Raw genomic sequence first — 57671 nt, 5'->3', positions numbered from 1 at the left:
ACAATGTCGTATTGGTTTTTTCTTTTGTTGGTTATACGGCTCAGGTCGTGCAGCCAGGTGTTAGAACTTCGCTTCAGGTTACGTTGAAATCGGACACAAAAGCACTGGACGAAGTCGTTGTTATCGGTTATGGTACAAGTAAACGTTCCGATTTCACGGGTTCTGTCAGTTCACTGAAACTGGAAGGGTCCGCGGTTGCATTACTCCCGAATATGAATGCGATGGAAGCATTAAAGGGAAGCCTTCCGGGATTGAACATCGGTGCTTCCAACACGGCAGGCGGGCAGCCAAGTGTGGATGTTCGCGGCCAGAATTCAATTAACGGCTCCAACGACCCCCTTATCGTATTGGACGGCGTCGTTTTCCTTGGGAACCTGGCCGATATTAATCCAAGTGATATCGCTTCTTTTGACGTGCTCAAGGATGCTACTTCGGCAGCTGCTTATGGCTCGCGTTCCGCCAATGGTGTGATTGCCATTACGACAAAAAGAGGAAAAGTTGGAAAACCCGTCATTACCCTAAATTCTTCGACCGGATTCCAGACCTGGCAAAACAGACCGGAAATGATGAAAGGCGAAGAGTGGATTAAAGTTGTAAACGCGAGAAATAAATACGCCGAGGGCTCCACCAACTGGATGAAACCGGGAGAACTGGCAAACATGGCTGCGGGCAAAGAAACCAACTGGCTTGATAAAGTGACCCGGACCGGCGTAATTCAGACATATCAGGCTGCTGTTTCGGGAGCGAGCGAGCGTGTGAGTTATTATATGTCAACGGCCTATGATAAGAATAAAGGCATTGTTGTCGGAGATGGTTTTGACAGGATTTCTTTATCGGGAAAGGTGAAAACGAATATTACCAACTGGCTTGAAGTAGGTGTAGATGCAGGGTATTCCAAGAGAACTTATACGGGAACAGACCCGCTGATACCGGTAAGGTCCAATCCGAATGAGCCCCAGCCTGATACCCGGTTTGCAGCCAATATCAATGAGGCCCAGACGATGTCGCCCTATGGTGTCATGTACCGGGATGAGCAGGGCAATCTGGAAAAGTACCCATACACCCAATCCGGTGTTAACCCTTTATGGGGTGTCAATGATGGCACGCGCAGCAATCAGGACGTACGCAGTAATTACAGGATTAATTCCAATGCCGTTGTTTCTGTTCCCTGGGTTGAAGGCCTGACTTACCGGATAAACCTGCTCTACAACAATACAAGTAATGAATCAGGGAATTTTACCAATGAACGTTATTATGTACAGGAAGGCGAGAATGCCAGCCGGTATCTTCCTTCGACGTTACAGGGTTTTCTTACCAATGCAAATGGTGTAATCAATACGTATGGCACGAAAAGCTATGTTTTTGATAACATCATCAATTACAAAAATACATTTGGTAAACATGGTATTGACTTAACATTGGTTGCTACACGCGATCATCAGCAGTATCAGCTCGTTGGCTCTTCCGGATCTAACTTCGCAGCTAACGGGAACACAACACTTGATATGTGGGGCTTACACAAGGCAACGGTTCAAAGGGTGAATCTGGATGCCAACGAACGCTCGAATATTGGTTACCTGGCTCGCGCGAGCTATGCTTTTGACGAAAAGTATTTTTTTACCGGATCTTATCGCCGTGATGGTGCATCCGTGTTTGGAGCCAATAACAAGTGGGCTAACTTTTTAGCCGCTGGCGTAGCGTGGAAAGTGACAAATGAGGAATTTCTTAAGGGCTTCACACCACTTAATAACTTAAAAGTTAAATTTTCTTATGGTCAGAATGGGAACCAGGGTATTGCTCCCTTTGCTACACTTTCTACCATTGCCAATGCTGCGAGCGGCGGTGTGAGATATGAATTTTCCAACACGCCGGGCGTTATCAACTATGGTTTATATCAAAATGCACTGGGGAATGCCGGTTTAGGGTGGGAAACAACCACTTCGTGGAACACAGGATTTGAATCGGCATGGCTGAATAACCGCATATTTCTGGATCTTGACGTTTATTATGGGAAGACAACCGACCAGATTTTCACCCGTAATATCCCAGTGATGACAGGTTTTAAAACGATCAAAACTTCAATGGGGCAGGTGAACAATACGGGCTTTGAAATTACCGTGCGGTCGGTGAATTTGAAAAGCAGAGACCTGACCTGGAACACCTCGCTGACCTTCTGGCAAAACAGGAACAAATTGGTAAAACTGTATGGTGAGGACCATGATGGCGACGGCAAAGAGGATGACGATATTGCAAACAATCTTTTTATCGGACAACCGCTTAAACCCATCTTTGGTTATGAGCAGGATGGGATCGTTCAGGCAGATGACGCTGAGTACATCGCCCTGACCGGTGCTGCACCAGGTGCCCCTAAGTACAAGGATATCGATGGCACCCCTGGAATTACCCCAACGGATAGAAAAATCCTGGGCTATTCTCAGGAAAGCTTCAGGCTGAATATGAGCAATAATGTGTCTTACAAAAACTTTGACCTTTATGTCATGATTACCGGTACGTTTGGTGGAAACAACAGGTTTTTGAAAAGTAATCAGGCAGCCTATATGACGGCTGGTACGGGACGTTTTAACGACAATATGACGTCAAAACCTTACTGGACTCCGGAAAATGCAAGTAATGAGTTTCCGTCCGCCTATTTTACAGGTGACGGACGTTTTCAGGGCCTTCAGTCGAGGAGCTTTGTACGTGTGCAGGATGTAACACTTTCATACCGTCTGAAACCGGAATGGATTTCAAAAGTAGGCATGAATTCAGCTAAATTATTCGTGAGTGCGAGAAATCTTGGCACATTTACCAACTGGATGGGCGGAGATCCTGAAACAGGCACCACAGTACGCGAGAATACTTTTCCTGTTCCATCAACCTATTCAATCGGCGCTAATATCAGTTTCTAAACACTAATTTTTATGAGAAATATATTATCTAAAAAGTCATTCTGGGGACTGATGCTGCTGATCAACATGATCGGCTGTAAATCCAGTGACGATTTTTTGAAGGAAAATCCAAACACGTTTTACACAGTTGACAATGCATTTTCTACCTCTGCCCAGGTTGATCAGGTATTGGTCGGTGCTTATTCGCAGGTCAGGGATTTATGGGCAAATCCCGGTGAGGACGGCTGGATTTTCGTATTGCGGGGAAATGGTACGGATATGTACGATGTTGCAAGCATCCGGAAATCAGCTACTTTCAATAACTATGGCCTCATTAATGCTGATAATAGCACCTTCTACAACATTTACAGTACCTATTATCAGCTGATTGCAAAAGCCAATCTTGCGCTGGAAGCAGCACAACTTCCTCATATTTCATTTTCGTCTGAGGCCGAAAAAGCGAATATCATTGCGCAGGCTAAGTTTTTCAGGGCATATGGTTACCGCAATCTGGCCGAACTTTTTGGTGGTGTTTCAATCGTGACAACCGTTTCAAAGGTTCCGCAGTATGATTTTAAAAGATCTACCCGTGTGGAAACCTATCAATTTGCGATCGATGACCTTTTGGCTGCGGAAAAGGATCTGCCTGAAACATCGGTAAGCGGCGGACGCGTGGTAAAAGGTGCAGCCCAGCATTATCTGGCGGAATTGTACCTGGCAATGGGAACACAATTAGCTGCCGATGGAAAAACATCTGAGGCACAGGCTGCTTTTGCCCAGTCTGTCACTTATGCAAGCAAGGTTATTGATAACGGAGCTTACGCGCTGATGAAAACGCGGTTCGGCGCAAGGAGCACAGAAGCGCAGGGTAATGTATACTGGGATTTGTTTCAGGAAAATAATGTAAATTATCAAAACGGAAACAAGGAGAGTATCTGGGCCTTACAGGTTGACTATGCAGCCTACCGGGCAGAAGATGGTAAATCGAAACTGCCTTATTCACGTACCTATGGCGCAGTTTTCAGAGATGGAGCCAAAGATCATTTAACAGGGACACTGGAAGATGTGGGTGGCCGTGGCATTGCGCAGATGATCCCGACGATGTATGTAAGGGATGAGATTTACGCGGATAAATATGCCGGCGATATGCGCAACTCGGAGATTGTTTTTCGCCGTGTATTTAACGGCAACGTGAAAACTTCACCCTACTTCGGAAAACCCGTTCCATGGGAAGTGTTATACAACGGAAGTCCGGATGCAACGACCAACTTGAACAACCGGAGTATTGTATATCCTATTTCATGCAAAATCGCAACCGATAAGTACACCGGTCTTGCCGACGGAGAAAATATGAGCAACCTTTTTCGCGACGATTATTTTATTCGTCTTTCTGAAACGATTCTGTTACGTGCCGAAGCGAAACAACGGAGTGGGGATAAGGCTGGAGCGGCGGCGGATGTGAACCTGTTAAGGGCCAGAGCCAATGCGACGTACATGGTAAGTGCGGCAGATATGGACGACAAATTTAATTTAATCCTGGACGAACGCGCCCGTGAACTGGTGTACGAAGAGGCCAGATGGAATACACTGCTTCGGATGGGAGGAAATATTGCCGTAGAGCGTATCAGGAAATATGCTTACTGGCCGGAAGCCAAGGCTACTTTAACTTTCGACTACAATCTTTGGCCAATTCCTCAGACCATAATCGATACCAACAAAGATGTTGTTCTGGAGCAAAATCCGGGTTGGAAGAGATAATTTGGTTAAGAAAGTTTTATGGTTAATTCCCAACCAATTGCCCGCCCATGCGCGCTGGTAATTGGTTGGGGATAACCTTTTCAATATGGTCATTTAGTTATGATTTGATTCACTAAACTCTTATTTTAATGTTAAAAATATTGCGCTCTGTCTGCTTTTTAGCGGCTTTCCTTTTGTTTTTAGGCGAAAAAGTGATCGCTCAAAAAAGTACGGCTATTGTTGAAAGTACGGTTTTTCAAAATCCTCCGTCGAGCTATGGTATCCGCTGCTGGTGGTGGTGGCTCAACGGTAACGTCGATAAAGAGGTTATCACGCGCGACCTTGAAGAAATGAAGGCAAAGGGTTTCAGCGGGGCGTGCCTTTTCGATGCCGGCGGTGCGGAACAGCGTGGAAATGACCAGGTTCCTGAAGGACCCATGTTTGGATCACCTCTGTGGACAGAACTTTACGTGCATGCCATGAAGGAAGCTGATCGTCTGGGATTGGTTATGTCGATAAGCATCCAAAGCGGATGGAACCTGGGTGGACCCGATATCACGCCAGCCGAAACGGCCAAACAGGTTGTTTTTTCACAGGTGCAGGTCAAAGGAGCAACCAGAATACAACAGGAGCTGCCGGTGCCTAAAACACATTATGATTATTACCGGGATATCGTCGTTTTAGCCATTCCTCAAAAAATATTCCCTAACCGTGCTCCGATACGGGATTTTGAGAATAAGGCTGCTACACGGGAGGTAGGGGCGTCGGTTCCCGAAACAAGGCCCTTGCTCACGGATATTGCGGGTACAGCTGGGGAACAGGATGCGAACCTGAACCAGGTACTGAATATTACAAAATACTTTAAAAATGGTAAATTGGACTGGAAAGCTCCCACCGGAGAATGGACCGTTCTGCGCTTTGGTTATACGCCTACGGATGCTGAGGTTTCTACTTCCAGCGGGAAATGGCAGGGACATGTAATCGATTATCTGAGCGAGAAAAATTTCAACCGCTACTGGGATACCAATGTGGAGCCGCTGCTGAAAGCGATTGGTCCGCTGGCCGGAAAAACCCTGAGATACCTTCAAACCGACAGCTTTGAGGCTGGAGGATTAAACTGGACGGAAGATTTCGAAAAGGAGTTTATGAAATATCGCGGATACGATCCCATTCCATACCTGCCCGTGCTGGCTGGTAAAATCGTCGAAAATCGTGAGGTCAGTAACCGTTTCCTGTCCGACTTCCGAAAAACACTGGGTGATCTGATCGCAGAGAAACATTACGGGACATTTTCCAAAAGAGCCAGAGCATATGGTATCGGCATTCAGCCCGAATCGGCCGGGCCTCATGCAGGGCCTTTTGATGGGCTTAAAAATTATGGACACAGTGAAATCGTGATGAGCGAATTCTGGTCACCGTCACCACACAGACCCAGACCGATTGATCGTTTCTTTGTAAAACAGGCTGGTAGTGCGGCAAAAATCCATGACAAAAAACTCGTAGGTGCCGAGTCGTTCACAACCATTGGGCCACACTGGAATGATGTGATGTGGTCTGACATGAAACCGAACGTAGACCATGAATTTTGCGCAGGATTGAATCTGGTTTATCTGCATACCTTCACGGCTTCACCCAAGGCAATGGGTCTTCCCGGACAGGAATATTTTGCCGGAACGCATTTTAATCCCAATGTGACCTGGTGGAACTATTCAACTGAATTTATTAAATATCTGACCCGCTGCCAGTACATGCTCCAGAGTGGCACCTCGGTGGCTGATGTGTTGTATTATTACGGGGATCATTCCCCTAATCTTGGGCGTTTGAAAGAAGATGATCCGGCGGGTGCCTTGCCTGGTTTTGACTATGATCTGATCAATGAAGACCGGTTGCTGGCTTTGGAAGTAAAAAATGGCAGCATCTATTTACCACACGGCGTTTCGTACCGGGTGCTTGCGCTCCCGGACCATAAAACGCTGTCACTGGCTGTTTTACAAAAAGTTCAGGCGCTGGTAAAAGCGGGCGCAACGGTGATCGGGTTTAAGCCGGTTACTACGGCGAGTCTGGTTAAGTATCCTGCTTCTGAAAATAGTCTGAAGAAAATTGCCGATGCGCTTTGGGGAAATGGCAGTGAAGCAACCGGCGTCAGAAAAATCGGTGCGGGAAAGATCGTTTGGGGAAAAACGGCAGCCGAGTATTTAAGGTCCGAAGGTGTTGCGTATGATATGGAGATCGTTGCGCGGGAAAATGGCAGCCGATATGATTACATTCACCGCGTAGAAACCGGAATTGACTTTTACTTTCTGAGCAGTCAAAATCGTGCCGCTTCCAAGATGACAGCCGCTTTTCGTATAAGCGGCAAGCAGCCTGAACTGTGGAATTCGGTTACGGGGGAAATCAAAGCGGCCGGGTCATTTTATCAAAAGGATGGCAAAACGTATGTCCCGCTTGAATTTGATCCGTATGGTTCCATTTTTGTGGTTTTCAGAAACGATATAGCCAAAGATAAAAATGGAGAGCAAAAATCAAACTATCCGCATTTCGCGGAGGAAACGACATTACACGGAACCTGGGAAGTGGCATTTGATCCAAAATGGGGAGGACCTGCCAAAACTGTTTTTAATGAGCTGACCAGCTGGCCTGAAAGAACCGAGGAGGGCATTAAGCACTATTCGGGTAAAGCGGTTTACAGCAAAAAATTTGATGCGGACAAAGACTTTTCCGCGGGCAAAATGGTTTACCTGGACTTGGGAGAGGTGAAAGATATCGGCATTGCGCGCGTAATGCTGAATGGAAAGGATCTGGGCATTCTGTGGGCTCCTCCGCTTCGTGTCCCGGTTTCGGGGTTGTTAAAGGAAAAGGACAATGAGCTGAAAGTTGAAGTGGTCAATACCTGGCGGAATCGTCTGATTGGAGACAGGACTAAACCGGTTGACAAAAAGCTGACGAAAACAAATGTCAAGGTGTTGGATACCTGGCAATTAACGCCATCTGGATTGCTCGGGCCGGTAAGGCTTATAAAGGGCGAAACATTATAGCGGATAACCTTTCAGCTATACATTGAAATTCTTTTACCAAATGTTGTGAGGAAAGTTTTGTAATGTAAAGGAATCTTTTCTGCGTAAGTATACAGTGACCGATAAGAGGGTGTCTTCTAGTTTAGAGGACGCCCTCTTTTTTTTATCAAAAATTTTGAATCCCCAGTGTATCCCGGATCACGAAGTATCCCAACCGATTTACTTGCCTGACGATGTTAATATGTTTATAAATAATCTAATATCGTTCATGTATGAAGCTGGTCGTGTGCATATTTTAACTTCATTTTAATTTGAATTTAATACCAGGCTAATTAACGCTGACGCTATTTGTAACTGTGTTAAAAGCACGATTTGTGAATTCACCTCTTGTTTTAAGATAGTTGTGCGGCCAATGATAAAGTTACTTAGATTTCTCCTTCCGATATGGATTATACTCATGAGTGGGTTTTCTGGACATAGCGGACAAACATTGACGGAATCATTGGGATATGCTCCGGTAAAAAATTTGACAAACCCGGCATTTATCGGTTGTGTCTATGCGGAGGATAATCAGGACCTGCTCTTGAAGTTGGACAGGCCTGATAGCGAAAAAGGAAATGCTATAAACCACCAGGCGAATATTGAGGAAAATGAACTGGTTCCCGTCAATAAATATTCGCAGTTGAGTGTTGACCTGACCACGGCGCTTTACACGCAGATCCCCGCATATTTTTCACGGCAGTTCACAGGATGCCTGTTTATAGATAAACATCATTCTTGTTTGCTGTTTTACAGGACACTGTATCTGCTATTCGAGGTGATCATGACGTGATACAAACCTTGGCAGATAAGTTGAAATAGCCTGTCTTTACGCGTTGCTGTCTTTAACACCGGGCTTTGAACAATATACGGCAAAAATGAGTGCGTCAGTGTGCCTGGGTACAGACGTCCTCCCCAAACAAGAATTATCAAAAATCATATTGTATTAAATAGCAAAACCATCATGAAGAGAATTCTCATGGTCATTAGTTTGTGTGCGTTGTTGCTCGACACAGGCTGTGAATCAAAAAAGGAAGAAAAGGAAGAGGAAGTCAAATATTTGGTTACCAGTCCTTTGCAAAAGGATACATTGATCACCAAAGAGTACGTCGCTCAAATCCATGCGATCAGCCACATCGAGCTGAGAGCTTTAGAAAAAGGTTATCTTCAGAAGATCTATGTAGATGAAGGACAGCTGGTAAAGAAAGGCCAGCTTATGTTTCAAATCCTGCCTATGATTTACGAGGCTGAAACACAAAAGGCGCAGGCTGAGGCTAATTTTGCCGAAATTGAATACAAAAATACCAAATCACTTGCCGACAGCAATGTGGTATCCAAAAATGAACTGGCTTTGGGCAAAGCCAAGCTTGATAAGGCAAAGGCTGAACTGGGATTGGCTCAGGCACATTTGAGCTTTACGCAGATCAGAGCGCCGTTCAATGGTATCATGGACCATTTTCAGGGAAGGTTGGGAAGTCTTGTCAACGAGGGAGATTTGCTGACAACCCTGTCGGATAACAGTAAAATGTGGGTTTATTACAACGTGCCGGAAGCAGAATATCTGGATTACAAAACGCAGATCATTAAGGAAGGGGCGTTGAAAGTAGAGCTGCAAATGGCTAATAACAAGTTATTTGATTATCCGGGTCTGGTTGAGACCATTGAAGCAGACTTTAACAATGAAACGGGAAACATCGCTTTCAGGGCAACTTTCCCAAATCCGAAAGGGCTTTTGAGACACGGAGAAACGGGTAATGTGCTTGTTAAACTGCCACTTAAAGATGCGCTTATTATCCCGCAAAAAGCGACTTTCGAAGTTCTCGAAAAGAAGTATGTCTACGTGCTGGATAAAGACAATGTGATCCGGTCAAGAGAAATAAAGATTGAAGCTGAGCTGCCGCACATTTTTGTTGTGAAATCTGGTTTGAAAACGAGTGATAAGATCCTTCTGGAAGGCTTGCGTCAGGTACACGAAAATGAAAAAATACACGCCAAATTCGTGCAGCCTGATTCTGTTATCTCTCATTTAAATCTATATGCCGAATAGTCAGGTATCCTAAAAAGTAAAGACATGTTCAATCAATTCATACGAAGACCTGTTTTTGCGATTGTGATCTCGATCATGATCGTATTTATAGGCATCCTGGCGATTGAGAAATTACCTATTTCTCAGTTCCCGGACATTGCCCCAACAACCGTAAACATCTTTATTGCTTATCCCGGTGCAAGTGCCGACGTATTGGTGAAATCCACGCTGATTACGCTGGAACAGGCCATTAACGGGGTTCAGGACATGCGATATATTGCTACCGATGCAACCAGTGCCGGTGAAGCCACGCTCAGGATCATCTTCGAGCCCGGGACTGACCCCAACGTTGCGGTAATCCGGGTTAAAACAAGGGTGGATCAGGTGATGCCGCTCTTGCCGGAACTGGTGCAACGCGAAGGGGTTATCATTTCGCCGGTTCAGCCGAGTATGCTGATGTACGTCAACCTTTATTCGAAAGAAAAAAGCATTGACGAAAAATTCCTGTTTAACTATGCTACCGTTAAAATGATCCCTGAAATCCAGCGGACCAAAGGGATAGCACGGGCACAAATATTAGGTAGCAGGAGATATGCCATGCGTCTTTGGTTGAACCCTGAGCGTATGCGTGCGTACAGTATCTCGACCGAAGAAGTAATGAAAGCGGTGGGCGAGCAAAGTATTGTGGGGCGCCCGGGCCGGATCGGTCAAAGCTCCGGTATCGCTGCGCAGTCGCTGGAATATGTACTTACCTATAAAGGAAGGTATGACAAGCCGGAAGAGTATGAGAATATCATTATCCGGGCCAATTCGAAAGGTGAGAGCATTCACTTAAGAGATATAGCCAAAGTAGAGTTAGGGAGTGAATTCTTCGATATTTATTCCAATCTCGATGGCCATCCTTCGGCCGCGATCGTGTTAAGACAAAACTATGGCAGTAATGCCAGTGATGTGATTGAAGAAGTAAAAAAGAAGCTTGATGTGATGAAAGAATCCTTCCCTCCGGGCGTGGATTACAAAATCAGCTATGACGTTTCCCAGTTTTTGGATGCGTCTATCGAGCAGGTTATTGACACTTTGCGGGATGCGTTTATCCTCGTTGCCCTGGTTGTTTTCGTGTTCCTTGGCGACTGGCGTTCTACTTTGATTCCGATCCTGGCCGTGCCGGTATCCTTAATCGGGGCGTTCTTTGTGATTCAGGCTTTTGGACTTTCCATCAACTTGATTACGCTTTTTGCACTTGTACTTGCGATTGGTATTGTGGTCGATGATGCGATTGTCGTCGTCGAGGCCGTCCATGCCAAGTTTGAAGAAGAACCTCACCTCACGCCTTATGCCGCGGTGAAGAAAGTGCTTGGTGAGATCAGTGGTGCGATTATCGCGATTACAGCCGTAATGGTTTCGGTGTTCCTTCCAATTTCTTTCATGTCAGGCCCGGTGGGTACATTCTACCGGCAATTCTCGATCACGATGGCGAGTTCAATTGTGATCTCGGCCTTGATCGCCTTGACGCTTACCCCTGTGTTATGTGCCATGTTACTGGAAAATCATCATGGACATGAAAAGAAGAAAAATATACTTACCAAAGCACTTGACAGCTTCAACCGGGTGTTTGATAAACTGACCGGACGATATGTAAGCTTATTGAAAAAAATTGTTAGCCGCAGAGTAGTTACCTGGGGAGTATTATTGGCCTTCTGTGCTGGTATTGTATACGTGAATAAAGTGCTGCCGGCTGGGTTTATTCCCAATGAAGATCAGAGTACGATTTATGCGATTATCCAGACACCTCCGGGTTCTACGCTGGAAAAAACCAACGAGGTTTCCCGACGCCTTCAGAAAATTTGCGAAGAGGTGGGGGGAATTGAGTCTGTATCTTCTTTGGCCGGTTACGAGATTATGACGGAAGGCCGGGGTTCCAACGCCGGTACCTGTCTGATCAACTTAAAGCCCTGGCATGACCGTGATAAAAATGTGAAGGAGATCATGGAAGAACTGGAAGCAAAAACAAGAGGACTTGGTGCCGTGGTTGAATTCTTTGAACCACCTGCAATTCCTGGTTTTGGTACTTCCGGCGGTTTCTCCATGCGTTTGCTGGATAAAACATCCGACACAGATTACAGCGAATTTGACAAGATCAACAAGAAGTTCATGGAAGACCTGGCAAAACGTCCGGAGCTTACCGGGTTATTTACCTTCTTTGCCGCCAATTATCCGCAATATGAATTGCAGATAGATAACCAGCTGGCGATGCAAAAAGGCGTGTCGATCGGAAAAGCGATGGATAACCTGAACATCATGATCGGTAGTACCTACGAACAGGGTTTTACAAGATTCAACCAGTTCTTCAAAGTGTACGTGCAGTCGGATCCAAGTTTCAGAAGGCTTCCATCCGATCTTTTAAAGCTTTTTGTTAAAAACGATGCGGGAGAAATGGTTCCTTACTCGTCATTCATGACGCTTAAAAAGGGTCAGGGGCCTAATGAGATCACGCGTTTCAACTTGTACAATTCGGCTGCGATCCAGGGGCTTCCGGCAAAGGGATATACCACTGCGGATGCGATCCAGGCGATACGGGAAGTTGCAGCGAAGACGTTGCCAAAAGGATATGATATTGCTTTTGAAGGTCTTTCTTATGACGAATCGATTCGTGGAAATGAGTCGCTGGTTGTGTTCATGATTGTACTGGCGTTTGTATACTTTGTTTTGGCAGCGCAGTATGAAAGTTTCATTATTCCTTTTGCGGTGGTGTTATCGCTGCCGGTTGGGGTATTTGGTTCATTCTTGCTGCTAAAATTGATGGGTCTGGAAAACAACATCTATGCCCAGATCGGTCTGATCATGCTGGTTGGTTTGTTGGGTAAAAATGCAGTACTGATCGTCGAATTTGCCGTCCAGAAGCGACAGCAGGGTGAAACGATCCTGAACGCGGCGATTGAAGGGGCAAAAGTTCGTTTCCGTCCTATCTTAATGACCTCATTCGCTTTCGTTGCAGGTTTGATCCCATTGATCAGCGCGACGGGTGCAGGAGCCATTGGAAACCGTACGATTGGTGCTTCGGCCATGGGCGGTATGTTGTTCGGAGCAATTTTCGGGGTCCTCATCATTCCTGGGTTGTACTACATATTTGGCACTTTGGCTGATGGCAGAAAAATGATCAAAGGTGAAGAAGACGGCTCGTTGTCAGAAGAGTTTGTTCATGCAATCGACGCTTTTTCCCAAACTAAAGAAAATAAAAATGATGCGGAATAAGAGAATATTAAACTGGGTTGGGATAACGCTAACGGCGCTGACCTATACCGCCTGCAGCGTCCCGTCTTTGGTACAGAAAACAGAGAGTAAAGTAGTACCTGTGAGCTACAACAGCTCACAGGACTCTACCAACACGGGAAAAACCAGTTGGAAGGTCTTTTTTACCGATACTTCACTGACTGCGCTGATTGATACGGCTTTGCTGAATAATCAGGAACTGAATATCACCTTGCAGGAAATCGAGATCTCAAAAAATGAGATCATGGCAAGAAAAGGGGAATATTTGCCGTTTGTGAGTCTGGGGGGCGGAGCAGGCGTTGAGAAGGCATCGCGGTACACGCTGCAAGGTGCGACTGAGGAAATTACGGAGATCAAACCGGGGAAGAAGACTCCGGATCCATTGTCTGATTTCCGTTTCGGGGCGTCTGCTACCTGGGAAGTGGATATCTGGCATAAACTGCGCAATGCAAAAAAAGCAGCGGTGTCGCGGTATCTGTCTTCGGTGGAAGGAAAGAATTTCATGATGACCAATCTGGTTTCAGAAATAGCCAGTTCTTACTATGAATTACTGGCACTGGATAGTCAGCTGGATATTTTGCAACGGAATATCGAGATTCAGAGCAATGCGCTTAGGATTGTAAAAATGCAGAAAGAAGCGACAAAGGTTACCGAACTGGCCGTTCGCAGATTTCAGGCACAGGTACTGAATACGCAGAATCTTCAGTACGATATCAAGCAAAGGATTATCGAAGCCGAGAACCGGATTAATTTTCTGGTTGGTCGGTTCCCGCAGCCTGTTAAGAGGACGCGCCAAAATTTCGAAACTTTGATGCCTGGGCTTGTGCAGTCGGGTATTCCGTCACAGTTGCTGGAAAATCGTCCGGACGTGAAACAGGCGGAGCATGACCTTGCGGCAGCAAAGCTGGACGTACAGGTGGCAAAGGCGAACTTTTATCCGCGTCTGGGTCTTACGGCAGTGCTTGGTATACAGTCGTTCAGCCCGATTTATCTGGCAAAAATGCCTAAGTCAATTATCTCTTCCATTGCGGGGGATCTGGCTGGGCCGCTGATTAATAAAAATTCGATCAAGGCAACTTATTACAGTGCCAATGCGAGACAGATACAGGCTGTTTACAATTATCAGCGGACTGTCCTGAACGCCTACATTGAGGTAACCAATCAGCTGTCGCGGATCAGTAACCTGGAAAAAAGTTACCAGTTGAAATCGAGTGAAGTGGAAGCACTGACCGAGTCGATCAATATCTCTAACCGTCTTTTTGCCTCGGCACGTGCGGATTATATGGAAGTTTTGCTGACACAACGTGATGCACTTGAATCGAGATTCCAGCTGGTTGAAACCAAAATGAGCCAGATGAGTGCGATGGTTAACATTTACCGGGCACTGGGAGGCGGATGGAATTAATCAGGAATTCCGCTTAGTACATTATTTCAATGTAAGGACGATAAAAGTGATTGCAAGAGCCTTATCTGAGCTTTTGCAATCACTTTTTTTTGTTATAGATCATGGTTTTTCGCTTTAACTGGAAATTTGGTTCTCAATAGAGCCATTTGAAAACTGAAACAGCAGGCATTATTCAATCTTTATCAATTTAGTATCAAAATGTATCATTTTTATTATTTATAACTTAGCAATGATAAAACTGGGATATATTTATATGATCAATTGCGATTAATACGGTTGACACCCTGGTTTTACGGCATATACCTTGAAGAATTTAGTACTGTTTTTTTTACTTTCCCTCGTGGTCAGGCCCTGTCTGGCACAGAACTTTCCGTATTATTTCAGGAATTACCAGGTTTCCAATGGACTTTCAGGCAACACCGTAACGGACATTGTTCAGGACAAGAAAGGTTTTATATGGTTTGGGACACGTAACGGACTTAACAGATTTGATGGTAATTCTTTTAAGATATTCAGAAGCGAGCCCGGTGACGCATCAAGTATTGGCTCGAATACGATCTTTTCGCTGCACGAAGATGCCACCGAAAAATTATGGGTTGGGACGAATAAAGGAATTTGTATCTATAATCCTGTCACTGACCGTTTTTCATCCTTTAAAGCTATTTCTGGCGGGGAAGTGCGTTTTCTTAAAGGGGATAAAAATGGCAATATCTGGATCATTGCGGACTTTGTGCTTTACAAACACAACATTAAAACCGGCAGCTTAAAATCCTTCCCCTTAAAAAATGACGAAACGATATCAGTGCATATTTCTGACAAAGGCGGGGTATGGACCGCAACGAAAAATGGCCTGATCCGATTGTATGATCCTAAAACAGGTGATTTTACGGTGTACGATATGCCGTATTTGGATAAGAAAAGAGATGTTTATTCCAAAATGACCCTGCAAACTTTTGGAGATTCAACGCTGATTATCGGTACAATGAAAAGGGTGCTGCTGTTTAATTACCACACCCGGCAAATCAGTGATTTGTTAAATGAGTCAAATCAGAGTAAAGACACGCATATTCATACGATTTTCAAAAACAGCAACAACCAGATCTGGATGGGGTCTGAGTCGGGGTTGTATATCCTGGACATGAAATCAGGGAAGAAGAACCATGTTTTCCGGCAGAATTATAACGCTTATTCCATTTCTGACAACATTGTTAACGCCATTTACCAGGACAAAGAAGGTGGAGTCTGGATTGGCACGCAGTTTGGCGGGGTCAATTATTATTCTTCACAATTCGACAATTTTAAGAAATATTTTCCGCAACCCGCCAAAAACAGCATCAGTGGCAATGTGATCCATGAAATCTGCAAAGACCAGTATAATAAGTTATGGATCGGAACGGAAGATGCGGGGCTCAATCAACTTGATTTAGCGACAGGGACGTTCAAATCGTTTCTGGCCGATGGAAAAAAAGGAAGTATTTATTACAAAAACATCCATGGCATGGTTGCCGACGGGGACAAACTCTGGATCGGGACTTATGAGCACGGGCTGGATGTGATGGATTTGAAAACCAATAAGGTGATCCGGCATTACGATGCGAGAAATGATGCGAAATCTTTCAGGAGCAATTTTATTGTTACGATGTACAGGACAAAAAGTGGGGAGATCCTCGTTGGGACCTGGGAAGGACTGTATCAATACAACCGTAAAACAGATGATTTCTCACGAATGACTTTTTTTGATTCGCAGATTCAGAATATTCATGAGGACGATGAAGGGACGTTGTGGGTAGCCAGTTATGGTGGCGGTGTTTATTATTACAATAAAAAAACGAATAAAAAGGGCCGGATTCTGTATTCGGTTGGTAAGCCGGATGGCCTGCTGGAAAATTACATCAACAGCTTGTATCAAAGCAAGGATAAAGATATCTGGTTAAGTACCGAACATGGTTTGTCGCGGTATAGGCCATCGACGGGGAAATTTACAAATTACCGGATGGAGAATGGCTTGCCCGATAATCAGGTGTTCAGAGTACTGGAAGATAATGGCGGAAATCTCTGGGTGTCCACCTCGAGAGGGCTTGCCAGGCTGGATCCGAAAGCGGGAAAATTTACAAATTATCACAAAGAAAACGGGCTTCCAACGGAACAGTTTAACTATAATTCGTCTTTCAAAAACGATGATGGAACCTTGTTTTTCGGTACCGTGTCGGGTATGATAAGTTTCCGGCCTTCCGGTTTTGTGAAAAATAAATTTGTTCCTCCGGTTTATATCACCGGTTTGCAGGTTAATAATAAAGAGCTGGATATTAGGTCGGAAGGATCTCCTCTGAAGAAACATGTCATTTATACCGATCAGATTACTCTGCCTTATTACAATTCGAATTTGAGTTTTGATGTGGCTGCGCTGAGTTATATTATTCCTGAAATGAATAATTACAGCTATCAGATGGAAGGGCTGGACAAAGAGTGGACTTATTTAAACAACAACAGAAAAATATATTTCTCAAAACTTCCACCGGGAAATTATACCTTCAAGATCAAAGGTTCGAACAATGATCAGGTTTGGAATGAAACGGAAACCAGGCTGCGGATTGAAATTTTGCCGTCCATCTGGGAAACAACCTGGGCCTATATCATTTATATTTTGTTGATTGCAGGCATCATTGTCGTGATTTTTAGATATTATTATCTGGCGCTGAACGAAAAGAACAAACGACAAATTGAAACGATAGAAATAGGGAAGGAGCGGGAGATTTATAATGCGAAGATTGATTTTTTTACCAATGTTGCACACGAAATCAGGACGCCGCTTACGTTAATAAAAATGCCTTTGGATAAATTGCTGACCAGAATAAAAAGCGATCCGGAATCTATTGAAAGCCTGAACATGATAAACAAAAATACCAACCGCTTGATTGATCTGACGAATCAGCTGCTCGACTTCCGTAAAGCGGAGGCCAATAATTTTAGTCTGAATTTTACCAAAACGGATATCAATGAAATGTTGAACGATGTGTTTTCAACGTTTAAACCGGCCGCGGAACAGAAACAGCTTCACTATAAAATGGAACAGCCGCGGATTACGCTGCATGCGTACGTGGACAATGAGGCCTTGAAAAAGATCATCAGCAATTTGATCAGTAATGCCATTAAATATGCGGACCAGTCCGTTAAGATTAAGCTTTTGCCCTTTAATAGTGACGATTTCCTGTTTTACATTGAGTTCAGTAACGACGGGGCGCTTGTGGAGGGTGAATACAAGGAAAAAATATTCGAGCCGTTTTTTCGCATCAATACCGACTCCCGGGAGACGGGAACGGGCATCGGTTTGCCGCTTGCGCGTTCGCTGACCGAGCTGCATAAGGGCAAACTGGAACTGAAACCTGCCGTGGCCGGCATGAATACTTTCCTGCTTTCTTTACCCATCCACCAGGATTATGAAATGGATCTGGATAGCGAGGAAAAATACGATACCGACAGTAATTTGTTTAGTGCTGCTGAGGGGAAAGTTGAATTTGACCCGGCCAAGCCGCTTATTATGATCGTCGAGGACAATGCGGATATCCTTGGTTATCTTTATCGTGAGCTTAGTTCGGCGTATAACGTAATCAAGGCCGGAGACGGACAGCAGGCGGTCGGGATTTTGCAGGAGGAGAATGTTCAGCTTGTGATCAGCGACATCATGATGCCGATCATGGACGGGATCACACTCTGCAAAACCATGAAAAACGACGTCCGGTTTAGTCATGTTCCGATTATTCTGCTTACTGCGAAAAACTCGATGAGCTCCGAAATTGAGGGGCTGGAAGTAGGTGCGGATGCCTATATTAAAAAACCGTTTTCACTGGATCATTTATCTGCCCAAATAAACAATCTGCTTCACAACCGTAACATTATCAAAGAATACTTCGCCCGCACGCCCCTTACACATATTAAAGGAATCGCGTTTTCAAAGGCGGACAAGGACTTTCTTGAACAGCTTAACGAGATCATCAGCGCGCATATTTCAGAAAGTAACCTGGATGTAGACTTGCTTTCCACGATGATGCATATGAGCCGGCCAACGCTTTACCGGAAAATCAAGGGGATTTCCGATATGACGCCCAACGAGCTGATCAATTTATCCAGACTCAAAAAAGCCGCTGAATTGCTGGCGGAAAAAAATTATAGGATTAATGAAATCGCCGATATGGTGGGGTACAGCATGTCGTCCAATTTTTCACGCGATTTTCAAAAACAATTTGGCGTGAGCCCATCGAATTATGTCAATAACTTGTAAGGAATCTTATTCAGATCTGATTTTCTGAATTCACAAATTTCCTTACATCGTTGTGCCTCATCCTGCTTTTCAGGGTGAGGCGCAGCCACTGCCTATTGCCTGAAAATTTCTTGTTTCAAGACCTTTCGTATAACAAGGAGCTCCTTTGCATCTTTTCTTTTAGCTTCAATTTTTCGTTCCTGCCGCCCGATTTCTTCACGGGTTTTCAGTTGAACTTGCTTTTTGATAATGCTATATATTATCACCGTTTAGTGCAAAATAATCACATTGAGACATTTTGATACTAAAATGATACAGGTTGAATATTTGATTTAACGGTAAAATCTGACCTTCGTTCCGTTGTAAATAAGTGCAATATTTTAGCAATAAAGTGCCAGTGATTGTACTTAAATCATCTCAATTCACAATAAAACAATGGTTAAATGATGAAAAACTATTTTTTGAGAGCACCTGTGCTGCCGGAAAAATCTGCTCCATTTCACTGGGCAGCTGTTCTCGTTTTTTTGGGTTTATCAGCCCCGAAACTGAAGTTGGTTCCGATTAACCTGATTCTTAACTAACCTGTTGGCAAGTAGTCATTTTCGACGCTCCACTAACTAAATTATCTCATTATGAATGTATTCTATTTTTTGCACCGGCAGTCTGGCTGTCTGGTAGGAAATGTGAAACTGAACGGACAAATGTCCGCTGGTAAATCGCAATTTCGTCTTTACAATGTGCTGTTTATTTTGCTTTTTTCTGCTGCTTCTGTTTTTGCCCAGGACGTAAATGTTACGGGTAAGGTGACGGATTCGAAAGGTGACGGAGTTCCAGGTGTTGCGATCACCATCAAGGGAACGACAAGAGGAACCAATACTGATGTGGATGGAAAATATCAGTTTGCGGCACCTGCCGCAGCTACTTTGACTTTCAGTTCAATCGGTTTTGAAACCAAAGATGTACTCGTGGGTAACGCAACGACCATCAATGTGACGCTGACGGAAGATATCAAATCGTTACAGGAGGTTGTCGTGGTAGGTTATGGTACCCAAAAAGTAAAAGATGCTACCGGCGCCGTAGCTTCGTTAAGTCCGAAGGATTTTAACAAGGGCGTAATTGCCTCTCCGGAGCAGTTGCTGCAGGGCCGGGTAGCGGGTGTGCAAATGACACAAGCGAGTGGGGAGCCGGGCGCGGGAATCAGCATTCGTATTCGCGGAGCCGGTTCTATCCGAAGCGGAAATAATCCACTTTTCGTGATTGACGGTGTGCCTATCGGTGGTGGTGGTACGTCGGGTGGACTGGATGCGGGAGCCGGTGCTTCGGCAGCGCGTAACCCATTGGCGTTTTTGAATCCTAATGATATTGAGAATTTCAGCGTCTTGAAAGATGCGTCTTCGGCAGCTATTTATGGATCAAGAGGAGCGAATGGTGTGATTTTGATCACGACAAAAAAAGGAAGAAAAGGGCAGGGATTTAATTTCTCAGCCAATACCAGTGTTTCTTCAACTGCAAAACGTTATGATATGCTTAACGCCGCCGACTTCCTGAAAGGAATCAAGGCTGCCGGTGGCGATATCACAGGTGGTGTGGATCAGGGTGCTGACACCGACTGGCAGGATCAGATTTATCGTACAGCGGTAAGTCAGAATTATGATCTGGGTTATGGCGGAGCGACGGACAATACAAGATACCGCTTCACAATGGGTTATGCAGATCAAAAAGGGATCATCAAAAATTCAGGTTTGAAACGCCTTTCCGGAAGACTGAATATGTCTCAGGATTTGTTCAAAGATAAGGTCGTGATTGATCTGGCTTTAACGGGTGCTGATATTCGCAATACCTACGCGCCGATCAGTGATAATGCCGGAGCCGAACCAAGTCTTATTGGGGCATCCATCCAGTCGAACCCGACTTATCCTGTAAAAAATCCGGATGGAACATTTTACCATCCGGGAGGAAACAGCTACCGTAACGCCGCCGATCTTTTGGCGCATATTGATGACTCAGACAAAATTTACCGCTGGTTAGGAAACCTGAGCGCAACCTGGAAAATTACCAAGGCGCTTTCTTACAAATACACCATCGGGATGGATAACCTGAGCAGTGAACGTACGACCTGGTTTGATGCAAGATTGCAGGGATTTGATAATGGAAGTAATCTTAGAGGCGTTTCGATTCCACGTGTCAGTACCAACGGCCGCGGGGTGATTCAGAATATTGACCAGAATTCATTGCTGATCGAACATACCGTTAACTACACCAACAAATTGGGCCGGGGTATTCTGGAAGCTTTGGCGGGTTATTCTTACCAGAAATACAATAACTACGGTTACGCGAATGCAGCCTGGGGACAGAAAACGACGGTGCCATTTCAAAAAGAATGGGGTGCTTTTTCTGACGTAGCTTTTAAAGGAGCAGCGCTCGGAGATAGTAGCCGCAGTGAATTGCAGTCATTTTTTGGACGTGCCAATTACAGCATCAGTGATAAGTACTTTTTCACAGGAACCTTACGTGTGGATGGCTCTTCGAAGCTAGGTGACGGCAATAAATATGGATATTTCCCTGCCCTTGCTGCAAAATGGAAGCTGATGAATGAGGCATTTATTCCAAAGAATGTATTCAGCGACCTAAGCCTGCGTTTGAACTGGGGTATTACGGGTAACCAGGAATTTGGCGGAGGTATTACCAAAGCGGTGAACAGAAGAAATACAAACGGAACCGAGACGATCAACGCGGCGAGTCCCGATATCACCTGGGAAACGACCACACAATACGGCGCAGGGATTGACTTCGCGTTTTTAGACGGAAAATTGAGCGGTACGGTTGATTATTTCAACAAACAAACCAAAGATCTGTTGTTTTTGGCAAACTATGCACAACCTGCTGCTGTAACCCAAAGATGGGTGAACCTTCCCGGAATTGTGAGAAACACGGGTGTTGAGGTAAGTTTGGGATTGCAGGCTGTTCAGCAAAATAAATTTACCTGGGAAGTGCTTTACAACATGTCTTTCCTGAAAAATAAAGTGGAAGATTTTGGAGATGCATTCATCGAAACGGGTGCGATCAGCGGCAAAGGACTTACGGGTGCCTATGCGCAAACCATTGCAAACGGCTATCCGCTCGGCTCATTTTACATGCAGACTTCTGCCGGATTTGACAAGGATGGACACACTATTTTCCTGAATGAAGGACTTCCTTCGGTGGTGGGTAGCGCGATTCCGAAATTCAATTTCGGGCTTACCAACAACTTTACTTTGGGCAACTGGAACGCAAGTCTTTTTGTAAATGGGCAGACCGGAAACTATATCTACAACAACACGGCCAACGCACTATTTACCAAAGCGACACTTGCTGGTGGTGGTAATGTGACCTACAAAGTTTACAACAGCAACGAAGCTACCGATAACCCGCCAGCCGTTACGAACCAATATCTTGAAAAAGGAAATTTTGTCCGTATCTCCAATTTCTCGCTTGGATACACTTTCCAGATGAAGCCTGAGAGCAAGATCAAGTCGTTGAGACTATCGGTTTCGGGACAAAATCTTGCCTTGTTTACCAACTATTCAGGCCTGGATCCTGAGGTAAATACGAACAAGGAAATGAACGGGGTGCCTTCCATCGGGATCGATTATATCTCGTATCCTAACCCGCGTACATTCACTTTTGGAGTTAATGTTGGTTTTTAATTACCTGAAATAGAAATAATTATGAAAAATATAAAATTGCTCGGCTTATTGCTGGCAGGCACCATGTCGATGTCAGGCATTATCAGCTGTACAGATTTGGAAGAAGATATCCTGGGTTCAAAATACATTGACGAATCGGAGCCCGGAAAAATAAGCGGAACCGCGCAGGAGCTGCTGAATGGAACCTACAACCAACTGAGCATATTGAGCAGCTTTGATGTGGTTTTCAGTTTGCAGGAATGTTCTTCGGATGAATTGCAAATGCCTACCCGCGGTGCTGACTGGGGCGATTTCGGGAGATGGCGGCAGATTCACCAGCATCAATGGACGCCGAGAAATACGTCTGTGGTTAGCTCATGGGATGAATTGAACCGAGGTTCGTACCGCGCCAATCAGGTTATCTCATTGGCAGGAACCAATAAGCAGTTGGAAGGAGAGGGTAAGTTTTTGAGAGCTTTTTACATGTTCAACATCGTTGACCTTTTCGGTCAGGTGCCTTTCCGGGATGTGGCCGATTCACCGGACAAAGATCCGATTGTGATGAAGCGTAAAGAAGCGACTGAATTTATCATCAAGGATCTGGAATTTGCCATTGCAAACCTTGCTTCCGGTTCATTCAGTAAAGCAACGAAAGAGGCTGCGCAGGCCCTGCTTGCAAAAGTGTATCTTAACAAAGCCGTGTATGATCAGGCGCCGGAATCACCCGCCGGACCGTATACATTTGCCAAGGGAGATATGGACAAAGTGATCCAATATTCAAATGAGGTCATCAATTCGAAGAAATATTCGATCCAGCCCAAGGGAGAGTATTTCAAGATGTTCTATTGGAATAATACGACCGATTCGAAGGAATCTATTTTTGGGGTGGATAATACCATTGGCAATCAGCCAGCATCTTTGAGAAGCCGTGTGTTTTTTGGAACGCATTACAAACAGTACATCGGTGGCTGGAATGGCGGTACAACCCTGTCTTCTTTTTATGATTATTTTGATAAGGCGGATGAGCGTATAGGAGGTGATATGCCGGGCTTTACAGATAAAACCGGTATGAAAGTCGGCTTCCTGATCGGACCTCAGTTTGATAAAACAGGTGCAGCTTTAACAGACCGTGTAGGAAAACCATTATCTTTCACAAGAGATGTAAATTTATTGTACGCAGGAGAGGCCAACGGAATCCGGGTTGTTAAATTCCCGCTGGATCCGGCAAACATCGATCAGTGTGCCAATGACTACATTCCTTTGCGCTATGCTGACGTAATCCTGATGAAAGCCGAAGCGATTTTAAGAGGCGGAACAGATCCCGAGGGGCAGACAGCCGTTGCGTTGGTGAACTCAATCCGGGCAAACCGCGGAGCGAGTGCGTTAACAACGATTGATCTTCCGGAAATGCTGAAAGAACGTGGCCGGGAGCTGTATTGGGAAGGATGGAGACGTAATGATCAGGTTCGGTTCGGGACATTCCTGAATCCGATGGACAACAAACCTTCCAGATCAGCCGATAATTTCGTCGTGTATCCGATTCCCCAGAAAGCGACATCGACCAACCCGAATCTGAAACAAAACTTTGGATATTAATGGGTGAAATCAATCAGGTAGTAAGCCGATTGGTTTGATTAAAAGCATGGTTCCTGATTCCCAATATATGGGAATCAGGATTTTTTGTACAGAACGAATACTATGAAAAAGCAGGACAATTCAGGATCCAAACGGGCTGGGGCACTGCCGCGGACAAAGAATCGCCGAGTCATTTTTGGGATTATAGCGCTTCTCATCCCCTTTTTTATTTTAGGTCTATTTGAGGGTGGGTTGCGCCTTTTTGGTTACGGACGTGATTTAGGATTATTCGTGGAAAGTGCCGAGCGTCCCGGGTTTCTCGTCATGAATCCGCATGCGTCTGAAAAGTATTTTGGTGATCCTGAAAATGCCACGACCGGTAATTATGAAGAATTCAGTAAGAAGAAAGGGGCGGGTACTTACCGGTTTTTTGTACTGGGCGAATCCACAACGGTTGGATATCCCTATTTTTACAATGGTTCCTTTCATCGCTGGCTGCAATATCGGTTGCAGCATAGTTATCCCAACCTGAATTTTGAAATTATCAACGTTTCGCTGACTGCCGTAAATTCTTACACAGTTTTGGGATTCGGGAAGGAAGTGATAAAGTACGAGCCGGATGCGGTGATGATTTACACCGGGCATAACGAATATTATGGCGCCATGGGTGTCGGTTCAACGAACGCGATTCACGGGAATCGTTTTTTGATTAATACCTTATTGAAATTACGTGAATTTCGACTGGTGCAGTTGTTTAGCCGAAGCTGGTATGGTCTGAAAAGATTGTTTGCAGGAAACAAAAAGGGGCAGCGGGAAGGCTTGATGAAACGCATGGCGGAGGGACAGAGAATTCCTTATGATTCGGAAATTTACAAACAGGGCATCAGCCAGTTTGAGACCAATATGGACGAGTTGCTAGCCTTGCTAACCAAGCAAAATATCCCTGTTTTTGTCAGCAATCTGGTTAGCAATGAAAAAGACCTGAAACCCTTTATCAGTGAAGAAAATAGCACCGACTCAGCGAAAAACCAGTATCAGCAAGCGACTCTCGCTTATGAACGGGGAGATACCGCTAAGGCGAAATCCTTGTTTATAAAAGCGAAGGAGCTCGATTTACTTAGATTCCGCGCTCCCGAAGCGATTAATGAGACTATCTTGAAGCTTACCAGGAAGTATCCCGGCAGTCATTTGGTGGATACAAAGTCATTATACGAAAAGAACAGTCCGGGCGGGATTGTCGGCAAAACAACTTTGCTGGAACACGTGCATCCAAACTTATTCGGTTACGCCCTTTTGTCTGATGCTTTTTACCGCTCCTTCTCGCGGGTGATGAAATTGAATTCCAAAGCGGATAACCCACATGAAATGTCCTTCACGCAGCTTCGGAGCCAAATGCCGATAACGGCTGTCGATTCTTTGAAAGGTGCTTATGAAATATTACTGCTGAAAGAAGGCTGGCCATTCAATGAAGTGATACCTGAAAAAGACAAGTTTGGGGTGAGTTATGAAGCCGCGCTGGCAGGAAGGCTGGTGATGAAAAAAATAACCTGGGGTGATGCCATGTTATCACTTTTGGAATATTATCAAAAGGAAAACAAACTTGAACCGGCTGTGAAAGTTTGTGAAGCGCTTGCGCTGGAACATCCGTACGATCCGGCTTTTTTAATCCAGTCGGGGAAAATAAAAATGCAGCTCGGTGCTAACGAAGGAGCCATTTTTGATCTGAAAAGAGCATTTACACTGGAAAATACATTTGAGACGGCACGGGATATTTTCATCACCATGCTCAAACAGGACCGGTCAGAAGAGGCCGTAGCATACCTGAGATACGCCGCTGAGCACAACAATACGACTTTTAGTCTGAATGAGTTAGTTTCCTTTGTAGATAAGATCAATGTATTAAAAGCAAACCTAAAAAAGGACACGGCTAACGCGGACACATCCGTTGAAATTGCAGCCGCTTATCTCGAATTTGCCAATATTGAAGTCGCTGAAAAATATGTAAATGCATCGCTGAAGCTTAAAGCAGGTGATCTGAAGGCATTGAAATTGAAACGTCAGATAGCGGATATTAAAAGTAAAATGTAGTGTATGGCCCGATGCAGGAATACTGCATAAACTAAATTCAAGTTTGGGATTGACTTTGTTCAGAAGCCGATATTACTACCCGAACGAAAACAAAGAGGAGAAAATGCAGCGGTTTTCTCCTCTTATTAAAAACAGAGAATTGTCTAAATCCAGCTATTAATGACAGCAACCGGAAGGGTTGATGAAGTTATCGTACTTGTCGTGGTGACGCAGCCAGTCCATCGTTTCACGCTCATTTCGGCCTTTTGGGGTAAGGTCGAAGAAGTTGTGAGCCCCAAGCAGGATATCGCCGCCACGTGAATAAGACGAGTAGGTATGAAAAATCTCGCCTTCTGAATCCTTTAAAAATACACTGGTGCCTGGTGATTCACCGCCGGTTTTCTGTTTTTCATAATTGTAATAAACTTCTCCTTTTGCAATTTGTTCGTCGGTAAAAGAGACGTTGTGGTCATAATTGAAATCGCCCCCGAACGAAGAAACCCATTTAAAATCCCATTCCATCCGTTTTTTAAACGGAAGAATCTCAGTAAGCGGTGCTCTGGAAACAACAACGACGGAAACGTCATGATGCGCCAGGTGCAGGTTCGCACCGTCAATATGGTCGGCCATAAACGAACATCCGGGACAGCCTTCTGCCCAGCCGGGGGCAAACATAAAGTGGTAGATGATCAGCTGACTTCGTCCTGCAAAAAGATCCGCCAGGGTTTCTTTGCCTTCCGGACTTTCGAAAATATAAGATTTTTCCACTTTTACCCAGGGAAGCTCGCGCCTTTTGCGCGCGAGATCGTCATTCAGTCGGGTTAGCTCCTTTTCTTTTATCAGCAGTTGTTTTCGTGCATCGATCCATTCCTCCCGCGTCACAATTTTGTGTTGTATTTTGCCGGAGCTATCATCAACTACTTTATTTTGCTTTTCCATCGTTTAAAGGTTTGGTTTTTTACAAAATTCTATCTTAAATCTAAGAAAATAGCTGTGTGAAAGAGTCGGATAAAGGGGGTGTTTGAGACATTTTTATTATTGTAATTCATTGAGGTGCATCGTGGTAAAAGCTGTCAGGGTGTCAAGGGCTAAATTATAAAATTAAAATTATCACATCTTAAATTTTGTATTCCACGTATTATCAATCAAATTTGTATCGATTAGAATTGATCTAAATAAAATATCGGCAAAGTGATGGACCCGGATGCTATGAATTTAAATTTTAAACCGGATGTCGGAGAAAGTAAGTCGGGTTTTATGACGGGTGTAACTTTCAAATTTTAATGACCTTAAAAAAGATCCTGGGAACCCGCATGGTCGGGACGCTTCACCTCTGGCTCGGAATTGCATCCGGGCTGATGGTTTTTGTAATAGGCATCTCGGGGGCCACGTACACGTTTGTGGACGAGTTGAAACCCGTTTTTTACAAAGACCGGTTATTCATCACCCCTGAAAAAACGCCAAAACTGCCTTTGGGAGAGCTGGTTACGATTGCCGAAAAAGCTTTGGGGGGAGATAAACCCGTTAACAGGGCTGAGGTGTTTAATCAACCGGACAGAACGGTCATATTCAGGGCGTTAAAGAACGATAAGGAAGGTTTTTCGCACTGGGATTACTATAAATATTATTACAGGGTTTATGTCAATCCCTATAACGGAAAGGTTGTAAAGGTCGAAAACACAGAAAATGAGTTTTTTCAACTTGTGCTGAGCCTGCACATGCGGATGTTGTTCGGGGAAAAGATCGGCCATTATGTGGTAGGTTATTCTGTGCTGACTTTTGTCGTCCTGCTGATTTCAGGTATTGTCCTTTGGGTTCCTAAAAAGTGGAATAAAACGGGTCGGGAGAAAAGTTTCCGTATCAAATGGGGGGCAAAATTGCAACGGATTAATTACGATTTGCATAACGTGCTGGGTTTTTATGCTTTTGTGGTACTGCTTGTCATCGCGTTGACCGGACTCGTCTGGGTGTTTGACTGGATGGAAAATTCCGTACGGTTTGTGGCAAATGGCGGAGAGAATATTGCCAAAACAAAGCCGATGTTATCAGACACAACGTTGGCCGGGTCTGGTACCGACAGAGCATATATTCAGGCCCGCGACAAAAATCCGCAGGCGTATTCGTACCTTGTTATTTTTCCAACGAAGAACGATGGAACTGTTAATATTTTCACATACCTGACGAATAATACCAAATACGACCGCATTCAGGATAATTTTGATCGCCATTCGGGCAAGCTTTTGAAATCTGCCTCTTTCGATGCATTGAATAACGGTGATAAAATGTACCAGCTGAATTTTGATCTGCACACGGGTTCTATACTCAGTCTTCCAGGTAAAATTCTTGTGTTTTTTGCAGGACTGATCTGTGCAAGTTTGCCGGTTACCGGTTTTGCGATCTGGTGGGGGAGACGTAAAAAGAACCAGAAAAAAGAGAGCAGAACGTCAGTCAAAAGAATATCCCGTGTGAAAAAAACAGCGTTTGTGAAGCCAGCCGTGGAATCCTAAATGTTGTGATGTTTTATTTTACAGTCAACTTTTCTTAAGCTGTATAGACTTAATTTTTCTTTTCAAGATAACCGTTATCGGTAAGCTATGCGGCCATGCGCTGGGGACTGGATTATTCGTTTAATAATTTTTCGAAGCAAACACTATTGTCGATGCCGACGTACTGCCCATAATTTGGCGTGATGCTGTATCCATTTTTTGTATAAAGTTTGATGGCCTCCGGTTGTCTCTTTCCCGTTTCCAGCACGCATTTTTGATAGGATAATTTTCCTGCCCATTTTTCCAGCTCCGTCAGCACTTTCGTTGCAATTCCTTTTCCTCTGCCGTCAGGCGTCGTGTACATGCGTTTTATCTCCATCGTGTCCCCGGAAAATTCTTTGATAGCACCGCAGCTGACGGGCCGATCATTGTCATAGGCTACTACGGCATGTTTGATTTTATCGATTTTGTTGAACTGCGCATAAAATGAATGATCCTCTCCATCCCTTTTTGCCAGATCTGCATCAAGATGTCTGACAAGAAAAATGAAATCCTGATTGTCTGAGTCGGTTCTTGTTAATTGAATCATATGCGTGGTTATTTGTTTCCAAAGATATCGGTATCCCAACCTCTAAATTCGTAATATTTTTTCTTTGGTTCGCCTGTCCAGCCATTTATCCCTTTTTTCTTGGGTAAATAATAGCCATGAATATATAAAATAGGAAACAACATGGCTACCAATAAAGCCATGGCTGTAATTCTGCCAAAATATGTGGAAAGTGTGCATATGATTATCAGGGTAAGTACGTATTTCCCGATTCGCCAGAACTTTGGCGTTTGTTCTTCGAATTGTCCAAATAAAATATTGCCGGCAGCGTACACGATACTTACAATTGCTACCTCAAGCCAAAGTGATTCTGTTGCCCACATTACCTTGTCGTTTGTTCTGTTTTTCTAAAATAACGCCGTAATGCGTCCGTCACAACCAAGATAAGCAGAATTGTACGGCCCTGGTTTCATATCCCTCAGGTTCTGAATTATCTATCATATTTATGATACCAACTCATGATTTATCTTATTTTATTAATAGGTATGTTTTGCTGAATTTTGTATCGCCATCAGATTCTAATGAGGGCGAATGAGCGTGTTTTAATACAAAACGGATTTTAAATACTTCAAACATATGTTATTTCAACCATTTCAACTGGCAAAATTATCGCTTAAAAATAGAATCGTCATGCCACCCATGACGCGTTCGAGAGCGAATACAGGCGAGGTAGCCACGGATCTTATGGCAGAATATTATAGCCAGCGTGCATCAGCAGGGTTAATTATTTCGGAAGGTACGCAGGTAAGTCGGCAGGGACAGGGTTATGCCTGGACGCCAGGCATTTTTTCAAAGGCTCAAATAGAAGGCTGGGGAAAAGTCACAAAAGCTGTTCATGAAAAAGACGGTCTGATGTTTGCCCAGCTTTGGCACGTGGGGCGTGTCTCTCATACCTCTTTACAGGAAAATGGGAAAGCCCCCGTTTCCGCTTCGGCAATACTTGCTGAGGGGGTTAAGGTTTTTTTAGACCTGGAGGGTAAGGGCCCAGGTGAGGGTGCAGGCGAAATGGTTCAGCATTCCCTGCCTACGGAGCTTACTGTTTCGCAAATCAAAAGCATCATTGCTGATTTTGTTCATGCTGCGAAAAATGCAATTTTAGCAGGCTTTGACGGGGTAGAACTTCACGGAGCCAACGGTTATTTAATTGAACAATTCATTGATTCGCAAACGAACCTGCGAAGTGATGCATACGGCGGTTCTCTTGAAAATCGTCTGCGTTTTTTAAGGGAAGTGACCACAGCCGTTGCCGACGCGATAGGGCCTGAAAAAGTGGGTGTAAGGCAGGCGCCGCTGACCACGTTGATGGGCGCAACGGATGATAACCCCGAGGAAACATACATCGCCGCAGCCAAAATGCTGAATGAAATCGGTATTGCGTACATCCATATTGCCGAAGCAGACTGGGACAATGCGCCCATTATGCCGGTGGCATTCAAGGAGGCTTATCGTGAAGCATTCAAAGGAACTTTGATTTATGCGGGTAAATACACAAAAGAGCGAGCTGATGAGGCGCTTGCAAAAGGCTGGACGGACCTCGTTGCCTTTGGTCGTCCGTTTATCGCAAACCCTGACTTGCCATACAGGCTTGCTAATAATCTACGGCTGAACGAACCGGATAAAACCAAATTCTTTGGCGGTACCGGGAAAGGGTATACAGACTATCCAATCGCTTCACAAAATTAATACGCGCAAAGCCAAAAAGATCGGTTCAGAAGTTGGTTCTCCGGCATTATCATTATGGTGGGGCCGAAAAAGCTGTATTGATTATCCGCTTAATCAAGATCAGAATAGCAGAAAGTAGCTTTCGTGAATTCCGAGTTCATGCGTAAACCTGCACTTCAACAGACTCTGGTTAATTTCCGGGTCTGTTTTTTTGTGCTTAAATTTTTTTGAAAAAATATTCCACGTGCTGTCCAATTTCGAAAAACTCGCTTGATATGTTCATGTAATTCAAATATTTAATTAACTTTTAAATAAAAAGAAAATGGAAGAGTACATGTTGATTTTCAGGCACGAAGATGGTCGTAAAATAGCGTCACCGGAACAAATGCAGGTTTGGATGAAACAGACGATGGATTGGATCGGGGGGATTGCCGCCCAAAACAAATTTGTTGTAGGAAACGGGCTTCATTTTGACGAGAGCCGGGTGGTAGGGTATAATGGCGTTGTGACCAACGGGCCTTTTGGTGATATCAAGGAAACCCTTGGCGGTTATATCACTGTAAAAGCAGTTTCCGTTGACGAAGCCGTTGCATTTGCCAAAGGAAGTCCCGTTTTGCAAGGAGAAGGAAATACGGTGGAAGTTCGGAGAATTGCCAAAGGTGATGGCGTTCACTAAAAAAATTAATGCCTCTGCCGGTTAAGCAGAGGCAGGTTTTTAATTATGGAGCAGCAGGAATTAATTCCGCATTTATTCAGAACAGAGTTCAGGAAAATCACGGCGGTGCTTTGTAAACGCTTCGGTATAGCACATATCGAAATGGCCGAAGACATCGCCAGTGATACTTTTTTATGTGCTGTTGAAACATGGAGTTATAAGGGATTGCCGCCAAATCCGACGGCCTGGCTGTACGCCGTCGCCAAAAACAAGGCAAAAAACCAGTTGACCAGAAACGAGGTTTTTGCCAATAAAATCACGTCAGAGATCATGGATTCCAATCCCGAATCTGAGGAAATGGAAATTGATTTGTCAGAGAAAAACATTACTGACAGCCAGTTACAGATGTTGTTTGCTCTTTGTCACCCATCCATTGCAGTTGAAGCACAGATTGGTTTGTCGCTTCGTATTCTTTGCGGATTTGGCATCGACGAAATTGCCGATGCTTTTCTGACCAGTAAAGAAAATATTAATAAGCGCCTTTTCAGGGCCAGAGAGAAACTGCGGCAGGAAAAGGTGCGCATCGAATTCCCGATAGAAAATGATATCAACAATCGGCTGGAAACAGTGCTGACGACACTCTATCTGCTTTTCAATGAAGGGTATTATTCAGAAAGTAAAGATAAAGTGCTGCGCCATGATCTTTGTCTGGAGGCCATGCGACTGACGTATTTATTAATTGAAAACGAGCAGACCAATCGGCCTGCGGTGAATGCTTTATTTGCGCTGATGTGTTTTCACGCCTCACGTTTTGAAGCCAGAGCAGGTGAAAACGGGGAAATGATTTTGTATGATGATCAGGATGAAACACTTTGGAATCAGGAATTAATCGCCAAAGGAATGTATTATTTCAAACAGGCTTCTCAGGGAAATGTTATCTCCAAATATCATCTGGAAGCCGGCATTGCTTACTGGTATACGATCAAAGCCGACTCACCCGAAAAGTGGGAAAATATTTTGCAGCTCTTTAACAAGCTGCTGCAAATCCATTACACGCCCATCGCCGCGCTGAACAGAACGTATGCCTTATCGAAAGCAAACGGAAAAGCAGAGGCCATTGCGGAAGCGGAAAAACTAAACCTGGCCGGAAATCATTTCTATTTTACTTTGCTCGGAGCATTGTACACGGGCATCGACAACACGAAGGCCCGGCACAACTTTGCTCAGGCACTTACCATCGCCAAAACAAAAACAGACAAGTTGTCTATCCAAAAGAGAATTGACGTGCTGGACGCCGGTCTCACTTTACCTTGATATTTTGCGCTGCGAGCTCCACAGTCTGTTCCACCCTTGCCTGACGGGTTTCAGGCCGTTTGGCGCTCGAAATCCATTGCAGGATCATTCTTTTGGACGAAGGAGCGAATTTGATAAAATGCTTTAATGCAGCCTCGTTTTTATCAAATAATTTTTGAAGATCGTCCGGGATCACGGCATTTTCGGCGTCTGTCATGGCATCCCAGGTTCCTGTTTTTTTCGCGAGGTCAATAAGTGCCTGTCCGGCGGGCGTCATCAAACCCTGACTGCTCATTTTTTCCACCCGGTCTTTATTGATTTTGCTCCAGATGCTTTTCGGTTTTCTTGGTGTAAAACAAAGATAGCTGCTTTCATCATCGCGTTTGTTGGCTTTGCTATCGATCCAGCCATAGCAAAGTGCTTCCTCAATGGCTTCATGATAGGGGACACTCAGCGTTTTGCTATCCTTATGATACATAATCAGGAGGACTGCTTTTTCTGATTGACCGTTTTCTTTCAGCCAGGCACGCCATTCTTCGTTGGTTTTAGCGTGGAAAGCCGGGATGCCGTCTTTTGTTTCCATGATTAAAGTTCTTGTTTTAGCGTGGACAAGATTTGTGATCTGAAAGGAGGTTCTACTTATTCTGTTCCAGAATTTCGAGATAATGCGGATTGCGCATTATGCCAAGTACATTGCCGAAAGGATCGATCACGGAGGCAGTAATAAATCCTGCACCGCGTTCCAAAATGGGTTCATATTCCCTGGCGCCCATAGAAATAAGTTTTTCCAGAACAGCTTTCAGGTTATCTACGTGCCAGTACATGATGGATCCACCGGGACCGGCTGTTGCAGCTTTGGGTGTATATTTTGCATCAATAATGCCAAGTTCGTGCTGGTAGTCTCCAACCCGGAATTCTACATATCCAGGACGTTCGAAATAGGGTTCAATGCCTAAAAACTCAGTATACCATTTTCTGGCGGCGGCATGATCCGCTGCATAAAAGTTTACGGTTGCAAATCCTCTCAATGTTGGCGAGCTTGTCATTTTGTGCTTCTTTTAAGTTTAGAAATTTTTGATAATCCAAAATTAGACGGGGATTGTGACAGCCCTATGTCAGTAGGGTTGGGATTTTTTATATTTTTTTAAAAATATTACTACAAGGTCATTTTATGCGGAACCAAGGTAAAACGAATTTTAATATTTGTAACCCCATGATCAATGCTATGCTGCTTTTAACTATTTTTTGGTGAGGGCGGCTGGCTGGTGCATTTATTCAAAGAGCGAAACAGAAAGTGTTTAGATGGGCCGTCAGGCTTAATGCGAATCAATATTGATATAGCTAAGTTATAGTGCACTACGCTGAGTCTGAAAAAATGTACAACATTAAATTTTTGTTATGAAAGTAAAAAAAAGAGAAAAATTACTTAATCTTAAAATGAACGGTTCAAATGAATAATTGACCGAACTTTGCGGAAAAAGTATAGTAAATCCAAGTACTAAGGAATACAGGTTATGAACCCAGCTAATTTTACCTATTCCGATGAATATCTCCTGAAATTAATTCAAGAAAATAACGACGAATCGGCGTTTACTACGCTCTATGATCGTTATTTTCGGCTTCTCTTTAATTTCACTTTCAGCAAAGTAAATGATCAGTTTGTGGCACAGGAAATTGTGCAGGAGCTCTTTGTCAGTATCTGGCAGCAGCGCCACCGAAGTTCTGTAAATTCCTGCCGGTCCTATTTATTTTCTTCGGTTAAAAATCTGATTATTTCGTACTACCGGAAAGAGTTCACACGCAAGTATCATTACGACCGCTGGGAAATTCAGCGTGAAGATTCGACGAGCCTGACCGATCAGCAAATACTGACTGCTGACCTTCAGGTGCGGTATGAAGAAGGCTTGCATCTGCTTCCCCCAAAATGCAAGGAAGTGTTTATTCTGAGCAGAAAAGGACATTCAAACCGGGAGATAGCTTGCCAGCTCGATATTTCGGAGAAGACCGTCGAACAGCATATCACCAAAGCACTGCGGGTTTTGAAGGAATATCTTAAAGAACATTTCGCTTACGGATTGCTGTTGATGAATCTTTTTTAAATTTTTTTCACAACCGACTAAGGGTTGTCTCCCCGGCGCGCGACTTAGGAATTGTAACATTCACTAAGACATGATGCCATCCAATATTTCCCCTCAACTTCTTGACAAATATCTTAACCACGAATGCACCGATGAGGAGCGCGCGCTGGTAGAGGCCTGGTATGCCTCGCTCCGCGGAAAACAGGATTACCTGGATGCGTTACCGGAGGATCAGCAGACAAAGTTACAGGATGAAACTTTTGCAAACATTCAAAGTCAGCTGGCCGGTGCAGAGGAGCCGGTGGTCAGGAAATTTCCGCTTGGCTGGATCAACTGGCTTGCGGCTTCGGTTTTACTGGTCATGGGAATTTATTTTACGTACCATTATAACACAGCCCAGGAAGTTTCGATTGCAAAACAAATTGAGAAAAAGGGCTCTGATCATATCATTCGATTTGTAAATACTGAGCCCCGCGTGGTCATGCACCGACTTCCTGACAAGAGTACCGTCTGGATGCATTCGCAGGCGACAATCAGCTATCCAAAAGAATTTGACAGCAACAAGCGTATCGTAACTTTTAGCGGAGAAGGTTTTTTTGATATTACAAAAGATAAATCGAGACCTTTTTCGATTCAAAGCGGAGAGCTTGTTATCAGGGTTTTGGGTACGAGTTTCAATGTAAAAGCACCGGTAAAAAACAAAGTCTTTCAGGTTTCGGTCGTGACGGGCAGGGTAGAAGTTTCAGCCCCGGGTAAAGAGCAAACACCGCAGCTTGTGGTGTTGCAGCCTAAGCAGGAGGCTTTTTTCGAGACCGGCTCCCGCCGCCTGGTCTTATCAGCGGTTCCGGTACATGCCAAAAAGGAAATATATGAACCTGCGACGGTTGTATTTAAAGAAACGCCTTTAAACCAGGCGATTGATCAGCTTGAAAAACGATTTGACATCAGCATCAGCATGTCTAACCCGGAGATTGCTTCCTGTCTGGTGACCGGTGATTTTGAAAAAGAATCCTTGCCGGCCATCATGGAAATGCTTTGCAATAGTCTGGAAGCAACGTACACGATGTCGGGAAAGACAATAACAATTGATGCACTGCCCTGCAAATAATTACCACGCATTTATAAATTTCAATCCATTTCTATGAAAAACTGCCGCCTGATCCCGCCTTGAAAAGCCAAAAAACCGGGAGTGTACCACCACCCCCGGAGTAAGCTTACCAGCCCTTTCCGAATCGTACCACCGAAACAAAGGGCCAATGTATCTAAACAGTGCTTAAACCATCAGACAAATCAAAATTATGCAAAAATCAGTACGTAACAAGCCTATTAACTGGCAAAAAATAATGCGCATCGGATTGCTTCAATGGATACTGGCCGTTTTACTTGCAAGTATAAGCTATGCAAAGGAAATCTCCGCGCAGTCAATTTTGAGTAAAGACATTACGCTTCGGCTCACGAATGTCAAACTTAACGAGGTACTTGAACAAATTCAGGTAAAAGCCAACACCAAGTTTGTGTACAGCAGCCGTGTTTCGCTCAAAGAACAGGTTACCATTAACGTGAAAGATCAGAAACTTTCAAAGGTTCTGGACCAGTTGCTTGCCCCGCGCGGGATTCATTACAAGGTGATTAATGAACAAATTGTTCTGGCCAGGGAGCGTACGAATAAGGAAGAAAGCGTTATCCAGTCACTGGAAAACAAATTGCAGGTTTATGTGGCAAACCAGGAAATTCGTATCAAAGGAACCGTTAAATCCTCTGACGCCAATGAAACCTTACCCGGCGTAAGTGTCATTTTGAAAGGAAGCTCCCAGGGAACAACCACGGACAACAACGGAGGTTTTGAACTGTCAATCCCGACAACCCATACAGTTTTGGTGTTCAGTTTTGTAGGGTACATATCTCAGGAAGTAACCGTGGGGAGCAGATCGGTGGTTGATGTAACGTTAAGCCCGGATACAAAATCGTTGAATGAGCTGGTTGTGGTGGGATACGGGGTGCAGAAAAAAGTTAATCTTACCGGTGCTGTAAGCCAAATTCAGGCGAAGGATCTGGAAAACAGGCCGTTGAATAATATGTCTCAGATTCTTCAGGGGATGGTTCCGAACCTGAATGTTACTTTTTCAACCGGCCGCCCGGGACAAGGTGGCGATCTCAATGTCCGTGGGGAAACTTCCATCAATGGTGGAGGGCCGTTGGTATTGATTGATGGGATTCCGGGGGATATCAACCGGATCAATCCTGGTGACGTGGAGTCGGTATCAGTATTGAAAGATGCGGCGGCCTCGGCAATTTATGGAGCCCGTGGTGCTTTTGGGGTGATTCTGGTAACAACCAAAACGGCGAAAAGCGGAAAAACCAGTATCTCTTATACCAATAACTTCGGTTTTTCCACACCCACCATCAGTACCGATTTTATGACCAATGGGTATGAACATACGATGCTGAATGACGAAGCCTTTAAAAGAGCTACGGGAAATACCTACACGCGTTATTCCGAGGAAGATTACAAAGAACTTGAAGCACGCCGCTATGATAAAACAGAAAACCCTGCACGTCCCTGGACGGTTGTGAAAAACGTAAACGGGAAGGATATCTATAACTATTATGGGAATTATAACTGGTGGGATGCTATGTTCGATATGAGAGAACCGTCCCAGCAGCACAATGTGAATCTGTCGGGTGGAACGGAAAAAATCAATTATTTCCTTTCAGGTTCTGCTTTTGCAAAGAATGGTATCATGAAAGTTAATAAGGACAAGTTTACCTCTTACACTTTAAGATCAAAAGTAAATGCGCAGCTTACACCCTGGCTTAAAGTGAGCAACAACACGCAATACTTTGATTCAAAATACAAATATCCCGGGCTTGAAGGCGGAGCGAATGCCAACTTTGTAGGTGTGACAGTACATGCGATGCCGATCTATGCACCAACAAATCCGGACGGGACAGCGACTTACAATACGCTTAAAAACAATTATTCGATCGGTGATGGTTTGTTTGCTAACCTGTTGAAGGGGGTTGCCGGAGGTGAAAAAAAGGTTCACGAACTGACTACCATTAACTCGTTAACGATTGATTTTACAAAAAGCTGGAACCTGGTAGCGAACCACTCTTATTCGTTTTATATCGCGGATGACTGGTACCGTTCAGCGGTTGCCCAGTATTCCATTCAGCCAGGGATTTTAACAAATGTTCCCAATTTCAATACGGATCAGCTACGGAAAACATTCTGGTTCGATCCTACCAACGTGGTCAATGTGTATACATCGTATAATAAAACGATTGGGAAGCACTATATAGGCGGTACAGCGGGGATGAACTACGAGACGAAAAAGCATCAGCGTTTGTTTGGTGCTAGGAAGAACCTCCTTTCTGAAAACCTGAATGACTTGAACCTGGGAACTGGGGAACAGTTATCTTCGGGTGATTCTTATCAGTATGAATTGTTTGGGGCATTTTTCAGGGTGAATTATGATTTTCAGGGTAAATATCTGCTGGAAGTAAATGGCCGTTATGACGGTACTTCCCGGTTTGGCAGTGGACGACGTTACGGCTTTTTCCCTTCCTGGTCGGCAGGTTGGAGAGTCAGTGAGGAGCAGTTTTTTGATCCTTTGAAAGATGTGGTTAATAACTTGAAAATCAGAGCTTCTTATGGAACATTGGGCAATCAGCTTCCGTCCAACAATAGCTCGGCGAGCTTTTACCCTTATATTTCGATCATGCCAACGGCCCAATCGAGCTGGATTAGCAATGGACAGAAGCTGAATTATGTCGACAGTCCAAGCCCGATTTCTGCTAATCTAACCTGGGAAAAGGCAACAACGGCAAATATTGGTCTTGATATCGACCTTTTGAAAAACCGTATGAACCTTGTTTTTGATGGTTATATCAGAAAGACAACCGACATGCTGGTGCCTGGCCAAGTGCTTCCGGCCGTATACGGAGCGTCGGTACCTCGGCAGAATGCAGGGGATCTGGAAACCAGAGGGTTTGAATTGTCGCTGTCATGGCGGGATCAGTTCAAGCTGGCAGGTAAGGCGTTTAGCTATAATGCATCGTTCATAGTTTCCGACGCGAAATCGAAGATCACGAAGTATGACAATCCAAATAAACTACTCTCAGGTTATTATGTAGGCCAGACAATCGGCGATATGTGGGGTTATTCTTTGGATGGTTATTTCAAAACCAATGAAGAAGCGCAGGCCTATACCGTGGACCAGGCTTTGGTGAACAAACAGCGTTTGAGCGCACCAGGCGACTGGAGTAAATTGCAGGCCGGAGATATTAAATTTATTGACGTGGACGGAAATGGGAAAATTGATCAGGGGGCTAACACACTGGCTAATCACGGTGATTTGAAAATAATTGGAAATAACCGGGCCCGTTTCCGCTATGGTCTTAACCTGGGCGCGTCCTGGAACGGCTTCGATCTGTCGACGCTGACACAGGGTATTCTTCGTAAAAACTGGTATCCGGGCGCGAATGCGGATAAGTTTTGGGGGCCTTACTCTCGTCCGTATTACTCATTTATTCCAAAGGATTTTGTAAGTGATGTGTGGACGCCCGAAAATCAGGATGCTTATTTCCCGGTTTTGCGGGGGTATACAGCACTTAACGGAGGCGGAGATTTGAATGCTCCCAATGATAAATATGTACAAAATGTAGGTTATCTGCGCCTGAAAAATGTGGTGATTGGTTATAGCTTCCCAGAGAAACTGAGCAGAAAAATAGGTGTTCCACGGGCCCGTATTTACCTAAGCGGAGAAAACTTGCTGACTTATACGCCACTCAGGTCTAAATATATTGATCCGGAACAATTTGATGGTGATGTAACAAATGGAAGGTCTTATCCGCTTTCCAAAACATTCTCCCTCGGCCTTAACCTTAATTTTTAAATCCGGTTTATAACAGTCATTCTCATGAAAAAGATATTATTTACAATAGCCATTGCTTTGGGGCTTTGGGCCTGTGACCTTAACCAGTTACCACAGGATGCGATTTCCCCCGAAACGTTTTTTAATACAGAAAACGACCTTCTGCTTTATACCAATTCATTTTATGGCGCATTGCCTTCGGCCGAAGATGTCTACAATGAAGACGTGGATAACGTTGTAAAAAACAGTCTTCGGGATGAGCTTCAGGGAACACGCATTGTGCCTACCAGTGGTGGGGGATGGAGTTGGGGTTCGTTACGGAATATCAACTATTTTTTGGCTAATTCAGGGAAATGTCCGGATAAAAAGGCAGTTGCCAAGTACAACGGACTCGCCCGTTTCTTCCGTGCGTATTTTTACTTTGGAATGGTCAAACGTTTCGGCGATGTGCCATGGTATTCGCAGACGATTGAAGTGAAGGATGAGGATTTGCTTAACCAGGCACGTGATCCGCGGGCGATGGTGATGGATTCGGTGATGGCGGATATTGACTATGCCATTGCGAATCTGGATGCTTCCCGTCAGGTAAGCGCCGTCACCAAATGGACAGCCCTTGCTTTGAAATCACGCATTGGACTTTATGAAGGAACTTTCCGTAAATATCACCCGGAGTATAAGCTTGCCAATGCCGATAAATTTTTGGACGCGGCGATTTCGGCATCTGAGGATCTGATGAAAAATAGTGGTTATTCAATTTATAAATCTACACCGGGCACCGCTTATCTTAAGCTCTTTTCATCGGATAATGCCATTGTCGACGAAGTAATTCTGGCGCGTGATTTCAGCGACGAATTGCAGGTTTACCACAACCTGAATTATTATACCATGACGGCTTCCTATGGAAAACCGGGTTTGGAAAAGAAGCTTGTCAACAGTTATTTAATGGCCGACGGATCACGTTTCACGGATGTAAAAGGTTATGAAACGATGCAATTTTACGACGAAGTGCAAAACCGTGATCCGCGTTTGGTACAGACCATCAGAACGCCGGGTTATACACGTATCGGAGAAACTGTCCAACTGGTTCCTGAGTTTGGCGCTACGGTTACCGGGTATCAGCTGATTAAATTTGTTTCTGCCCCTAAGTGGGATACTTTTAACAAAGACATTACGGACATGCCTGTTTTCCGGTATGCGGAGATACTTTTGAATTATGCAGAAGCCAAAGCAGAGAGAGGAACCTTAACGCAAGGTGACCTCGATAAGTCTGTTAAACTGATTCGAGACAGGGTAGGTATGCCGAATATCAACCTGGCTGATGCCAACAAAAATCCGGATCCCTATCAGGCGCAGCAATACACGCAGCTTACAGGAAATAATGTTGGAGTTATTCTGGAAATCCGCCGCGAGAGACGTGTGGAACTGGTGATGGAAAATTTCTTCCGCTGGGATGATGTTGTCCGTTGGAAGGAAGGGCAGCTTTTGACAAAGACGTACAAAGGTATGTATTTCCCCGGACCCGGAAGTTATGATCTGGATAAAAACGGAAAAATTGACCTGGTAATTTACGAGGGGGATAAACCAACCGTTGCCGGAGCGCAGATATTGAAACTGGGTAGTGAAATATTACTGGAAAACGGTAATAAAGGCGGAAGTATCGTGATCAATGGCCATATCAATAAGAAGTTTAATGAAGCCAGAGATTATCTTTACCCCATTCCAACCCAGGAGCTTTTATTGAATCCAAAACTGGTTCAGAATCCGGGCTGGTAGGTTTTAATGACAGCGTGAGAGAATGATAGAATGGGCAGTTCTCATTAAAAAATGGATGGGAACTGCTTATAACAAAAGAAACTTAATAAACTATTCCTAAATCCTTAATTGAATGCTTTCAGACAGACGATCCTTTCTTGAAAAAATGTCTCAGATCGGGGCACTGAGCCTGCTACCGGGCGTCTCCGCTTTGGCGGCCAATGCCGAAGAAAAAAACCATTTTGTGGTCGGCCCTTATCTTCAGAATATTGGTGCTGATGAAGTGACCGTGATGTGGATCACACATAAAAATTCTTTTAGCTGGGTGGAATATGGCGCGGGAGGGTATACCAGTAAAAGAGAGTTTGGTTATAATAACGGACTGATCGAGGCCAATAACAGAATTAACAAGATCACGCTGACCGGACTGAAGCCTGGAACGGACCATAAATACAGAATTGTCTCTACGGAAATTTTAGGGTATAAGGGTTCGAAAGTAGAGTTTGGGGAAACGATTACGAGTCCGATGTCCAGTTTTAAAACGCCGGCTGTTAGTGAGGACGAAGTGAAATTTGTGATCTTTAACGATATTCATGACCGGCCGCAAATTATCCCGCAACTGCTCTATCGCCATGGTTATACGGGCAATGTCAGAGATTACGATTTCGTGGTTTTTAACGGCGACTGCTTCGACTGGGTTACCGAAGAGCAGCAGCTTGTCGATCACCTGATCAAGCCGAGCACGGATATTTTCGCCAGTGAATTTCCTTTTATTCTTACGCAGGGAAACCATGAATGCCGGGGCAGCTTTTCCCGTCACATTCCGGAGTATTTTGCTTATCCCGACAATAAATTCTATTACGCATTTTCACGCGGCCCTATCCGGTTTGTGATCCTGGATTCGGGAGAAGACAAAACCGATGATAGCGTTGAGTACGGCGGTCTTTCTGCCTTTGACCGGTATCGTGAGATTCAGGCCAAATGGCTCGAAAAGGAAGTGGCGAGTGAAGAATTTAAAAAAGCGGATTTCAGGGTGGTACTTATCCACATTTCTCCCTACCATTCCGGCGACTGGCATGGCACCCTGCATTGCCAAAAAGTTTTTGGCCCGATCCTGAACAAGGCTAAAATCGATATCCAGATTTCCGGGCACACACATCGTTACATGACGCATGATGCCGATGCAACGCACAATTATCCGATCGTGATCGGGGGAGGGCCGCTTGAAGGCAACCGGACGCTGATCAAAGTCCGTGCGACGAAAAAAGAACTTAACCTTAAAATGATCAGGGACGACGGCCAGGTGGTTGGAAAATATGACATTGCCAGAAAAACAAAAATGTAGGATTCCCAAATTTTAAATCAATACGCAAACCTGATACCATGAAATTAGTTTTTAATATACTGTTGGCTTTTGCATGTTTAACTGCGCAGGCGGAAGGAACAGAAAATTCAATTCCGGCCAAAAAAACAAAAAATTTAAAGGTGATGAGCTACAATATTCATCACTGTAATCCGCCATCTGCCGGCGACAAGATCGATGTGGCTGCCATTGCGAAGGTTATTAACAATGAAAAACCGGATTTTGTAGCGTTGCAGGAAGTGGATGTCAATACCGAGCGGTCGGGAAAAGGGCTAAACCAGGCAAAGGAACTGGCGCGTCTGACGGGCATGAACTTCTTCTTTTCCAAAGCCATCGACCATCAGGGCGGAGATTACGGTGTAGCAGTTTTATCCAAATTTGCTATTCTGGATTCAACCAGATTTATTCTCCCTATTGACCCTGTTGTCAAAGGTGAAACAAGAACAATCGCCGCGGTAACCGTTGAAATTGCAAAAGGGAAAAAGGTGATTTTCGCCAGTACGCATCTGGATTTGAAAGAACAGAACAGACTTACTCAGGCCGAACTGATTGTGAAGCATTTTGAAAAATCGGGTTTGCCAATGATTTTGGCCGGCGATTTTAATGCTTTGCCGGATAGCAAAGTGATTCAGTATCTGGATAAAAACTTTACCAGAACTTGTCAGAAATGTGCTTTCACAATTCCTGTTGAGGTACCGGACCGGGCCATTGATTTTATCATGTACAAGCCTGAGGGGACTTTTCAAAGTATTTCAACGAGGGTTATTGATGAAAAATATGCTTCGGATCATTTGCCGGTTGTGGCTGAGCTGAAGGTTAAATAGTTCTCGTTTTACGTCAATAAAAAAGATCATGTCTTATCGATATGGTCTTTTTTTGTGCTAGTATGATGAATGGGAACAGATTCCATGGGGCGAATTGGGATGGGAGGGGTCCTGTCAGAATGATCATTTCCAGGGTAACATAGTTAAAGGGGGGGGATCTGATTTTCGTTAAATGCCCGCATCAGACAAATCCATACCGCCATTTCTGGGCGATTGCCATCGCCGTTTCGAGCATGAAAGGTTCCCATTTTTCAGTTTCCCAGGCAGAGTTTTTCAGGTTAGACACGTCCAGCAATTGTCTGGCGTGGTTCAAATCCAGCGCATTTTCCAGAATCTGTGATAACTGCTGCTGTTGATTGAACAGTGAAAGGTCTTCCACTGGTTTTGAAGGGATAATAAGTTCGTGCAGCGGCATGAATTTATTTTTTTCTTTTTGAGAAGATCGAATGGATTTATTGGTGACAATCTCATCCATGCTGAGAAAATCGGTGCGGAAGTTATCCCGGCTTTCTTCGGTATCAAGTGCGGTTCCCAGTTGTTCCAGAACCACATATTTAAGATTTGGGCATAACGGTATCGTAGCTTCCAACAGCTTGAAAACTGCCTCGGGAACACCGTTATCATGTGTGTCACGCCGAATCTTTTCGCCTGTTCTGGTCAATCGTTCATCCCAGCTTCCGCCTGAAATATGAATTTCTCTTACTTTTTCAAGCGGATAGAGGTTGATGATATCCTGGAAAGAAATATCGAAATTGTGTATCTGGCAGTATAAGTTATGGAGATCCAGAATGATAAACCCATTGACGCCGTCTGTCAGCTGGGATAGGAAATTTCCGTGTTTTTTAACTTCTTCCAACGAATAGGAAAATGCCAGATTTTCCAGTCCGACCGGACATTCGCAGGCCTCCTGAATCCTTTTTAGTCTGTCGGTTCCCAGCGCGAGTGTGCTTTGGGTAAAGGGTATGCTGATGGGAGCGCCCTTGTGAAAATCGGTTCCCGTCATAAATCCGAAGTGTTCGGAGATATGGTCAAATTTGAATTCTCTGGCGAAGGTCCGCAGGTTTTTCAGCCAGGATTCTTGTTCCGGCAGCCACTTCCCCGAAAAAATGGAAAAATAAACACCATGGCCGATTAACCTGTTCTGGTTGCCAAATTCTTTAACCAGATCCGTAAACCAGCCTGGTATTTCTTCGTATTTAAAAAGTGCATCGAACGACCATTCAATCGCCTGGATTTTCTCCTGTTCAAAAAGTGGCAGGGATGCCAATAAAATATTGGCATCCAGATTGCAGGCCACGGACGAGAAAATCTTTTCCATAACTATTTATGACTTTACAATATCAGCCCATTCCACACGCAGGGCATGGATCAACGTTTTTTGTTTTTGCTGATTTTTCTTTTTCTGGGTTCACGCCGTCGTCGCTGGAACAGGCGGCTATGCTCGTGATAACGACGGCAACGGCCATCGCCTGAAGTACAGTTTTTGAAATTTTCATGTGGCTAATGTTTTAAATTGACCAATTGGGTTGCCTGGAAAATGAACCCGGCTATTGTTCCGGCTCCTTGGATATAAGACTCCGTCAATATAAAATTGGTTGTAACCGATCCGTGTAATTTCTGGATTTTATTTGTGCGGGGAATAGCTTGAAGTAAAAAAAATACCAGGCTGCGACTGGCAGCCCGGTATGGCAAGTGTTAATGTAAAACCTCCTGATTCAGCATCTTCTCAAATTCTCTGACCGCTTTTCTGATCTGTTTGTCGGACACGCCACTGTATTGAATCTGTAACTTTCTCGATTGCTCATCGGTCAGCCTTTTTAATTTCCAGTATTTTGGATGGCTAAGCCCGATAGGAGGATGGAATTCTTCTTCTCTCTGATCCTTTACCAAAACTTCCGTTTCAATAACCACTTTCGACAGATCTGAAGCAAGTATTCCTTTTGTAATCACTTTTACTGTACGCCCTGTTTCCAGTTCGTAAATTTTTTCATTTTTCATTTCTTCAATTTGCTTTCCGGAACACAAAGTTATTCATTGAAATGGTCAATATTGACTACTTAATAAAAAGTTAATATAAATCACCGGCTGGATCCGGGTTGAATTGTAGCTGTTTTTTACCCGTCCGACGGAAAAAACCGTCGGACGGGTGTGGCTCGGGCATACCTGTCCGGCCGTCAGATCATCCATTTTCGTTCGGTGGTGAAAGAAATGGTCAGCCACATTTTGTAGTCACCTTTGATCTGGTCATACAGTTCCTGACGGATTAGGTCAAGGTCCCCGACCTTCATATCGGAAAGATGTTTTGGTAATAAAAAATCAATTTCAATCGTATAACTGCTGCCGGTTTTAGCTACCCGAACCAGAGAATCGGTAAAATTATACTTTTCGGCAAGCTGCTCCGATGCTTCGTGAATTCTCTCTTCGACCTCGTCATCGGGCGCAAATTGAAGCAACTCGCGTACATTTTTCCAAAAGGTCCTGGCAGGAATTCGTAGAAACAGAATGGAAATAATGACGACCATCGAAGGATCGAGATAGGGGATCATGTAAGCGAGCGAGGTGTCCTTTAAAAAATAAGCCAGTGAGAACCCTCCTAAAACGCCGAAGCTCAAAAGTGCATCCAGCTGCCATTCTGTGGATTCAATGCGGACATATTCGGATTGAAGCTGTGCTGCCTTGTTTTTAAAAAACAGCCACAAAAGGAAACAAACGACAATGGAGGAGATTAAATAGGGCAGGGCAATGCCAAGTTCCACGGCCTTTCCGCCATCCATGATGTCGATAACAGAAGTGGCGAGGGAATAAAGGCACAAAAATATGATGACCGAAGACTGGACGGTTATCGCAAAAGGCTCAAATTGAGAGCGACCGAAGGGCAGGTTATCATCGTCAGGTTTTCTGACGAAATTGTTGACGAGCAATGAGACGCCCGATAGACTTAATCCGACCATTGAAAACAGTGCGTCGAAAATGATCGCCTTGGAATCTCCGATAATACCCACCACGATCGCCCAAATGGTTAATGCGGAGCCGGTGGCTATGGAAAGTTTAATGAGTTTTCTCTCCTGAATTCGTTTTTGCCGGGGATTCATAATTGGAAAGACGGTCGCTGTATTTCTAGATCCTGATCTGAAAACAAATAAAAGAGGATTATGGTTGTTTGAAGCTAAATATACCGATTTTTAAAACTAGAAAATACCTACTTTCAACTTAATCGTCCCTTTTATCGCGGATTCATGTTCGGGCATATAGGTGATATTGACTTTGCTGTTGTCCTGATTTCCATGGAAATCTCTTCGTAAAGTGCCGTGGATATCACCGGCTGGAAATTTAATGATCTCAGAATGCGTCCTTTTGAAAGATTTACTGTCATGGGAAGCCTTATGATAGTAATCAAGTTTTAAGCCATAATCGTCATTTGCATAGCCTTCTACCTTAATGACCAACGCGCTGTTGCCCGACTTGTGCGGGTTTTCCCAGATTGTTTTGGTAGCGCCAAGTTCATGAATATAATACTCATCATATTCCGGCGAAAGATAGAGGTAGGCGCCACCTGAAAACAGCAGCAGCAGTGAAAAGATTATAAGGAGCCATTCCTTTTTGTTAATCCAGATCATATCAGGTTCGATTTGTTCAGTTGCACAAAGTTATTCAATGAAAACGTAGCTCGTAGCGACTTAACAATTTGATAATCTGGAGCAGGACCTAGACAAGATCATTGCGATAGCTGAGGTTGTACATAATACCTCGCGCGATCTCCCGAATCACGGAATGTGACAGCTGTTTTTATTGATATGGCGTTGATTGTTTGGTGTCGTTTGTACATATATACTAAACAGTAATTTTATTGGTACATTTGAGTTTGGTGGGGTGATGATACAAATATTGCCGTGTGGTATTTATTTAAACATTGTGTCAATTATAAATATTTGTAAACATATTGCCTGTTTTAGTCCATATTATTAACCATAAGTTAACTAATACTATAATATTGTTTTAATAACTTTTGTTTTATACTCCTTTTAATTTCAAAAAGTACTTCATGGAATTATCGATAATTTTTAGCGTATTATTTTTATAAATATTTAATTGTTTACAAATACTTAACATTATAGTAACTATATTTAGCTGAGTAATTATTTTCTTTGTCCTATTACTAATCCTAATCACTACTACGTAATGTATTTCACTTCTATTCCTAAGCGAACAGTGCTGCTGGTGCTGTTGTTTCTTTGGTCTCTGCAAGGTTGGGGACAATCAAAAATCACAGGGAAGGTCAGCGATGCTACCGGTCCGCTTCCCGGAATTTCAGTTATTAATAAGACGTCCTTAAAAGGAACATCGACTTCCGTGGACGGTACGTACGCACTGTTCGCCAACAATGGCGATCTATTGGAGTTTAGAGCATTGGGTTTTGTTACGGAGGCACTTGCTGTTGGCAGCAATTCTGTGCTGGATATTACTTTGAAAGCGGATCAAACTTCCCTTAACGAGGTTGTTGTGACGGCTCTTGGTATTAAAAAGGAGAAAAAAGCACTCGGTTATGCGGTGCAGGAAGTAAAGGGGAGCAGCATGGTGAAAGCCCGGGAGTCCAACGCCATCGCGTCGCTCGCAGGGAAAGTAGCCGGTTTGACGATCGCGCAGGGAACGGATCTTTTTTCGTCCCCGAACGTAACATTACGTGGGCGTAAGGGTATTTTGTATGTAGTTGACGGTGTTCCTGTTAATACGGATTCCTGGAACCTAAGCCCGGATGATATCGAAACGTACTCGGTGTTGAAAGGTGCGAGTGCGGCGGCCTTATATGGTAACAGAGGCGGTAATGGTGCTATTGTTATCACAACCAAGAAAGGCTCTTCCAATAAAAAAGGATTTCAGGTTGATTTTAATTCCAGTACGCAATTGCAAACGGGTTACAACGCCATTCCTGAATACCAAACAGAGTATGGTCCGGGAAGTGATTATAAGTATGCCTTTAAAGATGGCCGTGGCGGTGGTATCAATGATAATGACTACAATATCTGGGGACCGCGTTTCGAAGGTCAGCCGATTACGCAGTACAACAGCCCTAAGGATGCAAGCGGCAACCTCGTAGCACTTCCCTGGCTTGCTCGCGGAAAAGACAACCTGAAAAACTTTCTGCGTGACGGGTTGTTGAGTACCAATAACTTATCGATTTCCAATAAGAGTGAATTCGGAGATTTTCGTTTATCGGTTTCGCAGATGTTTCAGCGCGGGACGGTGCCAAATACCAAATTGGGCGGGACGAATGTGAATATTTCAGGTGGTATTAACGCCGGGAAAAAGATGCGGATTGATGCCAGCATCAACTACAACAGGCAGTATTCTCCCAATTATCCAACCCTGGGTTACGGTCCGAACAGCCCGATTTACATTTTCACGGTTTGGGGTGGTGTTGATTATGACGTAAATGATCTGCGCAATTACTGGCAGCCTGGAAAGGAAAATGTACAGCAGTACAACCGTGAATATACGATCTACGATAACCCCTGGATGACGGCACATGAGGCATTGAAAACGTACAATAAAAATGACGTTTACGGTTTTGTACAGTTGAACTACAAACTTACAGACAAGCTTACTTTTAATGCCAGATCCAATGTAAGTACCTGGAACAGAAGACGTACAAACAGGGCTCCGATTTCTTCGAATCTTTACAATTTCGGGTTCGGTAACCAGGTGGGAGGTTATAATGAGAATTACGATACTTTCTGGGAAAACAATACGGAAGCGTCTGTTAAATATGAGAACCGGTTCATGGATCATTTTGGGCTGAATGCTTCGCTTTACGGAAATTTGAGATCTGTGAAGGTGACGGCCTTGAGTGGTACTACAAACAAAGGGCTTATTGTCCCTGGCGTTTATGATTTATCCAACTCGGTTCAGCCGGCAACTTCTGGAAATGACTGGGGGAAACGTCAGGTAGGAAGTGTTTATGGTTTTGTGGATCTTGACTACAACGATTTTCTTTATCTGAGTTTAACTGGCCGTGCAGACCGTTCTTCAACGATGCCAAAGAAAAACAATACGTATTTTTATCCGTCAGCGTCATTAAGCGCGGTACTTTCTGAGGTGATTAAATTCCCGGAAACCGTTTCTTTCGTAAAACTTCGCGGATCTTATGCGAATGTGGCCAGTGACTTTGTCGATGAAAATGATCAGTACGATATCTACAAATTACTCCCGACATACAGCACAAGCGGTCGCTGGAATAATACGTATACAGGTGTAGGTTATACAGGAACGTTATACAATCCGGATTTGCAGGCGGCGCGGGTTAAGACGATGGAAGCTGGTTTGGAAATGAGGTTTTTCCATAATCGTCTGACTGTCGACGGAGCGGTGTACCGAAATATCGAAGGGCCGGGTATTGTTAATGTACCGACTTCGATCACATCCGGGGTGTCGGCGATTCAGGGCAATGCGTATACCTACATCAGAAAAGGCGTAGAACTGACTGTCGAAGGTAATGTTGTGAAAACGGACAATTTCTCCTGGAATGTTTCGGCAAACTGGTCAACAAACCATAGGTGGCTCGACAAAATTGACGGCAAACAGATCCGAGACAGCAACAACGGAAACATAAAAGTAGGTGACCGTGCGGACGGATATTTTATTACTGATTTCCAGCGTGATGCGCAGGGCGGAATCATCGTAGGCTCAAACGGTATGCCAGCCTACAATCCATACAGAACGAAAGTGGGCAGTTACGACAATAAATTTACGGCTGGAATTAACAACAGTTTTTCTTATAAATCATTCGTATTCAGCTTCCAGGTTGACGGACGTTTTGGTGGCAAGATCAATAACTACATGTATACCAAGCAATTTGGTAGCGGAACTGCACCGGAATCAGCTAACGAGTATCGTTTGAAAGACTGGAATAACCGCGATACCAAAGGATACAAAGGAAGTGTTATGACGACTGGCCAGCGCATTGTGAAGGGGCAGCTTAACACGGATCAGGACGGAAAAGTAATATCGGATACCCGTGAATTTACAACAAATGATGTGCCGGTATTATGGCAGGCCTGGGCTACCAATTATTACCAGTCGAATTATGTAGCGGCCAAGAGCAGAAGTTATGTGAAGCTGCGGGAAGTGATCGTGAGTTATAATATTCCAAAACAATTATTGGAAAAACTACATTTTGCATCGTCGGCCAGTATCTCGCTTGTGGGTAGAAACCTCTTGTATTTCACGGGAAAATACACGAGAAATATTGACCTGGACAAGTATACGAACGGCGATACAATCACGGATTTTCAGACGCCTTCCGTGAAAAGTTTTGGCGCAAACCTTAACCTGACATTCTAACCGAACATTCCTATGAAACGTATAAAATTTTTTATCCTGTCATGCGTGATCTGCCTGACATCCTGTGAAGACATCACAGAATTGCAAAAGGATCCGGCTGCGATTCTTGCGCCTTCTTCGGATCTGATTTTGGCCGGTATTCTTATGAACGGTAGCACTTATGACGCGCCATGGAGTACGGACCACCGCCATAATCAATACATGACCCAGAACGAAGCCTATTATGAAGGGCAGGCTTATGGCTGGACAACGGCTTCCTTTGACGGTACTTATGTTAACTTGCGAAACGTAAACCAAATGGAGATTGCCGCCGAAAAAATCGGAGATCTGGGACTGCCATACAAGGCGTTGGGCAAATTTCTAAAAGCTTATTTTTACAGCCGTGGCACAGAGATTTTTGGAGACATGCCTATGTCTGAGGCGATGCTAGGCGCAAGTGATGCTAATTTTAAGCCAAAGTATGACAGTCAGAAGGACATCTATATTCAGGTACTTAAATGGTTGGATGAAGCCAATGCTGAGCTGACTCCGTTGGTTGCCAAGAAAGCAACGGTTTCTAACGATTTTGTTTACAACGGAGATTTGGCCAAGTGGCAGAAACTGGTTAATTCGTACAAATTGAGGGTTTTAACCAGCCTTAGCAAACGCGCGGATGACACCCCTGAGCTGAATGTAAAACAGCAGTTTACGGCCATTGTGAGTGATCCGGTTAAGTATCCGCTGATCCTGACCAATGCGGAGAACTTTCAAATTGTTTACAATACTTTTAATACCTATCCACTTTGGCCATCCAATGGTGTGGTTATAAAAACGGATAAGAGAAATACGCTGGGTGCGACTTTCACCGATATTGCCAAAGTGACCAGAGACCCGCGTTTATTGATTGTTGCCTCACCCGCGGAAGCTTTGAAAACAAATACGGATGTGTTTGCACGGTACGTTGGCGGAAAAACGGGTGATTTACAGTCGACTTTGCTGGATCAGGCGGGAAAAGGATTGTTGTCGATGATCAACTTTGACTACTGGGTAACTTCGGCTGCCGGCCTTCCTGCTATCCAACTTGGCGCACATGAGGTTCATTTCAACATCGCAGAGGCAATTAATCGGGGATGGGTTACTGGAAATGCTGCGGATTATTACAAAAAAGGTATTGAAGAATCGATGAAGTTTTATGGTATAGCACAAACGGCCATCGATGCCTTTGTAGCCCAAAACGCATATCCCGGAAACACCACGGAAGGTCTGAACAAGATTTTGGAACAAAAGTACATGGCTTTCTTTGAGAATTCGGGTCGCCAGGCTTTTTACAACAACCGTCGTACAGGCGTGCCCAAGTTTGATATCGGACTTTCAAATGCCAATAATAACCAGATTCCCGTTCGCTGGGCTTATCCTACTTCTGAGTACTCGACCAATGAAGTGAATGTAAAAGCTTCGATTCAAGCTCAGTTCAAAGGTGCTGATACGCAAAACGTAGTGATGTGGCTGATTAAATAACCATAAGCAGCTGTTAGCAATTAGCTATATGTGATTAGTTCAGCAACCGGATGATTAATAGCTTATTATAAAAATCGATAATAAACTAATTTTTCACTACTACTTAATTTAAATTAACTTCATTCCGGATTTTGGCGTCCGGGATGAAGTTAATCATCAACAAACCAAAGACCTGAACCTTTAATTAATCTTTCAAATCATGAGAAACAGTTTATTGATCTTTGCTTTACTGGCTTGCAGTACTTTTAGTTACGGGCAAAAGAAAGCGAAAAATGTGGTCCTAATTTCGCTGGACGGTTATCGTTGGCAGGAGGTTTTCAACGGAGCGGATTCTGTATTGTTGTTTAACAAGAAATACCGGAGCCAGGATTCTGCGGCCTTATTTAAAAAATACTGGGCTAATTCGGATGAGGAGAGAAGGGAAAAACTGATGCCATTTTTTTGGAATACGATCGGACAAAAGGGACAGTTGTATGGAAACCGGGATTTGGGAAGTCAGGTTAATGTTAAAAATAAATACTGGTTTTCGTATCCGGGACGCAGCGAAACGCTTTGCGGCTATTACGATCCGCAGGTGAACAGCAACAGTTATCCAAACAACCCAAACGAAAACGTACTTGAATTTTTCAACAAGCAAAAAGGGTATGAGGGCAAAGTGGTTGCGTTCGCTTCCTGGGAGCCCGTGGCGAAAATTGTTAACCGGGACAGAAATAAAATGCTGGTCAACGTGCCGGGAGAGGAAGTTAAAGGGGCAAATTTGACCGACGCACAAAAACTGGCGAACGAACAGCAACATTATCTGCCTGAGTATTTTGGTTCTGAAATCCGTTTCGATGTACACACCTATGCGCTGACAAAATCTTACATTGCAGCCAATCATCCAAAAGTTGTCCATATTGATTTTGCAGATCCCGACAACTTTGGGCATGCGGGCCAGTATGATTCATTTTTGGACGCAGGGCATTATCTGGACGCCATGATTGGCAATCTTTGGAATACCATGCAGCAGGATCCTTTTTATAAGGACAATACCGTGTTTTTGATTTATCCTGATCACGGGCGTGGTGTGGGCAGTCATTGGACAGGGCACGGGACTTCGGCGCCGCGTTCGAATGAAACCTGGCTTGCCGTCATTGGAGCGGGTATTCCAGCGAAAGGAGAAATGAAAAACAATGCGCAGATCTATCAGGATCAGATCGCGCAGACTGCGGCACAATTGCTGGGTTTTAAATTTACAGCGAACCATACGGTAGGAGAACCGGTGCCGACCGTTTTTAAATGATCTTATTTTTTAGTTAAGTAGTGGTGAAAAATTAGTTTATATTATTGATTTTTATAGTAAGCTATTAATCATCCGGTTACTGAGCTAATCGCCTATAGCTAATTGCCAACGGCTACTTATAATACTTAAAACCATGGAGCAACGTCGTCGCTTTATCAAAAAAATAGGTTTTATCGCAACAGCAGCATTAACATCATCCAATGTTTTTGCTATTCCTGTCAACAACCAAAGTACGAAAAAACTTAGGTTTGGATTAATTTCTGATTTGCATCATCTGCAATTTGGGCAGGATGAAGTACCCAGGTTGAAAAGTTTTATGGACGAGGTTGTAAAAACGAAGCCAGACTTCATTATCCAGTGCGGTGATTTTTGCCGGGCGCAAAAGTCGGATGGGATTATGGCGGAATGGAACCGTTTCCATGGTCCAAAATACCATGTCTTGGGAAACCATGACATGGATCTTTGCAGTAAGGAAACCATCATGAAGTTCTGGGATATGCCCAAACGGTATTATTCGTTTGATCAGGGTGGCTATCATTTTGTGGTGATGGACCGGAATTTTCTGAAAAAGGACGATGGAACTTTGGTGGATTATAACACCTCAAACTGGGGGCCGCTGCCGGCTCCCAAACGAAGTTTCACAGACAAGGAGCAGCTCAATTGGTTAAAAGAAGATTTAGCCGCTGCCAAATTTCCTGTTGTCGTATTTATGCACCAGCCTGTTTTTCTGAGTGATTATTTTGACGAAATCGGCAATGCGGATGAGATTTTGAAAATTTTTGATCAGGCCAATTTTATTGCAAAAAAGCGGGGGAGCATAGCAAGGGTAACGGCTGTTTTCATGGGGCACGATCACGACGACCGCTATGGTGAGCGGAATGGGGTACATTATTTTATCGTCAATAGCGCTTCTTATGTTTATCAGGGGCACGCGCACTTTTACAACGAGTCGCTTTTCGCCTTTGTAACGCTGGATCCCAAGGGGAAAATGACCGTGGAAGGCCGAAGCACAACATACAGAACCGGCACGCCTGAGGACATACAAATTACTTTTCCATCGAAAATCAGTGACCGGGACTTGATATTATAGTCCCGATACACGCCTTTTCAAAGAAATAATTTTCACTCCTTTCAGGGGGAAATTATTGATCCGGTTGCTTTACAAGAACGCCCTTGCTTTCGGGTGTACGGCGTTCTTTTTTTTCTGCATAGGCAACCTTACTTTCTTCAAAAGACTACTTCCATTTGAACCCATGTCGGCGACCGTTTTTATCTAGGTTGTTGTTGCGTTACACAATGTACCATTCCTCCATTTTGGTATAAATTTCTAACGTCAATTCCGACAACTGTTCGTGTGGGATAAAGTGTTTGAATTATTCCGTTTGCAATGGCATCATTCGGGTCGTTGTAGTTTGGTACAAGAACTTTATTATTGGCAATATAATAGTTTACATACGAGCCTTTGTAACCTAAATTCGTTCCATTTGTGGTTACTACATTGTTTTGTGTTAATGGAACTTTCAAAAATGTATAAGCCATGCCACTTTTGTTTTTGGCGGATAAAAGTTTGTTTATATCAGATTGCTTTACGTCAAAATCCAATAAGTCGTTTTGTTCCATCGTTACAATGGTTGTCGCATTCCCAAATCGGGCAAATCCGTCAACATGTTGGTCTGTAAGTTCAAGTCCTGCTTGGCCATCAAGCCAGATAAAGTTTGTGACACCTAAATATTTTGTAAAAATTGCCTCGGATTGTGCTTGTGTCATTCCTGGGTTTCTGTTGCTGTTCAGAATTGAACTTTTACACGCCATCAAAGTTCCGTTGCCGTCAATTTCTACACTTCCGCCTTCATTTATCATGATGGAATTTATATCAATTAATGTTCTACCTTGGTCGGCTGCAATCTTTGAAGGAATGGTGTTGCAGTTTGAAAAGCCAATTGGAAGCCCTGACTGGTCGTCGGTTTTTTGTCCCCAGGCATTAAATCCCCAATCTTGTATAACCAAATCCCCATTTTTATCCTTGGCGTAAATTGGCCCGTTATCCCTTACCCACACATCATCTGTTTTATAAATTTTGAAATCTACATTGGTTAATGAAACGCTTGCAGCATTCAACAATGCAATAATTCGGTCTTTTTCAGTTTGGTTGTAGGCAATAATGTGAACTTTTTCACTTGTTACCAATTCTTTTGTCATAGATACCCAAGTTTGGTCTAAACTGTTACGGTAAGCCACTCCATATTGATATTGGTGCGGCCATTGGAGCCAAGTTCCTTCGTGTGTTTCTGATTCTTCGGGCATTGTAAAAAGAATTTCCGAAGTTGTCGCCGGTTCTTGTTCATCGGCTTCGCTGCAAGCGAAAAGAGCTGTCAAAATTGTCATGAGTAGAAATATCATTTTATTCATGTTGCCAAATTGTTGTTATAAACAGATAATTTGTTTGCGACTGCTTTGATACCTGATTTTTTGAATATTAGAGCTACTCGCATTTACCTTCAAGGACGGTATTTTATTTAAGTATGCAGTATTCCGGTAAATACTATGCCTGACTATGACTGTTTATAACCTTTGCCCGATCCGGCGAATTGTAAGCGGTTTCCGGTATTTCTGCCAGGGCAGAAGTGTGGACATTTTCGCCCAAACTATAATATTGCTGAAAACTCATGATCAGCGGCTTCCACTTATCGGGGTCAACGCGGTTGATTTGGCCGTCCATCAGTAACGATTCCTCAATATGGACATTTTGGACGCGTAATTCAAAGGTCACGATACGGCCCCGCATGTCAATGTCGCCTTCCGCCAAACCGTGTACGGCCTCAACCACGGCTTCCATTTGAACGGGGCATTGTTTTACCCTGGGTGCCAAAACAGTTTCTGAAACCTGCCTGGTGAAGCCGGCTATTTCAAATTTATGTTCTTCGAAACGGTATCCGTTTGACGTTTTCCAATCAGGCACGGGATTGACACCCGTAGTTTTTGCTAACTTATTTACCTGACACACTTCGTTGACGGAAGGTAAATTCAGTACGCATTGCTTCGTTCGCATGAGGTTCTTTACAGTTTGTGCACTCGCCCCCAAGCCAATAACACAACGCCAGCCAAGCCAGAATATGGAAGACATCGGAGCAAGATTATCGGTCCCGTTTTCATTTTTGGTACTGATCAGCACGACCGGTGTACCGAAATACAAAATCGAAGGTTTGCTGTTGATATGCATGCGCGGATAGTTTAGGATGTAATTGATAGCACAAAACTATCTCGTTTGGCTGGCGGGGTAAACCTGATTCTTGCGTTGTTGGGTTTGGGTCGGTCGAAAACCGGTGAGGCTGGGACGCAGTCGGGAGGCTCCGCCGAACGGGATAGCTACGTGTAAAATCATTATTTGCAAGTAGGGCAAATATCTTATTTTAATGTCTTTAAATTGCAATCTAATTTCAAGCACTAAAGACATTATAAAGGCATATGGAACAATCAGTTTTTGCAAGGAAAGCCACACAAGAAGATGTATATCCAATTTTAAGGCTAGCCAATCAGCTTAGTGAGGCGATCTGTGTATCAGAGTCCTATTTGCAAAACAATCTCACGCAGTTTATTGAAAATGAAAAGCACTGTTTGCTTGTTGCTGTGCAAAATGAAACTATCGTTGGATATGTGTCGGGTTATTTTCACGATGCTATTTACGCCAGTGGGCTGGTTGCTTATGTTGATGAGATAGTTGTTGATGCTTCAGTCAGAACAATGAAAATTGGATCAATGTTAATGACTTGTTTCGAGGATATTAGTAAGGAAAATGGTTGCGTACTTGTTTCCTTAGCAACCTTTGGAGCAAAAGGTTTTTATGAAACACTCGGGTATGAGTCTAAGGCGGGCTACTTCAAGAAATGGTTACATTGACGTTGCTACATTTGTTTGGAGGCAGAAATAGGCAGATTTAATATTTCAACTAAATTTGACTATGAGAAAACGACGGGTGTTTGACGAATCTTTTAAAAGGATGGCATTGGAACTGT

Annotated in this window: 38 protein-coding genes (1 of these 38 running past the window's edge); 27 read left to right on the top strand and 11 right to left on the bottom strand. The window is 44.0% G+C overall.

The window, feature by feature from the left end; translation table 11 throughout:
• The 11 genes from RB622_RS13380 to RB622_RS13330 all read left to right on the top strand — a co-directional run.
• Positions 1 to 2909: the 3' portion of a TonB-dependent receptor gene (locus RB622_RS13380; protein ID WP_308047065.1), read on the top strand. The gene continues 562 nt to the left of window position 1, outside the view; 2909 of the gene's 3471 nt are visible here — the last part of the coding sequence; its start codon lies beyond the left edge, outside the window; its stop codon occupies positions 2907 to 2909.
• Positions 2910 to 2921: 12 nt separating this feature from the next.
• Positions 2922 to 4646, top strand: a complete 1725-nt coding sequence (locus RB622_RS13375) for a RagB/SusD family nutrient uptake outer membrane protein (RefSeq protein WP_308047064.1) — start codon at positions 2922 to 2924, stop codon at positions 4644 to 4646.
• Between the two features lie 128 nt (positions 4647 to 4774).
• The gene (locus RB622_RS13370; RefSeq protein ID WP_308047063.1) at positions 4775 to 7660 is read left to right on the top strand and encodes a glycosyl hydrolase; all 2886 of its coding nucleotides are present in this window, start codon (positions 4775 to 4777) and stop codon (positions 7658 to 7660) included.
• A 436-nt stretch (positions 7661 to 8096) separates the two neighbouring features.
• Positions 8097 to 8471, top strand: coding sequence for a hypothetical protein (locus RB622_RS13365; RefSeq protein WP_308047062.1), 375 nt, complete (start codon positions 8097 to 8099; stop codon positions 8469 to 8471).
• A gap of 171 nt (positions 8472 to 8642) precedes the next feature.
• The gene (locus tag RB622_RS13360) at positions 8643 to 9725 is read left to right on the top strand and encodes an efflux RND transporter periplasmic adaptor subunit (RefSeq protein WP_308047061.1); all 1083 of its coding nucleotides are present in this window, start codon (positions 8643 to 8645) and stop codon (positions 9723 to 9725) included.
• Between the two features lie 24 nt (positions 9726 to 9749).
• Positions 9750 to 12956: an efflux RND transporter permease subunit gene (locus tag RB622_RS13355; RefSeq protein WP_308047060.1), complete on the top strand. Its 3207-nt coding sequence runs from the start codon at positions 9750 to 9752 to the stop codon at positions 12954 to 12956.
• On the top strand, positions 12946 to 14379 hold the full coding sequence (locus RB622_RS13350; protein WP_308047161.1) for an efflux transporter outer membrane subunit: 1434 nt from the start codon (positions 12946 to 12948) through the stop codon (positions 14377 to 14379). Before RB622_RS13355 ends, RB622_RS13350 begins: the two co-directional genes overlap by 11 nt.
• Positions 14380 to 14683: 304 nt before the next feature.
• On the top strand, positions 14684 to 18658 hold the full coding sequence (locus RB622_RS13345) for a two-component regulator propeller domain-containing protein (RefSeq protein ID WP_308047059.1): 3975 nt from the start codon (positions 14684 to 14686) through the stop codon (positions 18656 to 18658).
• A 611-nt stretch (positions 18659 to 19269) separates the two neighbouring features.
• Positions 19270 to 22323, top strand: a complete 3054-nt coding sequence (locus tag RB622_RS13340; RefSeq protein WP_308047058.1) for a SusC/RagA family TonB-linked outer membrane protein — start codon at positions 19270 to 19272, stop codon at positions 22321 to 22323.
• A 21-nt stretch (positions 22324 to 22344) separates the two neighbouring features.
• Entirely contained in the window at positions 22345 to 23898 is a 1554-nt protein-coding gene (locus RB622_RS13335) for a RagB/SusD family nutrient uptake outer membrane protein (RefSeq protein WP_308047057.1), read from the top strand.
• A 102-nt stretch (positions 23899 to 24000) separates the two neighbouring features.
• Positions 24001 to 25965 carry a hypothetical protein gene (locus RB622_RS13330; RefSeq protein ID WP_308047056.1) on the top strand — a complete coding sequence of 655 codons (1965 nt, stop codon included), beginning with the start codon at positions 24001 to 24003 and terminating at the stop codon, positions 25963 to 25965.
• A gap of 156 nt (positions 25966 to 26121) precedes the next feature.
• Here RB622_RS13330 and RB622_RS13325 read toward each other — a convergent pair whose 3' ends face one another.
• Positions 26122 to 26883 carry a thioredoxin family protein gene (locus RB622_RS13325; RefSeq protein WP_308047055.1) on the bottom strand — a complete coding sequence of 254 codons (762 nt, stop codon included), beginning with the start codon at positions 26881 to 26883 and terminating at the stop codon, positions 26122 to 26124.
• A gap of 344 nt (positions 26884 to 27227) precedes the next feature.
• On the opposite strand from RB622_RS13325, the gene RB622_RS13320 reads away from it, so the two are divergent.
• Positions 27228 to 28451: a PepSY-associated TM helix domain-containing protein gene (locus RB622_RS13320; protein WP_308047054.1), complete on the top strand. Its 1224-nt coding sequence runs from the start codon at positions 27228 to 27230 to the stop codon at positions 28449 to 28451.
• A 112-nt stretch (positions 28452 to 28563) separates the two neighbouring features.
• On the opposite strand, the gene RB622_RS13315 is transcribed toward RB622_RS13320, so the two are convergent.
• On the bottom strand, positions 28564 to 29019 hold the full coding sequence (locus tag RB622_RS13315; protein ID WP_308047053.1) for a GNAT family N-acetyltransferase: 456 nt from the start codon (positions 29017 to 29019) through the stop codon (positions 28564 to 28566).
• Positions 29020 to 29027: 8 nt separating this feature from the next.
• The gene (locus RB622_RS13310; RefSeq protein ID WP_308047052.1) at positions 29028 to 29360 is read right to left on the bottom strand and encodes a hypothetical protein; all 333 of its coding nucleotides are present in this window, start codon (positions 29358 to 29360) and stop codon (positions 29028 to 29030) included.
• Positions 29361 to 29613: 253 nt separating this feature from the next.
• Between RB622_RS13310 and RB622_RS13305 the strand changes: the two genes are divergently transcribed.
• The 3 genes from RB622_RS13305 (at position 29614) to RB622_RS13295 (ending at position 32668) form a co-directional block, all read left to right on the top strand.
• Positions 29614 to 30720 carry an alkene reductase gene (locus RB622_RS13305; protein ID WP_308047051.1) on the top strand — a complete coding sequence of 369 codons (1107 nt, stop codon included), beginning with the start codon at positions 29614 to 29616 and terminating at the stop codon, positions 30718 to 30720.
• Positions 30721 to 31021: 301 nt separating this feature from the next.
• Positions 31022 to 31375, top strand: coding sequence for a YciI family protein (locus RB622_RS13300; RefSeq protein WP_308047050.1), 354 nt, complete (start codon positions 31022 to 31024; stop codon positions 31373 to 31375).
• A gap of 45 nt (positions 31376 to 31420) precedes the next feature.
• Positions 31421 to 32668, top strand: a complete 1248-nt coding sequence (locus RB622_RS13295) for a sigma-70 family RNA polymerase sigma factor (protein ID WP_308047049.1) — start codon at positions 31421 to 31423, stop codon at positions 32666 to 32668.
• Here RB622_RS13295 and RB622_RS13290 read toward each other — a convergent pair.
• Both RB622_RS13290 and RB622_RS13285 read right to left on the bottom strand, forming a co-directional pair.
• Positions 32655 to 33230 (bottom strand): YdeI/OmpD-associated family protein, encoded by a 576-nt coding sequence (locus tag RB622_RS13290; protein WP_308047048.1) that lies wholly within the window; start codon positions 33228 to 33230, stop codon positions 32655 to 32657. The genes RB622_RS13295 and RB622_RS13290 overlap by 14 nt on opposite strands.
• Before the next feature lie 52 nt (positions 33231 to 33282).
• A complete protein-coding gene (locus RB622_RS13285) occupies positions 33283 to 33693 on the bottom strand; it encodes a VOC family protein (RefSeq protein ID WP_308047047.1) in 411 nt (136 codons plus the stop codon).
• A 468-nt stretch (positions 33694 to 34161) separates the two neighbouring features.
• Between RB622_RS13285 and RB622_RS13280 the strand changes: the two genes are divergently transcribed.
• The 6 genes from RB622_RS13280 to RB622_RS13255 all read left to right on the top strand — a co-directional run bounded on the left by RB622_RS13280 (position 34162) and on the right by RB622_RS13255 (position 43541).
• Entirely contained in the window at positions 34162 to 34746 is a 585-nt protein-coding gene (locus RB622_RS13280) for an RNA polymerase sigma-70 factor (RefSeq protein WP_308047046.1), read from the top strand.
• 70 nt (positions 34747 to 34816) lie between these two features.
• Positions 34817 to 35833, top strand: a complete 1017-nt coding sequence (locus RB622_RS13275; RefSeq protein ID WP_308047045.1) for a FecR domain-containing protein — start codon at positions 34817 to 34819, stop codon at positions 35831 to 35833.
• 190 nt (positions 35834 to 36023) lie between these two features.
• The gene (locus RB622_RS13270) at positions 36024 to 39623 is read left to right on the top strand and encodes a TonB-dependent receptor (protein ID WP_308047044.1); all 3600 of its coding nucleotides are present in this window, start codon (positions 36024 to 36026) and stop codon (positions 39621 to 39623) included.
• 24 nt (positions 39624 to 39647) lie between these two features.
• Entirely contained in the window at positions 39648 to 41375 is a 1728-nt protein-coding gene (locus RB622_RS13265; RefSeq protein WP_308047043.1) for a RagB/SusD family nutrient uptake outer membrane protein, read from the top strand.
• Positions 41376 to 41487: 112 nt separating this feature from the next.
• Positions 41488 to 42699, top strand: a complete 1212-nt coding sequence (locus tag RB622_RS13260; RefSeq protein ID WP_308047042.1) for a metallophosphoesterase — start codon at positions 41488 to 41490, stop codon at positions 42697 to 42699.
• A gap of 38 nt (positions 42700 to 42737) precedes the next feature.
• On the top strand, positions 42738 to 43541 hold the full coding sequence (locus RB622_RS13255) for an endonuclease/exonuclease/phosphatase family protein (protein WP_308047041.1): 804 nt from the start codon (positions 42738 to 42740) through the stop codon (positions 43539 to 43541).
• Between the two features lie 181 nt (positions 43542 to 43722).
• On the opposite strand, the gene RB622_RS13250 is transcribed toward RB622_RS13255, so the two are convergent.
• The gene (locus tag RB622_RS13250; RefSeq protein ID WP_308047040.1) at positions 43723 to 44859 is read right to left on the bottom strand and encodes a DUF692 family multinuclear iron-containing protein; all 1137 of its coding nucleotides are present in this window, start codon (positions 44857 to 44859) and stop codon (positions 43723 to 43725) included.
• Positions 44860 to 44867: 8 nt separating this feature from the next.
• On the opposite strand from RB622_RS13250, the gene RB622_RS13245 reads away from it, so the two are divergent.
• On the top strand, positions 44868 to 45014 hold the full coding sequence (locus RB622_RS13245) for a hypothetical protein (RefSeq protein ID WP_308047039.1): 147 nt from the start codon (positions 44868 to 44870) through the stop codon (positions 45012 to 45014).
• A gap of 222 nt (positions 45015 to 45236) precedes the next feature.
• On the opposite strand, the gene RB622_RS13240 is transcribed toward RB622_RS13245, so the two are convergent.
• The 3 genes from RB622_RS13240 to RB622_RS13230 form a co-directional block, all read right to left on the bottom strand.
• Complete coding sequence (locus tag RB622_RS13240) at positions 45237 to 45539, bottom strand: hypothetical protein (protein ID WP_308047038.1); 303 nt, start codon at positions 45537 to 45539, stop codon at positions 45237 to 45239.
• Between the two features lie 176 nt (positions 45540 to 45715).
• The gene (locus RB622_RS13235) at positions 45716 to 46633 is read right to left on the bottom strand and encodes a cation diffusion facilitator family transporter (RefSeq protein WP_308047037.1); all 918 of its coding nucleotides are present in this window, start codon (positions 46631 to 46633) and stop codon (positions 45716 to 45718) included.
• A 96-nt stretch (positions 46634 to 46729) separates the two neighbouring features.
• Positions 46730 to 47158, bottom strand: coding sequence for a hypothetical protein (locus tag RB622_RS13230; protein WP_308047036.1), 429 nt, complete (start codon positions 47156 to 47158; stop codon positions 46730 to 46732).
• A gap of 562 nt (positions 47159 to 47720) precedes the next feature.
• On the opposite strand from RB622_RS13230, the gene RB622_RS13225 reads away from it, so the two are divergent.
• From RB622_RS13225 to RB622_RS13210, 4 genes are all read left to right on the top strand, one after another.
• Positions 47721 to 50879, top strand: a complete 3159-nt coding sequence (locus RB622_RS13225; protein ID WP_308047035.1) for a SusC/RagA family TonB-linked outer membrane protein — start codon at positions 47721 to 47723, stop codon at positions 50877 to 50879.
• Positions 50880 to 50891: 12 nt separating this feature from the next.
• Positions 50892 to 52376, top strand: a complete 1485-nt coding sequence (locus RB622_RS13220) for a SusD/RagB family nutrient-binding outer membrane lipoprotein (RefSeq protein WP_308047034.1) — start codon at positions 50892 to 50894, stop codon at positions 52374 to 52376.
• A 199-nt stretch (positions 52377 to 52575) separates the two neighbouring features.
• Positions 52576 to 53658, top strand: a complete 1083-nt coding sequence (locus RB622_RS13215) for an alkaline phosphatase family protein (protein WP_308047033.1) — start codon at positions 52576 to 52578, stop codon at positions 53656 to 53658.
• A gap of 133 nt (positions 53659 to 53791) precedes the next feature.
• Positions 53792 to 54748: a metallophosphoesterase gene (locus RB622_RS13210; RefSeq protein WP_308047032.1), complete on the top strand. Its 957-nt coding sequence runs from the start codon at positions 53792 to 53794 to the stop codon at positions 54746 to 54748.
• Positions 54749 to 54927: 179 nt separating this feature from the next.
• Here RB622_RS13210 and RB622_RS13205 read toward each other — a convergent pair whose 3' ends face one another.
• Together RB622_RS13205 and RB622_RS13200 are read right to left on the bottom strand one after the other, a co-directional pair.
• Positions 54928 to 56067, bottom strand: coding sequence for an agmatine deiminase family protein (locus tag RB622_RS13205; RefSeq protein ID WP_308047031.1), 1140 nt, complete (start codon positions 56065 to 56067; stop codon positions 54928 to 54930).
• A gap of 133 nt (positions 56068 to 56200) precedes the next feature.
• Positions 56201 to 56878 (bottom strand): flavin reductase family protein, encoded by a 678-nt coding sequence (locus tag RB622_RS13200; RefSeq protein WP_308047030.1) that lies wholly within the window; start codon positions 56876 to 56878, stop codon positions 56201 to 56203.
• 245 nt (positions 56879 to 57123) lie between these two features.
• Between RB622_RS13200 and RB622_RS13195 the strand changes: the two genes are divergently transcribed.
• Entirely contained in the window at positions 57124 to 57555 is a 432-nt protein-coding gene (locus tag RB622_RS13195; RefSeq protein ID WP_308047029.1) for a GNAT family N-acetyltransferase, read from the top strand.
• Positions 57556 to 57671 lie beyond the last annotated feature (116 nt).

This window comes from Dyadobacter sp. LHD-138 (assembly GCF_030929615.1).
Lineage (GTDB): Bacteria > Bacteroidota > Bacteroidia > Cytophagales > Spirosomataceae > Dyadobacter.
This window is presented reverse-complemented; position numbering and strand designations above follow the sequence as displayed.

Excerpts from the sequence above, each read along its gene's own strand:
- RB622_RS13375 (WP_308047064.1), top strand. The coding sequence starts at position 2,922 with ATGAGAAATATATTATCTAAAAAGTCATTCTGGGGACTGATGCTGCTG.
- RB622_RS13370 (WP_308047063.1), top strand. The coding sequence starts at position 4,775 with ATGTTAAAAATATTGCGCTCTGTCTGCTTTTTAGCGGCTTTCCTTTTG.
- RB622_RS13365 (WP_308047062.1), top strand. The coding sequence starts at position 8,097 with ATGAGTGGGTTTTCTGGACATAGCGGACAAACATTGACGGAATCATTG.
- RB622_RS13360 (WP_308047061.1), top strand. The coding sequence starts at position 8,643 with ATGAAGAGAATTCTCATGGTCATTAGTTTGTGTGCGTTGTTGCTCGAC.
- RB622_RS13355 (WP_308047060.1), top strand. The coding sequence starts at position 9,750 with ATGTTCAATCAATTCATACGAAGACCTGTTTTTGCGATTGTGATCTCG.
- RB622_RS13350 (WP_308047161.1), top strand. The coding sequence starts at position 12,946 with ATGCGGAATAAGAGAATATTAAACTGGGTTGGGATAACGCTAACGGCG.
- RB622_RS13340 (WP_308047058.1), top strand. The coding sequence starts at position 19,270 with ATGAATGTATTCTATTTTTTGCACCGGCAGTCTGGCTGTCTGGTAGGA.
- RB622_RS13335 (WP_308047057.1), top strand. The coding sequence starts at position 22,345 with ATGAAAAATATAAAATTGCTCGGCTTATTGCTGGCAGGCACCATGTCG.
- RB622_RS13330 (WP_308047056.1), top strand. The coding sequence starts at position 24,001 with ATGAAAAAGCAGGACAATTCAGGATCCAAACGGGCTGGGGCACTGCCG.
- RB622_RS13325 (WP_308047055.1), bottom strand. The coding sequence starts at position 26,883 with ATGGAAAAGCAAAATAAAGTAGTTGATGATAGCTCCGGCAAAATACAA.
- RB622_RS13320 (WP_308047054.1), top strand. The coding sequence starts at position 27,228 with ATGACCTTAAAAAAGATCCTGGGAACCCGCATGGTCGGGACGCTTCAC.
- RB622_RS13315 (WP_308047053.1), bottom strand. The coding sequence starts at position 29,019 with ATGATTCAATTAACAAGAACCGACTCAGACAATCAGGATTTCATTTTT.
- RB622_RS13310 (WP_308047052.1), bottom strand. The coding sequence starts at position 29,360 with ATGTGGGCAACAGAATCACTTTGGCTTGAGGTAGCAATTGTAAGTATC.
- RB622_RS13305 (WP_308047051.1), top strand. The coding sequence starts at position 29,614 with ATGTTATTTCAACCATTTCAACTGGCAAAATTATCGCTTAAAAATAGA.
- RB622_RS13300 (WP_308047050.1), top strand. The coding sequence starts at position 31,022 with ATGGAAGAGTACATGTTGATTTTCAGGCACGAAGATGGTCGTAAAATA.
- RB622_RS13295 (WP_308047049.1), top strand. The coding sequence starts at position 31,421 with ATGGAGCAGCAGGAATTAATTCCGCATTTATTCAGAACAGAGTTCAGG.
- RB622_RS13290 (WP_308047048.1), bottom strand. The coding sequence starts at position 33,230 with ATGGAAACAAAAGACGGCATCCCGGCTTTCCACGCTAAAACCAACGAA.
- RB622_RS13285 (WP_308047047.1), bottom strand. The coding sequence starts at position 33,693 with ATGACAAGCTCGCCAACATTGAGAGGATTTGCAACCGTAAACTTTTAT.
- RB622_RS13280 (WP_308047046.1), top strand. The coding sequence starts at position 34,162 with ATGAACCCAGCTAATTTTACCTATTCCGATGAATATCTCCTGAAATTA.
- RB622_RS13275 (WP_308047045.1), top strand. The coding sequence starts at position 34,817 with ATGATGCCATCCAATATTTCCCCTCAACTTCTTGACAAATATCTTAAC.
- RB622_RS13270 (WP_308047044.1), top strand. The coding sequence starts at position 36,024 with ATGCAAAAATCAGTACGTAACAAGCCTATTAACTGGCAAAAAATAATG.
- RB622_RS13265 (WP_308047043.1), top strand. The coding sequence starts at position 39,648 with ATGAAAAAGATATTATTTACAATAGCCATTGCTTTGGGGCTTTGGGCC.
- RB622_RS13260 (WP_308047042.1), top strand. The coding sequence starts at position 41,488 with ATGCTTTCAGACAGACGATCCTTTCTTGAAAAAATGTCTCAGATCGGG.
- RB622_RS13255 (WP_308047041.1), top strand. The coding sequence starts at position 42,738 with ATGAAATTAGTTTTTAATATACTGTTGGCTTTTGCATGTTTAACTGCG.
- RB622_RS13250 (WP_308047040.1), bottom strand. The coding sequence starts at position 44,859 with ATGGAAAAGATTTTCTCGTCCGTGGCCTGCAATCTGGATGCCAATATT.
- RB622_RS13245 (WP_308047039.1), top strand. The coding sequence starts at position 44,868 with ATGACTTTACAATATCAGCCCATTCCACACGCAGGGCATGGATCAACG.
- RB622_RS13240 (WP_308047038.1), bottom strand. The coding sequence starts at position 45,539 with ATGAAAAATGAAAAAATTTACGAACTGGAAACAGGGCGTACAGTAAAA.
- RB622_RS13235 (WP_308047037.1), bottom strand. The coding sequence starts at position 46,633 with ATGAATCCCCGGCAAAAACGAATTCAGGAGAGAAAACTCATTAAACTT.
- RB622_RS13230 (WP_308047036.1), bottom strand. The coding sequence starts at position 47,158 with ATGATCTGGATTAACAAAAAGGAATGGCTCCTTATAATCTTTTCACTG.
- RB622_RS13225 (WP_308047035.1), top strand. The coding sequence starts at position 47,721 with ATGTATTTCACTTCTATTCCTAAGCGAACAGTGCTGCTGGTGCTGTTG.
- RB622_RS13220 (WP_308047034.1), top strand. The coding sequence starts at position 50,892 with ATGAAACGTATAAAATTTTTTATCCTGTCATGCGTGATCTGCCTGACA.
- RB622_RS13215 (WP_308047033.1), top strand. The coding sequence starts at position 52,576 with ATGAGAAACAGTTTATTGATCTTTGCTTTACTGGCTTGCAGTACTTTT.
- RB622_RS13210 (WP_308047032.1), top strand. The coding sequence starts at position 53,792 with ATGGAGCAACGTCGTCGCTTTATCAAAAAAATAGGTTTTATCGCAACA.
- RB622_RS13205 (WP_308047031.1), bottom strand. The coding sequence starts at position 56,067 with ATGAATAAAATGATATTTCTACTCATGACAATTTTGACAGCTCTTTTC.
- RB622_RS13200 (WP_308047030.1), bottom strand. The coding sequence starts at position 56,878 with ATGCATATCAACAGCAAACCTTCGATTTTGTATTTCGGTACACCGGTC.
- RB622_RS13195 (WP_308047029.1), top strand. The coding sequence starts at position 57,124 with ATGGAACAATCAGTTTTTGCAAGGAAAGCCACACAAGAAGATGTATAT.